This is a genomic window from Mesorhizobium sp. M0802, from assembly GCF_040320115.1.
In the GTDB taxonomy this organism is placed as follows: domain Bacteria; phylum Pseudomonadota; class Alphaproteobacteria; order Rhizobiales; family Rhizobiaceae; genus Mesorhizobium.
In genome coordinates this window covers 1-55,843 of sequence record NZ_JAMYOY010000007.1, presented here as the reverse complement: position 1 = coordinate 55,843, position 55,843 = coordinate 1, and the positions used below count along the sequence as shown (strand labels likewise).

General features: G+C 64.7%; 52 protein-coding genes (1 of these 52 cut by a window edge). 26 read left to right on the top strand and 26 right to left on the bottom strand.

Going from position 1 to position 55,843, the window contains the following annotated elements; all coding sequences use genetic code 11:
• From kdpC to NKI10_RS12410, 5 genes are all read right to left on the bottom strand, one after another.
• Positions 1-44 carry the 5' end (the start) of a potassium-transporting ATPase subunit KdpC gene (gene kdpC, locus NKI10_RS12430; RefSeq protein ID WP_023710827.1) on the bottom strand. Its footprint begins 523 nt before the window's first position, so only the first 44 of its 567 coding nucleotides appear in the window; it begins with the start codon at positions 42-44; its stop codon lies off the left edge, out of view.
• 12 nt (positions 45-56) lie between these two features.
• Positions 57-2,150 (bottom strand): potassium-transporting ATPase subunit KdpB, encoded by a 2,094-nt coding sequence (gene kdpB, locus NKI10_RS12425; RefSeq protein ID WP_352515317.1) that lies wholly within the window; start codon positions 2,148-2,150, stop codon positions 57-59.
• A gap of 232 nt (positions 2,151-2,382) precedes the next feature.
• A complete protein-coding gene (gene kdpA, locus NKI10_RS12420) occupies positions 2,383-4,086 on the bottom strand; it encodes a potassium-transporting ATPase subunit KdpA (RefSeq protein ID WP_352711696.1) in 1,704 nt (567 codons plus the stop codon).
• A gap of 18 nt (positions 4,087-4,104) precedes the next feature.
• Positions 4,105-4,194, bottom strand: a complete 90-nt coding sequence (locus NKI10_RS12415) for a K(+)-transporting ATPase subunit F (protein ID WP_023669708.1) — start codon at positions 4,192-4,194, stop codon at positions 4,105-4,107.
• A gap of 16 nt (positions 4,195-4,210) precedes the next feature.
• Positions 4,211-4,432 (bottom strand): hypothetical protein, encoded by a 222-nt coding sequence (locus NKI10_RS12410; RefSeq protein WP_352711693.1) that lies wholly within the window; start codon positions 4,430-4,432, stop codon positions 4,211-4,213.
• Between the two features lie 164 nt (positions 4,433-4,596).
• Between NKI10_RS12410 and NKI10_RS12405 the strand changes: the two genes are divergently transcribed.
• A complete protein-coding gene (locus tag NKI10_RS12405) occupies positions 4,597-6,387 on the top strand; it encodes an NAD(P)-binding domain-containing protein (protein ID WP_352860325.1) in 1,791 nt (596 codons plus the stop codon).
• A 154-nt stretch (positions 6,388-6,541) separates the two neighbouring features.
• Here the strand turns inward: NKI10_RS12405 and NKI10_RS12400 are convergent, their stop codons facing one another.
• Positions 6,542-7,768, bottom strand: a complete 1,227-nt coding sequence (locus NKI10_RS12400; protein WP_023735103.1) for an amidohydrolase/deacetylase family metallohydrolase — start codon at positions 7,766-7,768, stop codon at positions 6,542-6,544.
• A gap of 104 nt (positions 7,769-7,872) precedes the next feature.
• Positions 7,873-8,238, bottom strand: coding sequence for a RidA family protein (locus tag NKI10_RS12395; protein ID WP_023735102.1), 366 nt, complete (start codon positions 8,236-8,238; stop codon positions 7,873-7,875).
• A 175-nt stretch (positions 8,239-8,413) separates the two neighbouring features.
• On the opposite strand from NKI10_RS12395, the gene NKI10_RS12390 reads away from it, so the two are divergent.
• Positions 8,414-8,899, top strand: a complete 486-nt coding sequence (locus tag NKI10_RS12390; protein ID WP_023698654.1) for a hypothetical protein — start codon at positions 8,414-8,416, stop codon at positions 8,897-8,899.
• 132 nt (positions 8,900-9,031) lie between these two features.
• Here NKI10_RS12390 and NKI10_RS12385 read toward each other — a convergent pair whose 3' ends face one another.
• On the bottom strand, positions 9,032-9,262 hold the full coding sequence (locus tag NKI10_RS12385; RefSeq protein WP_023669703.1) for a hypothetical protein: 231 nt from the start codon (positions 9,260-9,262) through the stop codon (positions 9,032-9,034).
• Positions 9,263-9,408: 146 nt separating this feature from the next.
• Here NKI10_RS12385 and NKI10_RS12380 point away from each other — a divergent pair, with 146 nt between their 5' ends.
• The 3 genes from NKI10_RS12380 to NKI10_RS12370 all read left to right on the top strand — a co-directional run bounded on the left by NKI10_RS12380 (position 9,409) and on the right by NKI10_RS12370 (position 12,783).
• A complete protein-coding gene (locus tag NKI10_RS12380) occupies positions 9,409-10,050 on the top strand; it encodes a glutathione S-transferase family protein (protein ID WP_023820590.1) in 642 nt (213 codons plus the stop codon).
• A gap of 136 nt (positions 10,051-10,186) precedes the next feature.
• A complete protein-coding gene (locus NKI10_RS12375) occupies positions 10,187-11,689 on the top strand; it encodes a helicase HerA domain-containing protein (protein ID WP_023820591.1) in 1,503 nt (500 codons plus the stop codon).
• Positions 11,690-11,817: 128 nt separating this feature from the next.
• On the top strand, positions 11,818-12,783 hold the full coding sequence (locus NKI10_RS12370) for a hypothetical protein (protein ID WP_023820592.1): 966 nt from the start codon (positions 11,818-11,820) through the stop codon (positions 12,781-12,783).
• Positions 12,784-12,853: 70 nt separating this feature from the next.
• On the opposite strand, the gene NKI10_RS12365 is transcribed toward NKI10_RS12370, so the two are convergent.
• Positions 12,854-13,297 (bottom strand): SRPBCC family protein, encoded by a 444-nt coding sequence (locus NKI10_RS12365; protein ID WP_023683102.1) that lies wholly within the window; start codon positions 13,295-13,297, stop codon positions 12,854-12,856.
• Positions 13,298-13,713: 416 nt separating this feature from the next.
• Here NKI10_RS12365 and eglC point away from each other — a divergent pair, with 416 nt between their 5' ends.
• The 3 genes from eglC to NKI10_RS12350 are packed head-to-tail and all read left to right on the top strand — an operon-like array spanning position 13,714 to position 18,222.
• Positions 13,714-15,138 carry an endo-1,3-1,4-beta-glycanase EglC gene (eglC, locus tag NKI10_RS12360; RefSeq protein WP_352860177.1) on the top strand — a complete coding sequence of 475 codons (1,425 nt, stop codon included), beginning with the start codon at positions 13,714-13,716 and terminating at the stop codon, positions 15,136-15,138.
• On the top strand, positions 15,139-16,899 hold the full coding sequence (locus NKI10_RS12355) for a type I secretion system permease/ATPase (protein WP_352860175.1): 1,761 nt from the start codon (positions 15,139-15,141) through the stop codon (positions 16,897-16,899). It begins immediately after the preceding gene.
• A gap of 3 nt (positions 16,900-16,902) precedes the next feature.
• Positions 16,903-18,222, top strand: a complete 1,320-nt coding sequence (locus NKI10_RS12350; RefSeq protein ID WP_352860173.1) for an HlyD family type I secretion periplasmic adaptor subunit — start codon at positions 16,903-16,905, stop codon at positions 18,220-18,222.
• On the opposite strand, the gene NKI10_RS12345 is transcribed toward NKI10_RS12350, so the two are convergent.
• Positions 18,209-18,769, bottom strand: a complete 561-nt coding sequence (locus NKI10_RS12345; RefSeq protein WP_352860171.1) for a GlxA family transcriptional regulator — start codon at positions 18,767-18,769, stop codon at positions 18,209-18,211. The genes NKI10_RS12350 and NKI10_RS12345 overlap by 14 nt on opposite strands.
• Positions 18,766-19,197: an AraC family transcriptional regulator gene (locus NKI10_RS12340; protein WP_352860169.1), complete on the bottom strand. Its 432-nt coding sequence runs from the start codon at positions 19,195-19,197 to the stop codon at positions 18,766-18,768. The genes NKI10_RS12345 and NKI10_RS12340 overlap by 4 nt, the downstream gene beginning before the upstream one ends.
• Before the next feature lie 235 nt (positions 19,198-19,432).
• On the opposite strand from NKI10_RS12340, the gene NKI10_RS12335 reads away from it, so the two are divergent.
• The 4 genes from NKI10_RS12335 (at position 19,433) to NKI10_RS12320 (ending at position 22,358) form a co-directional block, all read left to right on the top strand.
• The gene (locus tag NKI10_RS12335) at positions 19,433-19,852 is read left to right on the top strand and encodes a hypothetical protein (RefSeq protein ID WP_023683109.1); all 420 of its coding nucleotides are present in this window, start codon (positions 19,433-19,435) and stop codon (positions 19,850-19,852) included.
• Between the two features lie 28 nt (positions 19,853-19,880).
• A complete protein-coding gene (locus NKI10_RS12330; protein WP_352860167.1) occupies positions 19,881-21,029 on the top strand; it encodes an amidohydrolase in 1,149 nt (382 codons plus the stop codon).
• An 88-nt stretch (positions 21,030-21,117) separates the two neighbouring features.
• Complete coding sequence (locus NKI10_RS12325; RefSeq protein ID WP_023747059.1) at positions 21,118-21,477, top strand: protein kinase family protein; 360 nt, start codon at positions 21,118-21,120, stop codon at positions 21,475-21,477.
• Between the two features lie 440 nt (positions 21,478-21,917).
• Positions 21,918-22,358 carry a lipid-binding SYLF domain-containing protein gene (locus tag NKI10_RS12320; RefSeq protein WP_352860165.1) on the top strand — a complete coding sequence of 147 codons (441 nt, stop codon included), beginning with the start codon at positions 21,918-21,920 and terminating at the stop codon, positions 22,356-22,358.
• Between the two features lie 291 nt (positions 22,359-22,649).
• On the opposite strand, the gene NKI10_RS12315 is transcribed toward NKI10_RS12320, so the two are convergent.
• From NKI10_RS12315 to NKI10_RS12280, 8 genes are all read right to left on the bottom strand, one after another.
• Entirely contained in the window at positions 22,650-23,630 is a 981-nt protein-coding gene (locus tag NKI10_RS12315) for an ABC transporter permease (RefSeq protein WP_023747060.1), read from the bottom strand.
• A 262-nt stretch (positions 23,631-23,892) separates the two neighbouring features.
• A complete protein-coding gene (locus tag NKI10_RS12310; protein WP_023691917.1) occupies positions 23,893-24,864 on the bottom strand; it encodes an ABC transporter permease in 972 nt (323 codons plus the stop codon).
• Positions 24,861-26,411 (bottom strand): sugar ABC transporter ATP-binding protein, encoded by a 1,551-nt coding sequence (locus NKI10_RS12305; RefSeq protein ID WP_023691916.1) that lies wholly within the window; start codon positions 26,409-26,411, stop codon positions 24,861-24,863. The genes NKI10_RS12310 and NKI10_RS12305 overlap by 4 nt, the downstream gene beginning before the upstream one ends.
• A gap of 278 nt (positions 26,412-26,689) precedes the next feature.
• Complete coding sequence (locus NKI10_RS12300) at positions 26,690-27,724, bottom strand: ABC transporter substrate-binding protein (RefSeq protein WP_023683115.1); 1,035 nt, start codon at positions 27,722-27,724, stop codon at positions 26,690-26,692.
• A gap of 77 nt (positions 27,725-27,801) precedes the next feature.
• Positions 27,802-28,716: a sugar phosphate isomerase/epimerase family protein gene (locus tag NKI10_RS12295; RefSeq protein ID WP_352860162.1), complete on the bottom strand. Its 915-nt coding sequence runs from the start codon at positions 28,714-28,716 to the stop codon at positions 27,802-27,804.
• Positions 28,717-28,738: 22 nt separating this feature from the next.
• A complete protein-coding gene (locus tag NKI10_RS12290) occupies positions 28,739-30,274 on the bottom strand; it encodes a mannitol dehydrogenase family protein (RefSeq protein ID WP_352860104.1) in 1,536 nt (511 codons plus the stop codon).
• The gene (locus NKI10_RS12285; RefSeq protein ID WP_023683118.1) at positions 30,271-31,053 is read right to left on the bottom strand and encodes an SDR family oxidoreductase; all 783 of its coding nucleotides are present in this window, start codon (positions 31,051-31,053) and stop codon (positions 30,271-30,273) included. The genes NKI10_RS12290 and NKI10_RS12285 overlap by 4 nt, the downstream gene beginning before the upstream one ends.
• 79 nt (positions 31,054-31,132) lie before the next feature.
• Entirely contained in the window at positions 31,133-32,020 is an 888-nt protein-coding gene (locus NKI10_RS12280) for a MurR/RpiR family transcriptional regulator (RefSeq protein WP_352498316.1), read from the bottom strand.
• A gap of 86 nt (positions 32,021-32,106) precedes the next feature.
• Here NKI10_RS12280 and NKI10_RS12275 point away from each other — a divergent pair, with 86 nt between their 5' ends.
• Entirely contained in the window at positions 32,107-33,291 is a 1,185-nt protein-coding gene (locus NKI10_RS12275) for a Gfo/Idh/MocA family protein (protein ID WP_352860102.1), read from the top strand.
• A 6-nt stretch (positions 33,292-33,297) separates the two neighbouring features.
• Here NKI10_RS12275 and NKI10_RS12270 read toward each other — a convergent pair whose 3' ends face one another.
• Genes NKI10_RS12270 through NKI10_RS12260 form a run of 3 tightly spaced genes read right to left on the bottom strand, consistent with a single transcriptional unit; the run spans position 33,298 to position 36,340 of the window.
• The gene (locus NKI10_RS12270; RefSeq protein ID WP_352860101.1) at positions 33,298-34,161 is read right to left on the bottom strand and encodes a carbohydrate ABC transporter permease; all 864 of its coding nucleotides are present in this window, start codon (positions 34,159-34,161) and stop codon (positions 33,298-33,300) included.
• Positions 34,158-35,048, bottom strand: a complete 891-nt coding sequence (locus NKI10_RS12265; protein ID WP_352860100.1) for a carbohydrate ABC transporter permease — start codon at positions 35,046-35,048, stop codon at positions 34,158-34,160. Before NKI10_RS12265 ends, NKI10_RS12270 begins: the two co-directional genes overlap by 4 nt.
• On the bottom strand, positions 35,048-36,340 hold the full coding sequence (locus NKI10_RS12260) for an ABC transporter substrate-binding protein (RefSeq protein ID WP_023820601.1): 1,293 nt from the start codon (positions 36,338-36,340) through the stop codon (positions 35,048-35,050). Before NKI10_RS12260 ends, NKI10_RS12265 begins: the two co-directional genes overlap by 1 nt.
• Positions 36,341-36,656: 316 nt before the next feature.
• Here NKI10_RS12260 and NKI10_RS12255 point away from each other — a divergent pair, with 316 nt between their 5' ends.
• From NKI10_RS12255 to NKI10_RS12225, 7 genes are read left to right on the top strand one after another with little or no spacing between them, the layout of a single operon-like run.
• On the top strand, positions 36,657-37,931 hold the full coding sequence (locus NKI10_RS12255) for an extracellular solute-binding protein (protein ID WP_352860099.1): 1,275 nt from the start codon (positions 36,657-36,659) through the stop codon (positions 37,929-37,931).
• A gap of 48 nt (positions 37,932-37,979) precedes the next feature.
• Positions 37,980-38,912, top strand: a complete 933-nt coding sequence (locus tag NKI10_RS12250) for a carbohydrate ABC transporter permease (protein ID WP_352860097.1) — start codon at positions 37,980-37,982, stop codon at positions 38,910-38,912.
• Positions 38,909-39,760: a carbohydrate ABC transporter permease gene (locus NKI10_RS12245; protein ID WP_352860095.1), complete on the top strand. Its 852-nt coding sequence runs from the start codon at positions 38,909-38,911 to the stop codon at positions 39,758-39,760. Before NKI10_RS12250 ends, NKI10_RS12245 begins: the two co-directional genes overlap by 4 nt.
• 1 nt (position 39,761) lies before the next feature.
• The gene (locus NKI10_RS12240) at positions 39,762-40,502 is read left to right on the top strand and encodes a PIG-L deacetylase family protein (RefSeq protein ID WP_023698618.1); all 741 of its coding nucleotides are present in this window, start codon (positions 39,762-39,764) and stop codon (positions 40,500-40,502) included.
• Positions 40,499-41,374, top strand: coding sequence for an ROK family protein (locus NKI10_RS12235; RefSeq protein ID WP_352860093.1), 876 nt, complete (start codon positions 40,499-40,501; stop codon positions 41,372-41,374). Before NKI10_RS12240 ends, NKI10_RS12235 begins: the two co-directional genes overlap by 4 nt.
• Positions 41,371-42,141 carry a GntR family transcriptional regulator gene (locus tag NKI10_RS12230; protein ID WP_023824597.1) on the top strand — a complete coding sequence of 257 codons (771 nt, stop codon included), beginning with the start codon at positions 41,371-41,373 and terminating at the stop codon, positions 42,139-42,141. Before NKI10_RS12235 ends, NKI10_RS12230 begins: the two co-directional genes overlap by 4 nt.
• 37 nt (positions 42,142-42,178) lie before the next feature.
• Positions 42,179-42,970 (top strand): sugar isomerase domain-containing protein, encoded by a 792-nt coding sequence (locus tag NKI10_RS12225; RefSeq protein WP_023700933.1) that lies wholly within the window; start codon positions 42,179-42,181, stop codon positions 42,968-42,970.
• A 60-nt stretch (positions 42,971-43,030) separates the two neighbouring features.
• Here the strand turns inward: NKI10_RS12225 and rsgA are convergent, their stop codons facing one another.
• Positions 43,031-44,056: a ribosome small subunit-dependent GTPase A gene (gene rsgA / locus NKI10_RS12220; RefSeq protein ID WP_502897540.1), complete on the bottom strand. Its 1,026-nt coding sequence runs from the start codon at positions 44,054-44,056 to the stop codon at positions 43,031-43,033.
• 777 nt (positions 44,057-44,833) lie between these two features.
• Positions 44,834-46,429 (bottom strand): GMC family oxidoreductase, encoded by a 1,596-nt coding sequence (locus tag NKI10_RS12215; RefSeq protein WP_023728493.1) that lies wholly within the window; start codon positions 46,427-46,429, stop codon positions 44,834-44,836.
• A gap of 305 nt (positions 46,430-46,734) precedes the next feature.
• Between NKI10_RS12215 and NKI10_RS12210 the strand changes: the two genes are divergently transcribed.
• The 4 genes from NKI10_RS12210 to NKI10_RS12195 all read left to right on the top strand — a co-directional run bounded on the left by NKI10_RS12210 (position 46,735) and on the right by NKI10_RS12195 (position 51,429).
• A complete protein-coding gene (locus NKI10_RS12210; RefSeq protein ID WP_023744122.1) occupies positions 46,735-47,805 on the top strand; it encodes a sugar ABC transporter substrate-binding protein in 1,071 nt (356 codons plus the stop codon).
• Positions 47,806-47,964: 159 nt separating this feature from the next.
• Positions 47,965-48,948, top strand: a complete 984-nt coding sequence (locus NKI10_RS12205) for an ABC transporter permease (protein ID WP_023683137.1) — start codon at positions 47,965-47,967, stop codon at positions 48,946-48,948.
• A gap of 5 nt (positions 48,949-48,953) precedes the next feature.
• The gene (locus NKI10_RS12200) at positions 48,954-50,456 is read left to right on the top strand and encodes a sugar ABC transporter ATP-binding protein (RefSeq protein WP_352860323.1); all 1,503 of its coding nucleotides are present in this window, start codon (positions 48,954-48,956) and stop codon (positions 50,454-50,456) included.
• Between the two features lie 4 nt (positions 50,457-50,460).
• Positions 50,461-51,429 carry an ABC transporter permease gene (locus NKI10_RS12195; RefSeq protein WP_352860089.1) on the top strand — a complete coding sequence of 323 codons (969 nt, stop codon included), beginning with the start codon at positions 50,461-50,463 and terminating at the stop codon, positions 51,427-51,429.
• Positions 51,430-51,503: 74 nt separating this feature from the next.
• On the opposite strand, the gene gloA is transcribed toward NKI10_RS12195, so the two are convergent.
• Positions 51,504-51,914, bottom strand: a complete 411-nt coding sequence (gloA, locus tag NKI10_RS12190; protein ID WP_019856614.1) for a lactoylglutathione lyase — start codon at positions 51,912-51,914, stop codon at positions 51,504-51,506.
• A 161-nt stretch (positions 51,915-52,075) separates the two neighbouring features.
• Here gloA and NKI10_RS12185 point away from each other — a divergent pair, with 161 nt between their 5' ends.
• Both NKI10_RS12185 and NKI10_RS12180 read left to right on the top strand, forming a co-directional pair.
• Positions 52,076-53,518 (top strand): FAD-binding oxidoreductase, encoded by a 1,443-nt coding sequence (locus tag NKI10_RS12185; protein ID WP_352860087.1) that lies wholly within the window; start codon positions 52,076-52,078, stop codon positions 53,516-53,518.
• Between the two features lie 3 nt (positions 53,519-53,521).
• Positions 53,522-54,316 (top strand): FadR/GntR family transcriptional regulator, encoded by a 795-nt coding sequence (locus tag NKI10_RS12180; RefSeq protein ID WP_023671079.1) that lies wholly within the window; start codon positions 53,522-53,524, stop codon positions 54,314-54,316.
• 286 nt (positions 54,317-54,602) lie between these two features.
• Here NKI10_RS12180 and NKI10_RS12175 read toward each other — a convergent pair whose 3' ends face one another.
• A complete protein-coding gene (locus NKI10_RS12175) occupies positions 54,603-55,487 on the bottom strand; it encodes an AraC family transcriptional regulator (protein ID WP_031251333.1) in 885 nt (294 codons plus the stop codon).
• Positions 55,488-55,843 lie beyond the last annotated feature (356 nt).

The following is a 55,843-nucleotide window of genomic DNA, read 5'->3' as shown; positions in this document are numbered from 1 at the left end:
AAAAAGACGATCATGATAACAGCGGGTCTTATCTGAGTGAGCATGGACGTATTTCCTTAAGCGAGGCCGAGGCCGGTGACGATCATGTCGATCGCCTTGATGCCGACGAAGGGAACGATGATGCCGCCGAGGCCGTAGACCAGCAGGTTGCGGCTGAGCAGCGCGCCGGCGCCGATGGCGCGGTATTTGACGCCTTTAAGCGACAGCGGGATCAGAGCGATGATGATCAGCGCGTTGAAGATGATGGCCGACAGGATGGCGCTCTGCGGCGTCGCCAGATGCATGATGTTGAGCGCTTGCAGGGGGCCGATTGTATGTCCCGGCGCAACGTAGAAGACGGCAAACATGGCCGGGATGATGGCGAAGTATTTGGCGACGTCGTTGGCGATCGAGAAGGTCGTCAGCGAGCCGCGCGTCATCAGCAGCGCCTTGCCGATCTCGACGATCTCGATCAGCTTGGTCGGGTCACTATCGAGGTCGATCATGTTGCCGGCCTCGCGGGCGGCAACCGTGCCGGTGTTCATGGCGACGCCGACATCGGCCTGCGCCAAGGCCGGCGCGTCGTTGGTGCCGTCACCGCACATGGCGACCAGCTTGCCCTTGGCCTGTTCGTCGCGGATCAGCTTCAGCTTGTCCTCGGGCGTGGCCTGGGCGAGGAAATCGTCGACGCCGGCTTCGGCTGCGATCGCCGCCGCAGTCATCGGATTGTCGCCGGTGATCATCACGGTGCGGATGCCCATTTTGCGCAGTTCGGCAAAGCGCTCGCGGATACCACCCTTGACGATGTCCTTGAGGTGGACGACGCCGAGCAGGCGGCCGTCACGCTCGACGGCCAGCGGCGTGCCGCCCGACTTGGCGATCTCGTCGGCGATCGCCTGGAGATCCTTGACGGTGTCGCTGCCGGGGCGCGTGCCGTGAGTGGCCGATGTCGACTGGCTGACATAGGCGAGAACCGTATCGACGGCGCCCTTGCGCACCGACGAGCCATCGATGTCGACGCCGCTCATCCGGGTCTGCGCGGTGAAGGGCACGAAGCTGGCATGCAAGGTTGCCATGTCACGGGCGCGGATGGCGTATTTCTCCTTGGCCAGCACGACGATCGAGCGTCCCTCAGGCGTCTCGTCGGCGAGCGAGGCGAGCTGCGCGGCATCGGCCAGTTCCTGTTCGGTGACGCCCTTGACCGGGCGGAATTCGGTGGCCTGGCGGTTGCCGAGCGTGATGGTGCCGGTCTTGTCGAGCAAAAGCGTATCGACGTCGCCTGCCGCTTCGACGGCACGGCCGGACATGGCCAGCACGTTGAAGCGCACCAGGCGGTCCATGCCGGCAATGCCGATGGCCGACAGCAGGGCGCCGATGGTGGTCGGGATCAAGGTGACGAACAGCGCGACCAGCACCGTCACCGGGATATAGCCGCCGGAATAGGAGGCAAAGCTAGGGATCGTGGCGGTGGCCAGCACGAAGATCAGCGTCATGCCGACGAGCAGGATGTTGAGCGCGATCTCGTTGGGCGTCTTCTGGCGCGAGGCACCCTCGACCAGCGAGATCATGCGGTCGAGGAAGGTGTGGCCGGAGGCGGCTGATATGCGCACGCGAATCCAGTCGGACAGAACCTGCGTGCCGCCGGTGACCGCCGAACGGTCGCCGCCGGATTCGCGAATGACGGGTGCGGACTCGCCGGTGATTGCCGCCTCGTTGACCGAGGCCACGCCTTCGATCACTTCACCGTCGGACGGGATGATGTCGCCGGCTTCGACCAGCACGATGTCGCCAACCTTCAGGCTGGTGCCGGGCACCAGCTTGAACCTGGAGCGGTCTTCGCCGGCAAGCAGCTTGGCCTGGGTTTCGGTGCGCGCCTTGCGCAGCGAATCGGCCTGCGCCTTGCCGCGGCCTTCGGCGACGGCCTCGGCGAAGTTGGCGAACAGCACGGTGAACCACAGCCAGATGATGATCTGCAGCGTAAAGCCGAAATCGCCGCCGCCGGTGGCGAGATCCTTGACGAACAGGACCGTGGTAAGAAGCGAGACGATGGCGACGACGAACATCACCGGGTTCCTGACCAGCGTGCGGGGGTCGAGTTTCCTGAAGGCGCCGCCGATGGCCGGCCACAGGATGCGGGCATCCATGATGCTCGCGGATTTGGACTGGCTCATTTGGTGGCTCCAGTATCTGAACTGTTGGCCGGCACCGACCGATCGGATGCCGAAAAGAGGGGCGGCGGACCATAGGCCAGCAGCCAGATCACGATCATGACTGCCGCGAGGCCGAGGAAGGTAGATACGCTGGGGAAGGGAGGGGGCGTTTCCTCCCCCTCATTGCCGGCTCGTGGGCCGGCTCGCGGCCGGGCCTTCATGCGTTTTGGGTAGAACCAGGACATGACAAGCCTCAGAATGTCTGGCCGTTGATGGCAGCCAGGTGCTCGACGATCGGTCCGATCGCCAGTGCCGGGAAGAAGGTCAGGCCGACGACGATCAGGATGACGCCGACGAGCAGGCCGACGAACAGCGGGCCGTCGGTCGGGAAGGTGCCGGCGGAAGCCGGAACCGTCTTCTTCGTCGCTAGTGAGCCGGCAATGGCAAGCGCTGGAATGATGACGAAGAAGCGACCCACCCACATGGAGATGCCGAGCGTGATGTTGTACCAGGGCGTGTTGCCGGAAAGGCCGCCAAAGGCCGAGCCGTTGTTGGCCGCCGCCGAAGTGTAGGCATAAAGAACCTCGGAGAAGCCATGCGGACCGCCATTGGCCGTCGAGGCGACGGCGCTTGGCAGCACGACCGCTATTGCCGTGAAGACCAGCATGACCAACGGCAGAGCGAGGATGGCGAGCATTGCCATCTTGACCTCCTTGGCCTCGATCTTCTTGCCGAGATATTCGGGCGTGCGGCCAACCATCAGGCCGGCGACGAACACGGTGATGACGATGAACATGACGATGCCGTAGAAGCCGGCGCCGACGCCGCCGACGATGACTTCGCCGAGCTGCATGTTGAGCATCGGGATCAGGCCGCCAAGTGCTGTGAACGAGTCATGCATGGCGTTCACCGCACCGCAGCTCGCAGCCGTGGTGATGACGGCGAATAGTGCCGAAGCGGCAATGCCGAAGCGGCTCTCCTTGCCTTCCATGTTGGCGCCGTCGACGCCCAGAGCATGGACCAGCGGATTGCCCGCGGCTTCCGCCCAGTAGCAGATAACGACGCCAGCGATGAACAGCACACCCATCGTGGCCAGGATCGCCCAGCCCTGGCGCTGGTTGCCGACCATGCGGCCGAAGAGGTTGGTGAGTGCAGCACCCAGCGCGAAGATCGTCACCATCTGGATCATGTTGGAGATGGCGTCGGGGTTTTCGAAAGGATGCGCGGCATTGGCGTTGAAGAAGCCGCCGCCATTCGTGCCAAGCATCTTGATGGCGACCTGCGAGGCGACCGGCCCAAGGGCGAGCGTCTGCTTGGCGCCCTCCAGCGTGGTGGCGTCGACATAAGGCCCGAGCGTCTGCGGCATGCCGAGCCAGACATAGACGAGGGTGAGCACGATGCTGAGCGGCAGCAGGATGTAGAGCGTGCAGCGGGTCATATCGACCCAGAAATTGCCGATCGATTTTGCCGAGGCGCGGGCGAAGCCGCGGATCAGCGCCACCGCGATGGCAATGCCGACGGCGGCCGACATGAAGTTCTGCACGGTCAGGCCGGCCATCTGCACGAGGTAGGACAACGTGCTTTCGCCGCCGTAATTCTGCCAGTTGGTGTTGGTGACGAAGCTGACGGCAGTGTTGAAGGCGAGATTGGGTTCGACCGATGCCATCCCGGCCGGATTGTAAGGCAGGACGCTCTGCAGGCGTTGCAGAAAGTACAGCACCAGGAAGCTGGCAAGGCTGAAGAAGATGATTCCTGCCGCGTAGGTCGTCCAGTGCTGCTCCTCGCGCTCGCTGGTTCCCGAAATGCGGTAGAGGCCGCGCTCAACGGGCCCGAGTATGGGCGAGAGAAAGGTGCGATCGCCATTGAAGACGCGGTACATGTAGCCGCCGAGCGGCTTCACCAGCAAAACGACGATCCCGCAATAAACCAGGATCTGTATCCATCCGTTGAGTGTCATGGCTTTCCGTGCCTTGCTTCAGAAGCGTTCTGGGCGAACGAGGGCGTATGTCAGGTAGACGAGCAGGAACAAGGTCACGCCGCCACCGAGGATGTAATCGACAAGCATGGTGCGATCCTTCCGCTTAAAGAGCGTCGCAAGCTTTGATGTAGGCGAGGGAAAGACCGAAGAACAAAGCCTCGATCCCGATGACGACGATGTCCATTTGTGTTGGTCCTTGCTTCTGCTTGTATTTGGCGCCAGCGACTGGCGAGCCAGAAATTCCATGAGAACGACCCGCCGTAGCTTCGATGGCTACGGCGCCCGGAGCGTTTTGCTCGAAGTGGAATATGGACCCGATCGCCATAAAGGTTCGAGACGGGCCGCGGAGGAAAGATATAAAATTCCTATAAAGATTTCCGGGAGATGGCTCGTTCCGGGCCGCTAGAAACCGACGCTATGATATCGCGACCCCTCTTGCGGCGGCTCCGTCTTTCGAAACAATGGGAACGCAAAATGAGGGAAAAACAGATGCTCGACATGGCACCATCGAAACAGGCGGCGACATGGCTTTCCGCGCTTGCACGGGCGCTGGAAACTTATGACGCCGAGGCCGCCGCCAACCTGTTCGTCGAGGATTGCTACTGGCGCGATCTGCTGGCTTTCACCTGGAACATCACCACGATGGAAGGCCGCGATGAGATCCGCGACATGCTGCAAGCGACGCTGGCGGAAGCGAAGCCCTCACACTGGACGCTGTCCGGCGAGGCGACCTCGGATGAGGGCACCGTCGAGGCCTGGTTCACGTTCGAAACGGCGGTCGCGCGGGGCGAAGGGATTGTGCGCCTTACGGACGGCCGCTGCCGGACCTTGTTCACGGCGGTGCGTGAGCTCAAGGGGTTCGAGGAACAAAAGGGACCGGCGCGGCCGCTTGGTATCCGTCACAAGGCCGATCCGAAGCGCGAAACCTGGGCGGAGGCGCGGGCGCGCGAGACGCGCGACCTCGGCGCCACCGAGCAGCCCTATTGCCTAGTGATCGGCGGCGGGCAGGGCGGCATCATGCTCGGCGCGCGGCTGAGGCAGCTCGGTGTGCCCACCATCATCATCGAGAAAAATGCGCGCCCCGGCGATTCCTGGCGCAACCGTTATCGCTCGCTCGTGCTGCACGATCCGGTCTGGTACGACCATCTGCCCTACATTCCGTTCCCGGAGAACTGGCCGGTGTTCACGCCCAAGGACAAGATGGGCGACTGGCTGGAGATGTACACCAGGGTGATGGAGCTCAACTACTGGGTCGCCACCAAATGCCTCAGCGCCAGCTATGACGAGGCCGAGAAGGTGTGGACTGTGGTGGTCGACCGCGTCGGCCGGCAGATCACGCTGAAGCCGAAGCACATTGTCTTTGCCACCGGCGCCTATGGCCCGCCACGCCAGATCGCGCTGCCCGGCGCCGAGACCTTCAAGGGCGAACTCCTGCATTCCAGCCAGTATGCAAGCGGCGAGAAATTCCGCGGCAGACGTGTCGCTGTCATCGGCGCGGCAAGCTCGGGGCACGATGTCAGCGTCGACCTCTGGGAGAGCGGCGCAGACGTCACCATGATCCAGCGGTCGCCGACGACAGTGGTGAAATCCGACACTCTGATGGAAGTCGGCTTCGAGATCTTCTCGGAAAAGGCTTTGGCGCGCGGCATCAGCACCGACAAGGCCGACCTGATCGTCGCGTCCACGCCGTTCGCGCTTGTACCCAAGGGCCAGCGGGATCTTTACGAGGTGATCAAGGCACGCGACGCAGACTTCTACGACCAGCTACGCGCCGCCGGCTTCGCCATCGATTTCGGGGAGGACGAGACCGGGCTGTTGATGAAGGCCTACCGCACCGGCTCCGGCTACTACATCGATGTCGGCGCCTGCGAACTGATCATCAATGGCGAGATCAAAGTGAAGAGCGGCGTCGGCATCAGTTCATTGACGCCGACCGGCATCCTGTTCGACGACCGCAGCGAGCTGGCCGTCGATGCGATCGTCGCCTGTACCGGCTACCAGTCGATGAACGAGACCGTGGCGGCCATCGTCTCGCGCGAGGTCGCCGACAAGGTCGGGCCATGCTGGGGCCTCGGCTCCGGCGTCAAGGGCGATCCCGGTCCTTGGCAAGGCGAGCTGCGCAACATGTGGAAGCCGACGGCGCAGGACGCGCTGTGGTTCCACGGCGGCAATCTGGCGCTGTCGCGGTTTTACTCGAAATATGTGGCGCTGCAGATCAAGGCGCGGATGGAAGGGATTGCGACGCCGGTGTTTGGGGCGGTGAGTAACGCAGGGCGCTAGCGATCTCCTCCCCCCTCGAGGGGGAGATGTCGCCGAAGGCGACAGAGGGGGTCGCCGCGCGTGGAGCGCTGACCTCCAGCTGCCGCGAGGAGCTTGCGTCCGGTCGAACCGACCCCCTCTGGCCTGCCGGCCATCTCCCCCTCAAGGAGGGAGATTATCCACGCCCGAAATGCCGTGCCGCGACCTCGACATGCGTATGTGCCGCATGCGGCTCGAAGCGCTCGGTCTCGTTGTGGTCGGGCGCCTCGTTCGGCCACCAGACACCGCCGATAACAATGCCTTCTGAGACCAGCCGCTGATCCGCGATCAGCGCCGCACCGACCGCATCGACGAAGGTAAAGCGCCCGGGGCGCAGTCTCAGCACCGCGACATCGCCGACACCGCCAACTTTCAGCGTCCCAAGCTCCGGCCTGGCGATCGCCTCGGCTGGCCTTTGCGTGGCGGCGCGCAGCACCTCGACCAGCGGCATGCCCAGCGCCATCAGCTTCGACATGCAGACCAGTATGTCGAAGGCCGGACCGTCGACGCAGTAGAGATGCACGTCGCTGGAGATGACGTCGGGCGCGAGGCCCTCGGCCAGCATCGCTTTCGCCACGGCGAAGTCGAACGATCCCATGCCGTGGCCGATGTCGAAGATGACACCGCGTTCGCGGGCCAGCCGCATGTCCGGCCGCACCGCGCCGGAAGCGAACACCGGCGCGTTGGGGAACGGGCGAAAACAGTGCGTGAGGATGTCACCCTTGCGCAGGCGCGGCAGCACCTCGGAACGGCCGGGCGGCGGCTCGTCTATATGCGCCATCAGCGGCAGGCCGGCCCGGTCGGCGGCTTCCAGCGCGAGGTCCACCGGCGCGATGCCGCTGGTGCCGCCGGCATGCTTGCCGGAGCGCACTTTTACGCCGACGACGACACCGGCGTGCTCGCGCACCGCGGCCACCGTCTCGCGTGGCTCGCAGAGCCTGAGATCGCTGCATTCGCCGACAGAGACGCTTTGCGAGAAGCCGAATATGCCGGCAAAGGAGATGTTGACATAGGCCAGGATGCGCACCTTCGAGCGCTCGATGACATGGCGGCGAAAGCCCAGAAAATTGCCGGCGCCGGCGCTGCCGGCATCGATGAAGGTCGTGGTGCCGCTCTTGGCCGCCAGCCGGTCGGCGTCGACGCCCAGCGAGGTGCCGCCCCAATAGACATGGCTATGCAAATCGATGAGGCCGGGCGTGACGATGCAATCACGAGCGTCGACTATCTCGGTGGCGTGCTCGGCATCGATCGCCGCCTCGATGGCCACGATGCGTCCGCCCGCAACGGCGACATCGCGCGGCGCGTCCAGGCCCGAGGCCGGATCGATCAGGCGGCCGCCCTTGATCAGGAGATCGAACTGCATCGGCGCCTGCCTCTCTTCGTTTTGGGGCATGATCTCTGGACAAAACGGTTTCCGTTTGTCCGAGAAAACCCCGTCTCCACTTTTCGGGATCATGCCCCGGCTGGTCAAACCGGCCGGTAGGCGACGGCTTCGACCTCGATCTTGATGTCGATCATCAGCCGCGATTCGACCGTGGTGCGGGCCGGCGGATTCTTCGGGAAGTGCTTGGCGTAGACGGCATTGAAGGCGCCGAAGTCGCGCGCGTCCTCGAGCCAGACCGTGGTCTTGACGACATCGTCCATGGTGCAACGGGCCAGCGCGAGTGCCGCCTTCACATTCTGCAGCACCTGCTCGGTCTGCTCGGTGATGCCGCCCTTGACCACGATGCGGTCGCCGTCGACCGGCACCTGACCTGAGATGTAGACGAAATCCCCGGCGCGCACGGCCGGCGACAGCGGCACGTGGGATGTTCCAAAACACTCTTTGGGCAAGGGAAACTCCTGTTCAGAATGGCGGGCCGCGCCCCGTTTTCGCCGACCGCTCTACGCCTGTCCCGGTGATCCTCATAGGGGGCTTTTTGGAAAGCAACATTTTTCCAAACGCGTGTTGCTTTATCGCAGGCTCGCCAGCATCTTGCGCGTCGCATTTTCCCGACAGGAGATTTCAATGACCTTCGACAAGAACCCGTTTCCAGAGGGCGATGCCGATCGTCACGCGCTCTGGGAAATGCTGGTGCGGCGCGACATCGACGCCTTTATCGGTCAGGACTGGTCGATGGTCGAGGATAATTTCCTCGCCGACAGCTTCTTCGGCATGCATGCGCATTTCCTCAGCGATGCCGACGCCTGGCGTCTGCAATTCCCGAGCCTTGCCGTCTATCGCGACGAATGGCTGCGCCAGGCCAAGGAGACGGCGGCGACCGAATTCGCCGAGCCGCTGCGCGAGGCGCTGTTTCGCGTCACCAACATGCGCGACATCGACGTCGATGGCGACCGCGCCGTGCTGCACAAGAAGTTCAACGGCTCGGTGGCCAAGGCCGATGGCAGCGTCGACAAGCTGAAATGGCAGACGCTGTATTTTTGCAGGAAGGTGGCGGGCCACTGGAAGATCGGCGGCTTCGTCGGCTACATGCCACATCCCTTGGGGATCTGAGTCTTGCCGCTTATGCTACTGCCGGCCTTCGCGCACGAAGACGTGCGCCTCCCGGGCTGCAGTTGTAAAAGCTCGCCAACCGAACTCACTCGAGCTCAAGCGAGTTGAACGGGACAGGTTCGTCCCACAGGGCTAGCGGGAGCGGTGGTCGAACACGACCGCCATGGTCTTACCAATTGCCGCCATGACGACGAGTTCGACGAGATCGTCGTCGCTGTCGACACAGGTTGGATCCATGCGGCGGATGGCGTCGAGCGCCGCTCTAGTCGAGACGGTATCGCCGGCGCGGAATCTGGAAAGCGCAGAGGAAACAAGGTTCTGGGTTGTCACGTCGATGACAGGTACGCTCGGCACTACGTTCATGGCTTCCTCCTGCCAAGAACCCTCTCCCGAAGGAAATAATACGCCGAACGACGGCGTGTGCCAGCGGAATCGTGGTCCGACCAGATTGCCGGGAGGGCACGTTTGCGTGTTTGATAGGGTCGAGCCCACAGCGTCCAGGACCGGATATGAAACTGTACTTCAGCCGCAATCCCAATCCGCGCCTTGCGGTAGCAACGGCACGTCATCTGCAGGCCAAGGTCGAGTGTGAGTTCGCGGCACCCATGGCGCCCGGGCAGGCTGAGCGGTTTCGTCAGCTCAATCCCAATCTTACCCTGCCGATATTGGCATGGACGGGCGGCAGCCTGTGGGAAGCCGACGCCATAGCCTGCCTTCTGTCGCGCGAAGCGGGTTCGGATTTCTGGCGCGGCGGCGGCGACCAACCCGACATGATCCGCTGGCTGAGCTGGGGCAAGGAAAATTTCGTGCGGGCCTGCGACATCGTGCATTTCGAGCGCGGAACCAAGCAGCGCTACGGGATTGGGCCCGTCGACCAGGGCAAGGTCGAGGAGGGGCTGGCGGAGTTCCGCATCGCGGCAGCGATTCTCGAGGCGGAGCTCGCCAAGCGGCCATGGCTTGTGGGCAAGTCGCTCTCCTATGCCGATTTCCGTATGGCGACGTTTTTGCCGTTCAACGATGCAGCCGGCCTGCCGCTGGCGGACTATCCCTCTGTTCTGGGTTGGTATCGCCGGCTCGAAGCCATCGATGCCTGGCGCGATCCCTTCGACGGGCTGGACGCGCCGCTTCTGCCGCCGGTCAACTCCGCTTGATGTGCTTCCCTTTGGGCAGATGGGCTGATGTGTGGCGCTTTGGCAGCATAGGTGTGGAACAGCGGGCGAGTTGCCATGGCGCGCTCGACGGCTCGCGGCCGGGTTGATAAGCCCTGTCCGCAAGGAGAGTCGTGACATGACCGTAGCCATCGAGATGGGACAGACGACGGCGGGTGCGCCGGCGGCGCTCGACCTTGAGGAGCTGCTGGCGACCCGGCTTCTGGTGCAAGGCAATTCCGGCTCCGGCAAATCGCACCTTTTGCGCCGGCTCCTGGAGCAGAGCGCGCCCTGGGTGCAGCAGACCATCATCGACCCGGAAGGCGATTTCGTCTCGCTGGGCGACCATTACGGCCATCTGGTCATCGATGCCGAGGAGCATACGGAGCGTGGCCTGCAGGCAGCCGGCGAGCGGGCGCGCATCCACCGCGTCTCCACGGTGCTCAATCTCGAAGGGCTCGATGCCGAGAACCAGATGCGGCGCGCCGCGGCCTTCCTCGGCGGCTTGTTCGAGGTCGCCCGCGAACATTGGTACCCGATGCTGGTGGTGGTCGACGAAGCGCAGCTGTTCGCGCCCGCCGTAGCCGGCGAAGTGTCCGACGAAGCGCGCAAACTCTCGCTCGGCGCCATGACCAATCTGATGTGCCGCGGCCGCAAGCGCGGCCTTGCCGGCATCATCGCCACGCAGCGGCTGGCAAAGCTCGCCAAAAATGTCGCGGCGGAGGCGTCCAATTTCCTCATGGGCCGTACCTTCCTCGATATCGACATGGCGCGCGCCGCCGACCTTCTGGGCATGGAACGGCGTCAGGCCGAGGCGTTTCGAGACCTGGAGCGCGGGCACTTCATGGCGTTGGGCCCAGCGCTGTCGCGCCGTCCGCTCGGCGTGCGCATCGGCCAGACCGAGACCAGCCCGCGCAACGGTACGCCGCGGCTGATGGCAATGCCGGAAACAGCGCTTGAAGACGCGCGCGCCATCATCCTGGCGGCGCCGCCGCCCGAGACGATGCGCGCGCCGCGCCGGATGGCGTCGCCGGAGCTGCTCGACCAGCTGATGGCGGCCAAATCGGCGGCGATGGAGATCCGCCCGGAACCTGCGGAACCGGCGGTAAGCGCCGAGGATAGGGCCGAGCGGCGAGAGCGGGTGGACCGTGTCCTGCGCGCCATCCTGGCGCAGCCCGATGCGGGTTTCCGCGTCATCGGCGTGCTTTATCAGGAGTTCGTCGTCCGCTGCCGCATCGAAGGCCTCGCTTCGGTGGTGCCGGACCTCTCAGAATTCCGTCGCATGCTGACGCGTGCCCGCGCCGGGCTCGGCGCCGACATGGCAGGCGATGACGCCTGGCAGGACGTTTCCGTGCGCGCCTCGCTCCTGCCCGAGGACATGCAGGGCGTGTTCATGATGATCGCCCGCGCCGCCAAGGAGGGCTGGCCGTGCCCGAGCGACGCGGCGATCGCGCGCGCCTACGGCTCGCATTCGCTGCGGCGCGCCCGGCGGCTGCTCACCTATATCGAGGAGCAGGGCCTCATCGTCTGCCAGCTCGACGGCACCGGCCGCCGCACGGTGACGCTGGTCGAGCTCGCCTGGGCGACGGCGCCGGGCGACCCCAATGCCGCGGAGGCGGAACAGGGCAGCCTGGCGCTGTGAAAGGCGAACAGGCAGTTACCTGACTTGCTTGCGCGGTTCTGAACAAGATGTGTTTCGCCGATCGGCGCGCGACGATTTATGATGGGTTTCCGAGAATCGCAGAACGGTTCGGGCGGGAGGGTTGTCCGGTGCGGTTGAAATCTCTGGCTGTCTTTGTCTTTGGCCTCCTCGCCGTCGCCGGCATCGCCTTGACGATGTCTGCCCGGTCTTTTGCCGCGTCCTCCGATATACCGGCCTGGCTGCAGGCCCATGTCGGCAATGACGACGGCGAGATTTCGCAAGTGGTGCTGGAGCGGGCGCGCGCGCTTTACCTGAAGAAGGTCGCGCAAGGCGCGGTCCACAATGGCTGCTATTTCGCCATGGATGCGACGCGCCCCGGCGATCTCGGCAATGGCGTGCTAGGGCGGCGCTACTACGTCATTTGCGAGGCCAAGCAGTCGTTCAGGGCGATCTCGTCGGGCCATGGCGGCGGCCGCAATTTGAAAGGCGTGGTCGATTTCTCCAACGGCAAACGCTGCGCGAGAAACTTCGGCAATGCCCTGGACTCGTCCTTGACGACCGGTGGCGCCTATATGACCGGCGAGGCAAAGACCTCATTCAAGGGTTTTTACCGCATCGGCGCAAAAAAGGACCAGGCGCTGCTGCGCACCTTCATCCAGTTCGACGGTGAGGGGGAGACGGCGAATGCCAGGCAGCGGGTGATCGGCGGCCACGCGGCGCGGCTGTTGCGCGGCATGTGCCTGCGCAAGAACCCGAACAGCTCCTATGCCGACCATGACGGCTTCGTGCCATACGGCAAGCTGGTGGATTATGCCGGCGGCCGCAGCAATGGCTGCACCAGCTGGTCGCCGGCCGACGCCGACCAGATCATTTCGATGGTGAAGGGCAATCCGACGACGCTCTATATCTACCCGGAATCGCGCGACATCACCGCCGTTGGTAAATCGGGCGCCTATTGGAATGCGTCCTGCCTGAAGGAGATCGGCAAGCCGAAATTCTGGCCGCGAAAGAGCCTTGAGCCGATCATCGCGCAATACGCCAAGGACAACCCGCCACCGCCGCCGCAACCGTTGCCGATCTGCACCGGGCCGTGAGGGATGAGTCCTCGGCTCGGCATTGTCGGCGGCGCGGACTGGCTGGGCGGCGCCGCCGATCCGATGGGCTCTACTGATTGATCTCGGGTTCGACGAGCTTTGCCAGATTGCGCAGCGACTCCTGCCAGCCGAGATAGCAGGCTTCGGCCGGAATAACGTCCGGAATGCCGGCCTGCGTGATGTCGAGTTCCGTGCCGACCGACACTTTCTTCAGGAGCACGGTCACTTCGATCTGGCCGGGCAAATTGGGGTCGTCGAATCTGTCGGTGTAGCGCAGGCGCTCGCCGGGAACGAGTTCGAGATATTCGCCGCCGAAGGAATGGCTGCCGCCCGTCGTGAAGTTTCGGAACGACATCTTGAAGGCGCCACCGACTTTCGCGTCGAAGCTGTGTACCGTGCAAGTGAAGCCGTTCGGCGGAAGCCATTTCGCCAGCGCGTCGGCTTCTGTGAATGCGCGGTAGACCTTCTCCGGGCTGGTCGTCAGAACGCGGTGCAAACGTACGGTGCTTGGCATCTCTTCGGTATCCTTTGTGGTTTCGTTGTTCGATGCCCCAAGGACGGGTGAACCTCACCCGGTCCGACACAGCCTGTCAAATTTTCTTGAGCCCTTTGCCGGCGGCCATCCGCCCACGACTTCGACCGCCGCCTCAGGCAGGCGGCCGTGTCGCGTCAAATTTGCATGCATCATTGACAGATTGCTTAACTTTTCGGCGCGGATCTCACAATTTATTAAAATTGTAAGTCTCTCCTACAAAGTTGTATTAGGATCGGCTTAACGCCTTCGGCATTATCTATTAAATGATGGGCGACGATCTCCTTGGTGTACTATAGAATGATTCCCTGGAACGACGGATCAATTTAAGAGTTGATCCGAAATGGTCGCTCGAAGGTTGTCGAACGACCAAGGCAGCACGCGCAAGGAGTGTCGGAATGGCCACAGTCCTCAACGCCAAAGGCATTCCACTTCCCTATACCGGCGCTTCCACCCATTGGTTCTCGGCGACTGGAGGCGCGTCTTACCGCTACGGCACCTCGGGCAACGATTCCTTCTGGGGCGACACCAACGTCAAGGTCACCATGTATGGCGGCGCGGGCGACGACTATTACCATCTCTATTCGACGATCAACAAAGCGGTCGAGAACTACGGCGCGGGCGTCGACACGATCGATACCTGGATGAGCTACAAGCTGCCCGCCAATTTCGAGAACCTCGTCGTCACCGGCGACGGCCACTATGCCTTCGGCAATGCTCAGGACAACATCATAACGGGCGGCGCTGGCAGCCAGACGCTGGACGGCGGCAAGGGCAATGACGTGCTGATCGGCGGCGCCGGCGCCGACACCTTCATCGTCACCAAGGGCAATGGCAGCGACCTGATCTCCGATTTCGGCGCGACCGACACGGTGCGCCTCAACGGCTATGCCTTCACCTCGTTCGAGGCCGTCCACGCCAATATGGTCCAGGTGGGATCGAACGTGCAGCTGAACCTCGGCTCGAGCGAGGTGCTGGTGTTCCACAACACCACGATCGACAAGTTTCAGCCCGGCCAGTTCGAGCTGCCGATCGACAAGACCGGCATGACGCTGTCCTTCAACGACGATTTCAACACGCTGAGCCTGTGGAACGGCCAGAGCGGCATCTGGGATTCCAATTTCTGGTGGGGGGCGCAGAACGGCAGCTCGCAGCCCCAGAACGGCGAGCTGCAATGGTATATCGACGCCAATTATGCGCCGACCAGCTCGGTCCATCCGTTCAGCGTCGCAAGCGGCGTGCTCACCATAACCGCGGCGCATGCGCCCGACGACATCAAGCCGCTGATCAACAATTACGAATACACTTCCGGCATACTGACGACGCACGACACCTTCTCGCAGACCTATGGCTATTTCGAAATGCGGGCCGATCTCCCGGAAAACGCCGGCGCGTGGCCGGCCTTCTGGCTTCTGCCCGAAGACGGTTCATGGCCCCCGGAACTCGACGTGATCGAAATGTATGGGCAGAAACCGAATGCGCTTCTCATGACCGCGCACACAAATGAGACGGGAACCCACACCACGGTCGGGTCGACGGTGAATGTCTCCAACACCGACGGCTATCACACCTATGGCCTGTTGTGGACGCCGGACAAGCTGGTCTGGACCTATGATGGCGTCCAGGTCGCGGAAGCGGCGACGCCGTCCGATATGAACAAGCCCATGTATATGCTGGTCGACCTTGCGGTCGGCGGTCAAGCCGGCGCGCCGCCCGACCATCTGGCGACGCCCGCGCAAATGAAGATCGACTATATCCACGCCTATACGCTGAACGATTTGCAGCAGAGCCATCTGAGCACGACAGCCGAGCACGCGGTCTAGATGTCACGGGACCGCGCGCCACTCAGGGATGCGGCCATCGGCCTGCGCCCGGTTTTCCTGCGCGGCATCGCCGATATCGGCATCTTTTCGTTGCTGATCAACATCCTGCTCCTGGTGATCCCGCTCTATCTGCTGCAGGTCTATGACCGGGTGTTGCCGTCCTCCAGCGTCGAGACGCTGCTTTATCTCTCGGCCATGGCGGTCCTCGCGCTCGCCTTCCTCGGCCTGCTGGACGCGGTCCGCGCCATCTACGCGCAGCGTGTTGCGGCCACCGTCGACCAGAAACTGGGCGCGCGGACATTCGCCGCCTCGCTTGGCGCCAGACATGCCGGCAGCGGGCTGTCGCCGCTGAACGACCTTGCCACGACTTGCGCCTTCATCAGGTCGCGCGGCGTGGCGGTGTTGTTCGACCTGCCGTTTGCGCCCGTCTTCCTGGCCTTGCTCTATTTCATCCATCCCGTCCTGTTCTGGCTGACGCTCGCCGGCGCCGTGCTGCTGTTTCTCTTGGTCGTGGCCAACCAGCTTGCCATCGGCAGGAACGATGCCATGTCGGCGGAACGCTCGGCGGTGGCCAGCCAGGCGGAGCAGGCCTTCGCCCGCAACACCGACACGCTGCGCGCCATGGGCATGGTGCAAAATGCCGCCGCGGTCTGGGGACAGCACGTTGCTGAGGCGCTGACCCTGCATGACCGTTCCGGAAGCGCCAATGCGATCTTCAGCGCGACGTCGCGGGCGCTGCGCATGATGCTGCAACTGGCGATCCTCGGCGCCGGCGCGTGGCTGGTGCTACAAGGGCAGATGACCGCCGGCATGATCTTCGCTTCGTCGCTGGTGTCGTCGCGCGCGCTGCAGCCGCTCGACCAGCTGATCGGATCCTGGCGGCAGATCGTCGACGCCAGGCGATGCTGGAAGCGGCTGGACACCGCCCTTGCGGCGCAACCAGCGCAGGGGCGCAAGCTCGCACTGCCCGATCCATTGGGCGCGATTTCGGTGCAGGATCTGTTCTTCATCGCGCCGACTGCGGCTTTCGGCACGGAGCCCATCCTCAAGCGGTTGAATTTTGCCATCGGCGCCGGCGAAGCGGTGGCGATCGTCGGCCCGAGCGGGGCCGGCAAATCGACGCTGGCGAAATTGCTTGTGGGCGCGCTGCAGCCGACCGGCGGCGCGGTCAGGGTCGACGGCGCCGACCTGAGGAGCTGGGACGAAACCCAGCTTGGCAGGCATATCGGCTATCTCGCGCAGGAGGTGGAGCTTTTCCCGGGATCGATCGCGCAAAATGTCGCCCGCTTCGAACCCGACGCCGATGACGCCGCGATCGTCGAAGCGGCCAGGCGCGCCGAGGCGCATGAGCTGATTCTCACGCTGCGCGACGGCTATCAGACCATGATAGGCCCGTCGCATACCGTGCTGTCGGGCGGCGAGCGCCAGCGGATAGGGCTGGCGCGCGCCTTCTACGGCAAGCCACGCATGCTGGTGCTGGACGAGCCCAACGCCCATCTCGACGGCAGTGGGGAGGCGGCGCTCGAAGGGATGCTTTCGGCCGCGCGAAGTGTAAGCGTCACGACAGTCGTCATCACGCATCGCCCTTCGATCGCCGCGGCCTGCGACCGCGTCATGGTCCTGCGCAACGGCATGGTCGAAGCTTTCGGCCCTGCGAGCGAGGTGCTGAGGCAACCGGCGGCCGGCAAGGCCGGGAGCGCGGTGGTGACAGGCTCGTTCGTGCCGACCGTGCGCCCGCACAGCGTCCGCTTCGGGTCATAGACGATGATGCAGCAGAGCCTCGCCTTCGAAGGTCGACCGCGCACCGACTTCCGCCGCATGGCCGTCGTCGGCTACGTGGCCATAGCGCTCTTCGTCGGCTGCTTCGGCTATTGGGCGGCGAACGCGCCGCTCTCCGGCGCGGTGATCACCTCCGGCACGATCTCGGCGACGGGCGGCAACATCCTCATCCAGCACCCCGAGGGCGGCATCATCGAGCAGTTGCTGGTGCATGAAGACGACCGCGTGCAACAAGGCGAACCGCTGGTCCTGCTCGACCGCAGGGCGGCCGAGACCGACCTCAACCGGCTGACCAGACAGACGATCGCGCTCAGGGCAAGTGCCGCGCGGCTGGAGGCCGAGCGCGACGGATCGGACAGGCTGGCGCCGATCGCCGAAGCAGCACCCGCGCCGTTCCAGAGGGATTTCGACAATCTGGTGCACGAACAACAGAAGGAGTTCGAGGCCAGGCTCGCCCGGTTCCGCTCCGAGCAATCGATCCTGGCGCAGCGCGTCGCCATGCATCGTGAGTCGGCGCTGGGGCTGGACGCGCAGAAACTGGCCATCCAGCAACAGGCCGAGATCGTGAAGAAGGAACTCGGCATCAAAACCGGCCTGCTCGACAAGGGTCTCACCAACCGCAGCGAATATTCGCAGCTTCTGCGCAGCGAGGCCGATCTGGTCGGCCAGGCCGGCGCGCTGGAGGCGGATCTTGCGGGGACCAAGACACAGATCGTCGAAGCCCAGGCGCAGATCGAGCGCGCGACCACGCAGCGCGTCGAGGACGCGCTGACCAAGCTCGACGAGGTTCGCACCAGCCTGGCCGACATCGGCGAACAGATCACCGCAGCCGAGGCGGTGCTGGGGCGCACGACGATCAAGGCGCCGGCAGCCGGCATCGTGGTATCCTCGATCTACAACTCCAAAGGCAGCGTGATTGCGCCGGGGCAGAAGATCATGGAGATCCTGCCGACCGCGTCGGGCCTCATCGTCGACGCGAAGCTGCGGCCGAAAGACGTGGACCTGGTTCGCGTCGGCCAGCCGGCGAAGCTCAGGCTGTCCGCCCTGAACGCGCGCCTCACCCCTGAGGTCCCGGCTACGGTGACGCAAATTTCCGCCGACCGGCTGATCGATGAAACCACGCATGAGGCGTATTTCCGCGCCAGGCTGAAGATCACCGACACGCTGCCGCAGGGCGTGAAAGCCGAGCAGCTTTACCCGGGAACGCCGGTCGAGGCGTTTATCAGCACCGGCGACCGAACCTTCCTCGAATATCTGGCGCGGCCGATGCTGGACTCGTTCGCGCGGGCGTTCACGGAGCGATAGGCGAGGGTGTCCCACCGGACATTCGGTTCGGATGCCTGAGATGGGTCGGCGTGATACCGGTCTGCTGGCGGAAGACACGGCTGAAATGGCCGGCATTGGGAAAACCGCAGCGGTAGGCGATGTCGCCGATTGCCAAGTCGCTCCCCTCCAGCAGCGACTTGGCCTGATGTACGCGCAGCGCAAGATAGGCGGCCATCGGGCCGATGCCGAGCTCGGCGCCGAACAGCCGCTCAAGCTGGCGCCGGGATAAATGCAACCGGCCCGCGATCTCGGCGACCGACAGCGTCTCCTGGAGATTGCTTTCCATCAGAAGCAGCGCCCGTTTCACCGCTCGGCTCGACGCGGCCGGAAAGAGATCGCCGACGGGCTGCACATCCAGGCTCGAGCGGATGCGGTCGAGCACGAGGATCTTGGCGGCTTTTTCCGCAGCCTTGCGGCCGATGAACTGCGACACGAAATGGCCGGCAAGGTCGGCCGCACCCGTGCCTCCGGCGCAGGTCGAGCGGCCCCTATCGACGGAAAACAGGCTGTCGGCATGGGCGTTCACATCAGGGAATTGGCTGCGGAAATCTTGATATGGAACCAGCTGACGGCGGCACTGTAGCCATCGAGCAGGCCGTAGAGCGCGAGCACGAAGCTGCCGGTGCAGAGTGCCGTCAGCGGCACGCCCTTTTCGGCCGCCCGCAAGAGGAAGGCCTCCTTTTCGGAGCTGAGGCTGCGGTTGGTGTCGAGCAGGCCGCCGACCACGACGACATCGTCGAACTTCTGCGGATTGCCGATCGCCTTGGTCGGCAGCAGCTCGACACCGCAACTCGCCCGGATCGGCAGGCCACGCTCGCCGACGATCTCCCAGTCGAAGTCGATCCGGCGGCTGCGGTCGCCTTCATCGCCGGCGAGCCGCAGCGTGTCGATGAACAGCGACAGCGGCGACAGCGTGAAGTCGCGAACCAAGAGAAACGCAAACCGCCTGGCCATTGTTGCTCCGAAACCGTTCCTTCGGGTGGATGGAGCCTAGTTGCTGAAGATTGGCACGGACTCGAGCACCATGCCCCTCAGGATTGGCCGCCAGATGTCGGAGATGAGATTGACGACCTTAGTGTGCAACCGGTCGGCCATCTCTTCTCCAATGTTTCGAGAATAGGTCCAAAAGAGCTTTGACCGATTGTTGGAGCCGAATGTAAGGATGATCTTCGGTTAGGCGGGAGGGAGCATGGGTCTCGACTTGGCGGTTTTTAAAAGCGTTTCGACCATGGAGCGGGAATTCCCCGGCTATCGCTTTCAGCGGGATCCGGAAAACGGCGAATGCGAGGTGATCCATCCCGAAGACGTGACTCTCACCTGGGACGATGTCACAACGCGTGACTGGCGTGTCGGAAACATAGCCCACATTGCGGCGCTCGGGGAGCTGATTGCCGGTCTTCTCGGCGAAGGGTCAGCGCTGGAACGGATGGTCCTCCTTTCAGCCAGCGGTGTTGGAGACGTCATCGAGGAGCCGAGCTTCGGCGAGCTTGAGCGCGAATTGCGACTGATCGAATCCAGCACCGACCCATGGGTTCGGGAATTTGCCGATGGACTAGTGGAATTGATCAGTATGGCACGGCGTGAGAAAAACCCTATCGTGTTTGTGTAACCTGCAGCACCAAAGCGGAGCCCAAGCCATGACCCTGACCAATCGCGATATCATCGAGCTGACGGCATGGCGCCGCAAGCTGCACCAGCAGCCGGAAATCTCCAACGAAGAGGAAAAGACCGCCAAGGAGGTTGTCGACTTTCTCGCCGATACCGGGCCGGACAAGGTGCTGACCGGGCTTGGCGGCCATGGTGTGGCAGCGGTGTATGACAGCGGCAAGGCAGGGCCTACGGTGCTGTTCCGCTCGGAGATCGATGCGCTGCCGATCGAGGAGCTTTCGGGCGTCGACCATGCCTCGCAGGTGCCGGGCAAATCGCATATGTGCGGCCATGACGGCCATACCGCGATCCTGGCCGCACTCGGCCGTCAGCTCGGGCGTGAACGGCCGGCGCGCGGCCGCGTCGTCTTGATGTTCCAGCCGGCGGAAGAGACCGGCAATGGCGCGGCCGGCGTCGTCGCCGATGCGCGCTTTGACGAGATCGCGCCCGATTTTGCTTTCTCCCTGCACAATCTGCCGGGCGTGCCGTTCGGCGAGGTTCGCCTCAAGCCCGGCGTGGTCAACTGCGCCTCGCGCGGCATCCGCATCGTGCTGGACGGCAAGACCGCGCATTCGTCCATGCCCGAAACCGGCGTATCGCCGATGCCGGCGGTGAGCGAGCTCATGCCGCTGCTGCCGGCGCTCGGACGCGGCACCTTTGCCGACGATGATTTCAGCATGGTCACCGTCACCCATGCGACGATGGGCGAGGCCGTGTTCGGCATCGCGCCCGGCTACGCCGAGGTGTGGGCGACGCTGCGTACAAGGCGCGACGAGCGCATGGCGGAACTGGTCGCGGCGGCGGAAGCGTTGGCCACCAGGATCGCGGCCGAGCACCGTCTTTCCGTGCACTGCGATTATCATGAGATTTTCGTCGCCAGCGTCAACGCGCCCGATGCGGTGGAGCATCTCAACCGCGCGTTGGACGAAGAGGGTGTGCCGCGCAGCGAGGAAGCCCTGCCGATGCGCGCCTCGGAGGATTTCGGCATTTTCGGCCACAAGGCGAAGTCGGCGATGTTCTTCCTCGGCGCGGGCGAGCGCACCCCGTCATTGCACAATCCCGACTATGATTTTCCCGACGATCTGATCCCGATCGGCTCGAAGATCTTCATGCGCACGGCGCGCAACCTGCTGGGGTGAGCGGCCCTGCAAAATCCGCATCCTGAAGCTGCCTTTTTCCCGCTGGAATCGTCTTGTAGTCGCCTCCTACATTAGGAGGGGCTTGCGGATGAGAATTGCAATGGTCGTCGCGTTGACTGCGACAGTGGCAGGGTGCGTATCGTCTCCGGTCCAGTATGGAGCCTCGCTCTCGCCGCAGGACCCGAAATGGGCGACGCCGGAATGCCAGCAGGCCCGCACGGATGCCTTGAACTACGACCGGCGCGAGAAGGAGCATCCGGGATGGGCCGCCGGCGTCGTGCTGGGGCCCTACAGCATGGGTCTCGTGGCGGCGATCAAGGAGCATGAGCAGCAGCAGCGAAGGCTGTTGGCGCGCCAGATGCATCTGCAGTGCTCGAGCCTGCCGCTGCCGAAGGATTTGGACTTCGATCCGCAAATCTACGCACCAAAGCCGGGGAAATATCCGTAGGGCTGGGATTGGTTTGCACAGGGACCATAGCGGAGGCTTGCGCCCTACGAATACCCCCGCCCTCAATCCCTCCCAACAAGGGGGAGGGAGACTAGGTTGGCGCTGATTTCCGCAAAACCGTCTAAGTCGACTTAAAAAAGGGCTGGGCGTGCGGCAGCGTTCCCTCCGCCTTGTGAGGGTCCGAAGGACGGGCGAAACCCTGGCTCGCCCCGGCAAGTTAGAGTGGGGGTCCTCTTCGTAAAAGCTCATATGCGATAGCCCTTGCCCCGAGGCATTGGCATTGCCAGCTCTGTATGAAGCGCTCCTCCGCTCTCCCCACCAGCTTTGCGCCTTGACCCACCGAGAGCTCTCCCTGGAACCAAATCCCAGCCTAAACTGTTCCAGTTTGATTCGACGCCGCCTGCCGGTTGGGTGAGCGGCGCACTTGAGGAGCTCCCACCATGACCATCTCGTCCAGCTTTCGTTCGCTCGCGGTTGCGGCCATCACAACTGTGTCCGTCAGCGCTGCCAGCGCCGCGCATGCCGATAGCGGCACGATCCGCTTTGCCGTCTACAAGGCGGCCTTCTTCGTCGGCGGTTCCGGCGGCGAGGGGACGCTGACCTTCCACGGCCGCTCCTATCCCATCACGATCGGCGGCGTTTCGGGCGGCTTCGCCTTCGGGGTTTCCAAGACCTATTTCCGGGGCACCGTGCGCCATATCCGCAGGGTGCGGGATGCGACCGGGGTTTATGGCGCGGCCGGCGGTGGCGGCGCGCTCGGCAAGGGGGCGCAGGTGATCGTCATGACCAACGACAAGGGCGCGCAGCTCGAGCTTACGGGCCGGCAGGTGGGGCTGCAGGTGAATGCGGATCTGAGCGGGTTGGCGATTTCTGCGAAGTAGGGGGCGCTCCGTCGCGTTCTCGGTGGGGTAAGCTCGTCTGGGGCGATGATAATCGCCTATGGCTGTGCCAGCCCCCTCATCCGGCCGCTTCGCGGCCACCTTCTCCCCGCTGGGGAGAAGAGGCTGGCGTTGACGCTGGCGCCCTCCTCTCCCCTCGGGGAGAGGTCGGATTGCCCCGAATTGCCCTTCGCAATTCGGTGGCAATCCGGGTGAGGGGGAACTTGCTCCCGTGCGCTTGGCCTGAACCTTGGATGGGGAAGCTTCGCCCAATGCAGCGTCGGGCGCCAGCCCCTACCGCTCCTCCACAATCCGCAGATACGCCGCCGTCACGAACAGCACGATCAGCCCGAACAAGATCCGCCGTGCCCCCTCCGGCATCTGCAGGATGGTCAGCAGCGTCGTCAGCACGGTCAGGATCAGGGCGCCGATGATGGTGCCGGTGTAGCCGCCGCGGCCGCCGAAGATGGAGGTGCCGCCGATGACGGCGGCGGCGACCGAGGGCAGCACCAGCGGTTCGGCGAGCGACAGCGACGGCGCCTTGATCAGGCCGATATAGAGCAGGCCGGTGATGCCGGCGAGCACGCTGGAGGTGACGTAGAGCGCGGTGATGACCTGCCAGTATTGCACGCCCGACAGGCGGGTCGCGCGCTCATTGTCGCCGACGGCGTAGAGCAGGCGGCCGAAGCCGGTGCGGGCGAGCGTGAAGACGATGAGGGCGGCGAGCGGCACGAACAAAAGCAGCGCGTTGGGGAAGCCCCATGTCACGCCGGTGCCGAGCCAAGCCAGGAAGTCGGGGATTTTTGCGCCCGACGCGATCACCGTGCGCTGGTAGACCTGCAGGCAGCCGGTGCCGATCAGGCTGGTGCCCAGCGTCATGATCAGCGGGTGGACGCGGAAGACACCGACGCCGATGCCGTTGACGAAGCCGATCAGCACCGCCGGCATCATCGCCAGCAGGAACGCCACCGCCGGGTCCTGGTTGACCACTTGCGTCGCCATGATGAAGGCGCTCATCGTTGCCACCGTGCCGACCGACAGGTCGATGCCGCCGGTCAGCATGGTCATGGTCTGGCATCCCGCGAGGATCGCCAGCGGGATGGCGAATTTGATGGTGTTGGCGATCCAGCGCTCGTTGACGATGCCGGGGCGCAGGACCTGCAGGATCACGACCAGGATGGCGAGCAGGACGATCAGCGGGATGAGCGGGCGATCGGCCATGAAGCGCTTTATGCGGCGGCCGAAGGGGACGGGGGTGATGGCGGCGGTGCTCATGGGGCGGCTCTTGCTCGCGATGAGGTTTGCAAGGTGCGGCAAGTTGGTGAGGACAGTGCTCTACGGCGCCCCCCTCTGGCCTGCCGGCCATCTCCCCCACTTGTGGGGAGATTGGCAGCTTCAGCGCCTCGCTCATTCTTGCAAGGTTGGAGATTGGCGAAGGTCGTCGCGACATCCAATCTCCCCCCTTGTGGGGGAGATGTCCGGCAGGACAGAGGGGGGCGCGAAGGAACGCCGACGTCTCTCTGCGACAGCACACCCATCATTGCCGCCCCCGCATGGTGATAAACGCCCCGAACATCACCACCGCCACCATGATCAGCCCTTCAATAATCGCGGTGACATTCGGGTCGATGGCGAGCAGCGTCAGGTCGGTGCGCACCAGCCTCAACACGAAGACGGCGACGATGGGGCCGAGCAGGCCGCCCTTGCCGCCGCCGAGCGCGACGCCGCCCAGCACCACGGCGGCGACGCTGGCGAGCAGATAGGGGCCGGGGATGGGGGCGCCGATGCCGGTGCTCATGGTCAGCGCCAGGCCGCCAAAGGCGGCGAACAGGCCGGACAGCGCATAGGCGATGATGCGGGTGCGCTTGACCGGCACGCCGGAGCGAAACCCCGCCAGTTCGCTGGAGCCGATGGCGTAGATGGAGAGGCCGAGGCGCGAGCGCCTGAGCGGTATCCAGATGACGCAGAGGCAGACGATCAGCACCAGCAGGGCCTTGGGCAGCCAGGCGTCTATGGCGTCGGGCAGGCCGGGGATCGGCACGGTGCCGGAGATCAGCGCCTTCAGCCATTCGGCGATGCCGCCGCCCGGCGTGTCGAGCACCAGCAGGGCGGCGCCCTGCAGCACGAACAGCATGGCGAGGGTGACGACAATGTCGGGCACGCGGGTGACGACGATGAGCAGGCCGTTGAGCGCGCCGAGCACGAAACCCATGGCGAGCACGAAGGGCACCACGAACAGCGCGTATTCCTCGCTCGCGCCATTCATCATCGACGCCGCGGTGACGCTGGTCAGCGCCATCATGGCGGCGACCGACAGATCGATGCCGCCGGCGATGACGACCACCGTCTGCGCGGCGACTGCGAAGGCATAGGGCAGAACGGCTCGGGCGAGCGAGCCGAAATCATTGCTGCCATAGGCCGGCTGGATGATCCTGGTGGTGATGAACAGGACGATGAGCAGGGCGAACAGGCCGACGACCCAGCCTTGGCGGCGCAGGAAATGGCTCATGGCGCGGCCTCCGGCGAAGCCGAAGTGTTCGCGGTCGGATCAGCCAATATGCCGATATCGGCCTTGGCGCCGCGCGGCAGGCCGTAGGCGGCGCGCATCAGCGCCGGCTCGTCGGCGTCCTCGACCGGAAAAATGTCGACCAGGCGGCCGCCGAAGATGACGATGACGCGGTCGCAGACGCGCTGCACCTCTTCGAGTTCCGAGGTGTAGAACAGCACCGACTTGCCGTTGCCGGCGAGTTCGCGCAGCAGCTTGTAGATCTCCTGCTTGGTGCCGACATCGATGCCGCGCGTCGGGTCGAAGCACAGGATGGTGCGGGCATCCGCCGCGATCCAGCGGGCGATGGTCACCTTCTGCTGATTGCCCCCGGACAGGCGCTGCACTTCGCCCTGGGCGCGGGTGTCGATCTGCAGCCGCTCGATGGCGCTGAGCACGGTCGCGCGCTCGCGGCGCATGTTGATCGGCCCCCAGTTGCGCAAGGCAGCGCTGAAAGGCAGCGCGATGTTTTCGCGCACCGAGCGCTGCATGGCGAGCGCTTCCGAGCGGTCGCCCGGCACATAGGCAATGCCGGCGCGGATGGCGTCGATCGGGTGGGCGAATTTCACTGGCTGGCCATCGACTTCGATCGTGCCGCCGGAGGGCCGGATCGAGCCGGCAAGGGCGGCGAACAATTCGTCCTGGCCCTGGCCTTCGAGCGCCACGACGCCGGCGACTTCGCCGTCGGCGAGATCGAAGGAGACGTCGCTGAGCTTGGCGCCGACGCGGAGATTGCGCACGGAGATGCGCGGCCGGGCAGCTGCGGGCGCGGCCTTCTCGGCGGCGCTGCGGGCGGCGACATGAGTTTTCACGATGCGGGTGCCGAGCATCAGCTCGACGATCTTTTCCTCGACTCCGGGTACGATGTCGACGACACCGACGGTCTCGCCGTCGCGCAGCACGGTGGCGCGGTCGCACAGTGCGGAGATTTCGACGAAGCGGTGCGAGATGAAGATCACGGCGCGACCGGCATCGCCCTGGCGGCGCACCACTTCCAGCACTTTTTCGGCGAGGTTGGCGGGCAGGGCCGCCGTCATCTCGTCGAGCAGCAGCACGTCCGGCTCGACGGCGAGCGCCCGCGCCAGGTCGAGCACGCGCAGCACGGCCAGCGGAATGTCGCGCGCGGTGTCGCGCAGATCGAGGTCGGTGATGCCGAGCTCGCGCACCCAGGCGCGGAACGGCTCGACCGGCGTGCCGGTGAGCCTGAGGTTGGAGAGAACGTCGAGATCGGGGATTAGCGACGGCTCCTGGTAGACCGGCAGCAGCCCGGCGCGGCGCGCGGCGGCGGGCGAGCGAATGTCGCGCGCCTCGCCACGGATCAGGATGCGGCCGGAGTTCGCCGGAATGGCGCCGGTCAGGATCTTCACCAGCGTCGACTTGCCGGCGCCGTTGGCGCCCATCAGCGCGTGGACCTCGCCCGGCAGCACGGAGAGCGACGCGTTGCGAAGCGCTGCAACCGCGCCGTAGTTCTTGGCGACGCCGGTGGCGTCGAGGAGGGGGCTGGTGGTCAACTGGTTTGTTGTCAAAATTGATGGTTCCAGAAACTAATGTCGGCGCTCTACGGCGCCCCCCTCTGTCCTGCCGGACATCTCCCCCACAGGTGGGGAGATTGGCAGTTCCGGCGCCGCCCCTCGTCTTGCGACGTAGAAAATTAGCGAAAGCCGAGATGACAGCCAATCTCCCCACCTGTGGGGGAGATGTCCGGCAGGACAGAGGGGGCGCCGTAGAGCGCTAGTCTGTGTGACGAGGACGGTCGTTCGCCGTCCTCGCCAGTTCATTCAAACCAGGCTTACTCCCCCGGCCCCTTGCAGGCCACGATCTGGTCCTTCGTGTAGGTCGTCCACTCCGGGATCGAGATCGAGACCGGCCATTCCGGGCTGAGCGACGGATCGGCGGCTGCCTTCAGCTTGGCCTTGCCTTCGTCGGTGGCGTTGTCCCAAAGCTGCGGGTCGACCAGCACGGTCTGCTGCGCCGGCTTCTTGCCGTCGAGGATCTGCAGCGCCAGCGTCACGCCCGCGCCGCCGATCGAGCCGGGGTTGGTGACGGCTGCACCGACGAGACCTTTCACCGAGCTCAGCTGGCCGACGAAGCCGGCATTGTCGGCGCCGACCACCGGCACCAGCGGCGCCTGCGATTCGACCAGCGCGTCGACGATGACGTTGTCGATGCCCGACGTCCACACGCCGTTGAACGGCGTGCCGGTGGCCAGGAACGACAGCATCTGCTGCTTGGCCTGATCCTGCTGCCAGCCGGTGAAGACTTCCTGCGCCACCTTCACGCCGGGGTTTTCGGCCAGCGCCTTCTTGAAGCCTTTGTCGCGATCGCTGTCGGCCGAGGCGCCGGCGGCGCCGCGCATGTAGAACACTTCGCCCTTGCCGCCCATCTGCTGGAACAGCCATTTGGCGCCGAGATAGGCATACTGTTCCTGGTTGTTGGAGATGATGTAGGCCGACGGTTCGGTCACCGCCTGGTCGACGGCAACGACGACGATGCCGGCCTTGGTGGCTTCTTCCAGGCCCGCCTTGATGCCGGCGGGATCAGCGGGGTTGACGACGATGGCGTCGACCTTGGCGCTGATCAGATTGCGGATGTCTTCGAGCTGGCCGGCGGCATCGGTGTTGCGGTGGGCGATGTTGAGCTTCGTCACTTCGCCCGAAGCCAGCGCCTGCGCCTTCATGGCGCAGACCATTTCCTCGCGCCAGCCATTGCCCTGCACGGTGTTGGAAATGCCGATCGTATATTTGGCTTCGGCCGACGACACGCCCATCGATGCCAGCAAGGCAGCGCCCGCAAGCAACGGGACCATGGTCAGTATTTTCTTCATGTCAGTACTCCTCCACATTGTTGTTTTTCGTCTCAGGGCCAGACCCTTCGGCAGGATCGGACCAAGTCATTACCTCGTCATTTGACGAAGGGACGCAGCACGTCGCGGGCGAGCAGGAAGCCCCGCTTCACCGCATCGTCGTTGCCTTCGAACCGCCTGTCCTCATGTTCGATGATGACCGAGCCGTCATAGCCGGCGCGGTAGAGGCCGGAGAAGAAGCCGCTCCAGTCGACATCGCCCAATCCCGGCATGCGCGGCACCTGCCAGCCTATCCCGGCGGAAAGGATTCCGCGCTCATACAAACCATCATGATCGATCATCAAATCCTTGGCGTGGACATGCAGCATGTAGGGGCCGAACTCCCGGATGAAACGGCCCTGGTCGATCATTTGCCAGACCAGGTGCGAGGGGTCGAAATTCATGCCGACCTCGCCGCCCCAGGTTTCGAGGATGCGCCGCCAGACCAGCGGCGAATAGGCGATGTTGTGCCCGCCCGGCCATTCGTCATAGCTGAAGATCATCGGGCAGTTCTCGAAGGCGAGTTTTACCCCGTGATCGCGCGCATAGGCGACGGTCTCGGGCCAGACTTTCAGCGCGTCCTGCCAGTTGACGTCGACGGTCTTCGAGGCATCGCCACCGCAGAAGGTGTTGACGACCGGCACGCCCATATTGGCGGCCAGCACGATGACCTTCTTCAGATGGCCGATGACGGCCTCGCGATGGGCAGGGTCCGGATGCAGTGGGTTGGGATAGTAGCCGAGGCCGGAGACCGTCAGCTTCTTCTCCGTCAGCGAAGCGACGATCTCCTTGGCCTGCGCGGGCGAGGTGGAAGCGGCATCGATATGGCTGGTGCCGGCATAGCGCCGCGTCGCGCCGGAGGTCTTCGGCCAGCAGGCGATTTCCAGCGCCTCGAAGCCGGCCGAGTGCGCCCAGTCGGCAACCTCGCCAAGCGGCGTCTCCGCAAAAGGTGCTGTAAGCACTCCTAGTTTCATTCTGCCTCCCTAGACCCGACGACTATAATGCCGATTGTTTGGATCGCTTCAACCTCGCGACCTCATCTTGTTCGAGACTGTGCCGGACAGCCGCCATCGGATCGTCCGACAGCAGGTCGCCCAGCGCCGATGTGACGGCCGCGCGGAACGTCCCGTCAACGGCAAGGCCGGGGTCGAATATCCCGTCGATGGCAAGGATGGCGGACACCAGCGCGCTGGCATCGGGACCCGTCGCGTCGGCGATTGCGGCGACCTTGCCGGCATAGGGATCCGACACCGGCCAGCGTCTGCCGAAACGTTCCGAGGCCTGGATCAGATAGGCCATCCAGCCGGCGACCGGCACCGACAGCAGGCCGATGCTCTGGCCCATCGCAAGCCGGTCGCGGATCGGGTTGAGCAGGCGCTGGACGATCTTCTGCGAACCGTCGGTTGCGACCTGGTGGTTGCGGTGGCGGATCGCGGTGTTCTTCAGCCGGGCAAGGCTCTGCTCGACATAGGCGAGCGGCAGGATGCCCGGCACCGGCATCAGCGTCGGCACAGTCTCTTCGACCAGCATGCGCCGGATGAAGTCCGACAGCAGCGGGTCGGCCATGGCATCCGATGTGTGCTCGAGCCCGGCCAGCACGCCGAGCGTGGCGAGCGTCGTCTGGGCGCCGTTCAGCACCCGCATCTTGAGATGCTCGAACGGCGTGACATCGTCGACGAAAGTGGCTCCGACCAGGTCCCAGCGCGGCATGCGGCCGGCAAACTTTTCCTCGATCACCCACTGCCGGAACGGCTCGCCGACAGCGACAGCGCCATCGCGGTAGCCGAACCAATTTTCGACGCTGTCGAGATCGTCCTGCGTCACCGCCGGCGCAATGCGGTCGACCATGGCCGAGGGGAATGCGACGTTGGCCGCGATCCAATCGGCCAGCCCATTGCCGCGCCGTTCGGCAAAGCTGCGCACGACGTTGCCGAGGATGATGCCATTGGCCGGAATGTTGTCGCAGGACAGCAGCGTCAGCGGCCGCCCATGCGTGGCCCGGCGCTGCTCCAGCGCCCGCACCAACAGGCCGGGCACGCTGCGCGGCGTCTCGGGGTTGGCGAGGTCGTGGACGATATCAGGATGGCCAAGGTCGAGTTCGCCGCTGGACGGGACGTGGCAATAGCCTTTTTCCGTCACTGTCATCGTCACCAACTCGATATCGGGTGAGATCAGCACGCCGAGCGCCGGTGCCGCACTCTCCTGGCTGTCGACCACCCGGACGATGCTGCCGATGACGCGCGCCTCGATGTGGCTGTTCTCGCGGATCAGCCTTGTGTACAGCCCGCCCTGCCGTCCCAGCGTGTCGGCAAGGCTGGGCGGGCGGATGTTGATGCCGACGATGCCCCAGCGGTCGAAGCGCAGCGAGATGAGATCGTCGGTGTATTCGGCCTGATGGCAGCGGTGGAAGGCGCCGACGCCGAGATGCGCCATGCCGGGCGAGAGGAGCGTACGGTCATAGGAAGGTGTCTGCACCGATGCCGGCAAGCGATCGAGCAGCGCCGGCCCAAGCGTTTCGATGGAAGCGCTCACCGGTTCGCCCCGATCACCGCCTGCTCTTGGTCGACAACCGCGCCGGTCATCGGGCCGGCGGCGTCGGACAGCAGGAAGACGGCGAGGCTGGCGATGTCGTTCGGGGTCAGCAGCCGCCCGAAAGGCTGCGCGGCATTGGCCTTGTCGAGCCAGCCGGGGCCGTTTCCCAATGTCTCCGCCTGCATGATGCGTTCGGCCGGCGTGTCGGTCCAGCCGACATTGATGCCGTTGACGCGGATGCGGTCGAAGCGGTGGGCGTTGGCGGCGTTCCTGGTCAGCGTCGCCAGCGCGCCCTTGGTGGCGGAATAGACGGCAAGCTCCGGCGAGCCGCAATGGGCATTGATCGACAGAATGTTGAGAATGGCGCCACCTTGGCCGCGCTGCTTCATGTCGGCAATCGCCGCCTGCATCAGGAAGAACGGCGCGCGCGCATTGACGGCAAACAGTGACGCCCAGTCGTCGAGGCTGGCGTCGAGGAAAGAGGCGCGATCGGTCAGGCCGGCGGCGTTGACCAGCGCATCGATGCGGCCGAAGCGCTCGATGCAGGCCTGCGCCAGAAGGGTGGGGGCGTCAGGATCGGCAAGGTCGGCGGCGACGAAGATGGTCGGCGTGCCCAATTGCGAAAGCTCGGCCGCCACGGCCTCGCCACGCGCCCTCTCGCGCCCGGTGACCAACAGCCCGGCGGCACCGGAACGCGCCAGCGTCTCGGCAATGGCGCGGCCAATGCCTTGCGTCGACCCGGTGACCAGAGCCACCTTGCCGTCAAGCCGGATCTCCATTCCTCCTCCCGGGAATAAAGTTTCTATTTTGAGAAATATGGAACGACAATTCCCGATAGTCAATTGGACCAGTGACGCCTCATTCGCCGCGCCGCGCCGCCACGCCATGGACCAGCGCCATCCCAACGGCGAGCGAGGCCGCCAGTGAGCGGAAGCCGGCAAAGTCGGATTCCACCACTTCCAGCCAGCTGTCCGAGAGCGGGATCAGCGGGCTGAAGGTGCTGTCGGTGACGGTGACGATACGCGCCTTGCGCTCATGCGCCACCGCGACGAGATCGGGCGTGATCGAATTGTAGGGGCTGAAGGAGACAGCGAGCACGGCATCCCGGCCGCCGATGCAGCCGATCTGGTCGAGTGCGGAGGACCCGACATTGTCGACCAGCACGTTGCGCACGCCTTGCTGCGAGAGCGTCAGCGAGAGATAGGCGGTGACGGGAAAGGCGCGCTTGGAGCCGATGACATAGATCAGCTCGGCCGCCGCCAGCAGCGCCACCATCTTGTCGAAACTCTCGACGTCGAAGCCGGTCTCGATGCGGCCCAGCGAGGCCTGCGATGCGCCGACCATGCCGTGCAGGAAATGCAGATTTGGCTCGGTCTCGGTGCGCGGTTCGCCGCGCCCTTCCGGCCATGAGCCCTTGATGTGCTCCTTGAACAGGCCCTGGAAATCGGAAAAGCCGGAATAGCCGAAGATCTGGGCAAAGCGCACCAGCGTCGAGGGCTGCACGCCGGCCTGTGCCGCAACCTGCGCGATGGTGCCGAGCGCGACGTCGCTCGGATGCTGCCACAGGAAGATTGCCACCTGGCGCAGCCGCTTGGGGAAATGCACCGTGCCCGACGACAGCACCGCGCGTAGCTCCTCATAGGTCTGCGGCTGGATGTAGCCAAGCGCGGCCAGCGAGCGCCCGCGCTTGCGCGTCGCCGCCTCGTCGGTGCTGGACCGTCCGGATGCCTTGCTTGCCCCACTCATGATTTCAGGCTAGCGCGATACGATCGTTTTACAATATGAAAATTGGAAATCGTATTCGAAAGCGGTGTGCCGAGAGGAGCTTGAAAATGGTCTACGCAACATCGGACGGATCGGCGGGCAAGCGGCTCAGGGTCGGCATGGTCGGCGGCGGTCGCAATGCCTTTATCGGCGCCGTGCATCGGCTGGCCATGCGCCTGGACGACCAGATCGTACTGGTCGCCGGCGCGCTGTCGTCGGACCCGGAAAACGCCGCCGCCTCGGCCGCCGAGATCGGCATCGCGCCGGAGCGCAGCTATGCCGATTACCATGTCATGGCAAAGGCGGAAGCTGCTCGGCCGGACGGCATCGAGGCGGTGGTCATCGTCACGCCCAACCATCTGCACGCGCCGATCGCCACGGCCTTTCTGGAGGCCGGCATCGACGTCATCTGCGACAAGCCGCTGTCGACGACGCTGGATGAGGCAGAGGCACTGGTGGCGCTGGCGAAGGCGAAAAAGCGCCGCTTCGTCGTCACGCTCAACAACACCGGCTACGCCATGGTCCGCCAGGCGCGCGAGATGGTGGCGGCGGGCGCGCTTGGCCGCATCGTTTCCGTGCATGGCGCTTACATCCAGGACTGGCTGACCAAGCCGATCGATGCCGAGGGCCAGAAGCAGGCGGAATGGCGCACCGATCCGGCGCGCGCCGGGCAGTCGGCGGTGCTGGCCGATATCGGCGTGCATGCCTTCAACCTGGCAAGCTATATCTCCGGCTGTGAGGCCGAGGCGGTGTCGGCCGATCTGTTCACTGCCGTGCCGGGACGCCGGCTCGACGACAATGCGCATGTGCTGGTGCGCTGGACCGGCGGGGCGCGCGGCACGATCCTCGCCAGCCAGACCTCGCCCGGCCACTACAATGATCTCTCGGTGCGCATCTATGGCGACAAAGCCGGGCTCGAATGGTCGGGTGGCCGGCCGGAGGAATTGCGCTTCTCACCATATGGCGAGGAAACCCGCACGCTGGTGCGTGGCGGTCACGGCTCGACCGCTGAAAGCCAGCGCGTGTCGCGCATGCCAGCGGCGCATCCGGAGGGATATATCGAGGCCTTCGCCAATTTCTATCGCGACGCCGCCGATATCATTCGCGCCCATCGCTCTGGTGGGGTGGTCGATGCGGCGCGTGCAGCGCAGGTGCCCGATGTGGTGGAGGGCGCGCGCGGGGTGAAGTTTGTTGCGGCGGCGGTGGACTCGAATGCGGCTGGTGGGGCTTGGACGGCGGCAAGGTTCGGGTGAGGCGAGCTATCCCTTGATCGCCGAGCCGACGATGGAATCGACGAAGAAGCGCTGCAGGAAGACGAACAGGATGAGCGGCGGCAGCACGGCGAGCGTGGCGCCGGCCATCACCAGGCCGGTGTTGACCGCACCCCTGTTGTAGCTGAGCAAGCGGCTCAAGCTGATGACGATCGGATAGGCGTCGGCATTGCCCTGCAGCACGGTCAGTGGCCAGAGATAGCTGTTCCAGTGGTAGACGAAGGCGAAGAGGGCCAGAGCCGCGACTGCGGGAGCGACGCTGGGAGCGACGATCTTGTAGAGGATCAAGAACTCCGAGGCGCCGTCCATGCGCGCGGCGTCGATGAGCTCGTCGGGAACGCCGGAGATGAACTGGCGCATCAGGAAGATGCCGAAAGCATTGGCGAGATTGGGCACGATGATGCCGGCGAGGCTGGCGTTGAGGCCGATCGAGCCGACCAGGCGATAGAGCGGGATCAGCGTCACGATCGGCGGCAGGAACATGGTGGCGATCAGCACAGAGAACAGCAGCGACTTGGCGGGGAAGTAGTATTTGGCGAAGGCGTAGCCGGCCATCATGCTGGTCAGCAGGATGCCGGCGGTGGTGATCGAGGCGATGACCAGGGAATTCCACATCGAGCGGCCGACATTGACCACGCCCGACACCTTCTCATAGGCGTCGAAGCTCGGCGTAAGGGGGATCCACACCGGCGGCACCTGCATGCTCTCGGCCGGCGTCTTGAGGCTCGACAGCACCATCCACACCAGCGGGAAGGCCGAGGCGACGGCGACCAGCAGCATCAGCGTCGCCAGCAGCGCCTTGCGGCCCGACGGGCGCCGGCGCGACAGCCGGCTCGACGATCCCGCGCTCATTCGTCGTTCTTCCGGTTGGCGAAGGCAAACAGCGCGCAGACGACGACAATCAGCGAAAGCATCAGCATCACCGCCATGGCCGAACCCAGTCCACCCTGCGCACGCTCGATGCCGACGCGGCGGATGTGGTAGGTCAGCACATTGGTCGAGCCGACCGGCCCGCCCTGCGTGATCAGGGCAACCGGCTCGAACACCTGCACGGCGTTAATGATGGCGATGACGGCGCTGAACAACAGCGTGCGCCGTATCAGCGGCAGGGTGATGAAGCGGAACTGCTCGAAACGGTTGGCGCCGTCGAGCTTTGCTGCTTCATACAGGCTGCCGGGAATCTGCGTCAGCCCGGCGATCGCCAAGACGGTGAAATAACCGACCTGTTGCCAGACATTGAGGAAGACGATCGAGATCAGCGCCGAGCGCGGTGACGACAGAAAGGGCTGTGGTCCCACACCGATCAGGCCGAGCATCTGGTTGAGCGGGCCTTCGCTCGGCGAATAGAGTTTCGACCACACCAGCGCGACAGCGATCATCGGCACCATGTAGGTGGCAAACAGCACCGTGCGCAGCGCCGTGCCGCCGGCGACATCGCGCTGGTAAACCATCAGCCCAAAGGCCACCGACAGAGGCAGGATGAGGATGACGGAGAGCGCGGTGTAGACGGCTGTGTTGGCGAGCGCGGCCTTGAAATCGCGGCCAACCGAGGAGACCCCAAAAATCTCGCGGAAATTGTCGAGGCCGACGAAGCCGGCGCTGGAAAACGGTGTCTGCGTCGACCAGTCCTGGAACGACAGCCAGACGGTGAGCAGCATCGGCAACAGGACGAAGATGCCGATCAGCGTCACGGCGGGCGCCAGCATGATGCCCGCCGAGGCACGGTACCTCTGAATCATTATTTGGCGGCGCGCTCCAGGATCGAAATGGCGTCGGCCTGCGCCGTCGCCTGCGCATCCTTGGCCGAGACCTGGCCATACTGCAACGCCTCGAGCGTCTGCTGCAGCGATTCCGAGAATTCCTGGCCGCCGGGCACGACAGGGAACGGCTTGGCGTCGGTGAGCACGCTGACATAGCCGGAGAGGAATTCCGAGCCGAGCTTGTCCTTGTGCGCCTCGATGTCGGAGAGGCGTGAGGGCAGGATGCCCATCGACATCAGGATATCCGACATCGCGGAAGCGCCGTTCTTGCCGGACTTTGGATTGTTCAGCCAGGCGAGGAAGTCCCATGCCGCCTTCTGCTCGGCCGCACCTGCATTGGCGTTGACCACGGTCATCCAGGAGTAGGAGATCGAATGCGGCTTGTCGCCGCTCGGGCCGACGGGAATCGGCGCCGTTGCAATGTCGGCGAATCTGTCGCCCATGCCGGCCTTCAGCGCGCTCTCCCACCAATTGGCCATGATGATCATGCCGGTCTTGCCGGAGACGAAATTGTCGAGGAAGGGGCCGGTGGTGTTGGCGTCGGCTGTCGCCATCGACGGCACGCTGGCGCCCGACTTGATCAGGTCTTCATAGAGCTGGAAAGTCTCCGCGGCCTGCGGGCTGTCGAGCACCGGCTTGCCGTCCTTGACCAGGTCGCCGCCATTGGAGACCAGCAGCGAGGCGAAGGGGTGGACGACGCCGGCCGCCCAGGAGTTGATCATGCCGAAGCCTTGCTGTCCCGCATCCTGGTTGGTCAGCTTCTTGGCCGCATCCTTGAACTCGTCCCAGGTCTTGGGTGGCGCCGCGATGCCGGCCTGCTTGAACAGCGCCTTGTTATAGTTCAGCGCATAGACGTCGATTTCGTTGGGGATGCCGTACAGCGTGCCGCCGACCGAGGCGGCGCTGGTGATGCCCGCCGGCCAGGCGGCCTTGACCTCGCTGGCCACCGCATCGGGAGCGGGCGCGACCAGCTTGTCGCGCGCCAGTTCCGGCAACCAGAGATCGTAGATGCCGCCGATGGTTGGGCCGTCCGCGCCGCCGCCTTGCGAGCGCAGCGTGGTCAGGAGGTCGCCGAAGGGGACGGCGCGCACGGTGACGCTGACATCCGGATTGGTCTTGGCATAATCCTTGGCCGCCGCTTCCAGCAGCGCGACCGTCTCCGGCGACCAGTGGGTGAGATAGGAGATGTTGACCGATTGCGCCCAGCCGGTGGTGGGCAGGATGGCGAGGCCTGCGGCCAGTGCCAGTTTCGACGTCCAGGCAAACGACATTCCTCATCCTCCTATCGGTTCACAATGACGTTATGACAAGTCAGCGCGGTGACGCAAGGGCTTGCTGGCGAAAAAGTCTCACATGGCACGGTCACAGATTTCTTTGCGGCGCTTGAATGTGGATATTTATCGTTAGGCAACAAATGGATGCAGGTACTGCAATGTCGTGAGCGGGCCAACGCCGCCATTCCTGAGGCGTAGCAGACCTCTTGCGAATACCGCTATGTCGTTATAATGACTTTTGCCGGACCAATTACTTCTCACGGCACGGAAACGCCGCGGGACGCCAAGGACAGAGAACAATGGGAGACTGGCAATGAGCATGCTTTCACTTCACCGGCGCGCAGCACTTGGGCTGATCGGCGGCCTTGCCGCCGCCTGCGCCGGCGTCTTCGCCTCATTGCCGGCGCGAGCCGCCGACAGCACGGTGACGCTGTGGAGCTGGCGCACCGAGGACGAGGCCGCGATGCGCCGCATCTTCGATGCCTTCGAGGCGAAGAACCCCGGCATCAAGGTCGCCATCCAGTTCACGCCCGATGCCGACTACCAGAACCGGCTGAGCACGGCGCTGCGCGGCGGGCGCGGGCCCGACATCGCCCAGCTCAAGGCCTATGGCGAATTGCAGCCCTTCGTCGAGGCCGGCTATCTCGACGCGCTGGACGACAGCGTGCCGGAGCTGAAGAACATGGAGGACGCGGCGCTTGGCGGCGCGCGCGGCCGCAGCGACGGCAAGCTCTATGGCGTGCCCTATTCGGTGCCGATGATGGGCGTCTTCTACAACCAGGATATCTTCGCCGCCCAGGGCATCGAGATACCGAAGACCTACAAGGATTTCACCGCTGTCTGCGAGAAGCTGAAGGCGGCCGGCATCACGCCGATCGCCACCGGCGGCGCCAACGGCTCGGCCTGGGAACTGGAGATCGCCGTCGGCGTCGTCGGCCCGACCGTCTATGGTCCTGAATTCTACGACGAGATGATGAGCGGCAAGGCGACCTTCGAGGATCCGCGCTATGTCGCGGCGCTGAAGCGCTTCGCCGAGCTGAAGCCGTATTTCCCCGACGGCTTCGCCGGCATCGACTACACCACCGCCACGCAGCAGTTCATCGGCGGCAAGGCGGCGATGTTCCTCGGCGGTTCGTTCGAGAACGGCAGCTTCAAGGCGCAGAACCCGAAGCTGAAATTCTCGATCTTCCCGTTCCCCGCCGACGATGCCGGGGCAAAACTCTACACCTCGGCCTTCTCCGACGGCTCCTATGGCCTGGTCTCCGAGAGCCAGAACAAGGAAGCCGCGACCAAGGTGCTGGGCTTCATGGCTTCGGCAGAGTTCGCGCAGATGTTCGCCGACGAGCTCGGCTGGCCGCCGGCCCGCACGGATGTGACGGTGAAGGATCCAGTGCTGGCCTCGATGATGGAGATGGCGAAGAATTCGACGCCCTATCTGACGCTGGTCGGCTTCCGCTGGCAGTCGCCGACGGCGTCTTCGGTGCTGCAGTCGGAGATCATCGACATGGTCGAAGGCAACATCGCGCCGGAGAAGCTGGCGGCCGACATGCAGGCCGCAGTCGCCACCTGGTTCAAGCCGAAGCAGTAGGCGCGGCCGGTCGCAAAGCGGCCGGCCTCTCACGGACCAGAAAAGCGCATGAGCACCCTTCGCCGCACCAGCAGCCTTCGCCGCACGCAGCAGCGCATGGCCGTGCTGTTCATCCTGCCGGCGCTGGCGGTCTATGCGCTGTTCGTCCTCTATCCCCTGGGGATGTCGCTCTGGGGCAGCTTCTTCGTCTGGAAGGGGCTGCGCATGGTCGAGTTCGCCGGCCTGTCGAATTTCTCAAGGCTGTTCGTTTTCCCCAGCGGCGCGCGGATCTACGGCGCGCTGTGGCACAACACCGCCTGGTTCTTCGGCATCATGGTCTTCCAAAATGGCCTCGGCCTGTTGTTCGCCTGGCTGCTGTTCCTGCGCGACAAGGGTGCGGCCTTCTTCCAGTCGGTGTTCTTCTTTCCGGCGGTGCTGAGCCCGGTCATCATTGGCGCGCTGTGGCGGTTGCTTTTGGCACCGGGTGGCGTCGTCGAATGGGCGCTGAACGGGCTCGGCGTGCACCAGGGCAGCCTGACTGTGCTCGGCAACAGCCACACCGCGCTCGCCATGCTGATCGCCGTCGATACCTGGAACTGGATGGGCCTGCCGGTGCTGATCTACACGGCAGGTCTGCGGCAGATTTCCGGCCAGATTTTCGAGGCGGCAAAACTTGACGGCGCCGGCAATGCGCGCATGCTGTTCTCGATCGCGCTGCCGCTGCTGATGCCGGCGCTGGGCACGCTGACGACTTTGTCGTTCATCAACACCTTCAACCAGTTCGACATCGTCTATGTCATGCAGGGCGTGCAGGGCAATCCGAGCTATTCGACCGACACGCTGGTGACGTACTTCTACCGGCTGGCCTTCGGCGCGGAAGGTGCTGTCGGCATCACCGATATCGGTCTGGCTTTGGCGCTCGGCACCGTGCTGTTTTTGATCCTCAGCATCGGCACGCTCATGATGCTGCGCTTCTTTGACCGCCGCACGGTGCAGCTATGAGCGCGCTGGCGATTTCACAAAGACCGGCCATCTCTCGGCAGCTGGCGCGGCTGCCCGGCTGGACGGTGCTGGTCGTTTGGACGGCGGCCGTGCTGTTGCCGCTTTACATCCTCATCGTCTCCTGTTTCAAGACCACGGCCGAGATCTACGACAACAGGCTCGGCCTGCCGCAAAGCTTTGCCTTCGACAATTTCATCAACGCCTGGACGCGCGCCGATCTCGGCCAGAATTTCATCAACAGCCTGATCGCCACGGGCGGCGCCGTCATCCTCACCATCGTCGTCTCGGCGATGGCCGCCTATCCGCTCAGCCGCTACAAGCTTGGCTGGAATGCCATCATGCTCGGCCTGTTCCTGTCCGGCATCATGCTGCCCATCCGGTTGGCCTCGGTCGAACTGTTCACGCTGATGCGCAATCTCGGCCTGCTGGATTCGCTGACCGGGCTGATCCTGGTCTATTCGGCGATCCGCATTCCCTTCGCCGTCTTCATCTTCGCCAATTTCATGCGCGTCTTGCCCTCCGAGTTGGACGAGGCGGCGCGCATGGACGGCGCCGGCGAGGTCCGCATCCTGTTCCAGATCATCCTGCCGATGGTCAAGCCGGCGGTGTCGATCGTGGCAATCTTCACCGCGATCGCGGTGTGGAACGATTTCTTCTTCCCGCTGATCTTCATCTTCGACGACCGCTACAAGACGGTGCCGCTGGCGATCAGCGTCTTCGTCGGCCAGTTCCGCACCGACTGGGGCCTGGTGTTCGCCTCGCTGGCGATATCCATGGCGCCCATCCTGATCATGTATTGTCTGCTGGCGCGGCAGATTCGCGAAGGCGTCGGCACCGGAGGGGCATGAAATGATCGAAGACAGGATTTATGCGGCGAAATCCATCCTGGTGGTCGGCGCACACGCCTTCGATGCCGAGGTGATGGCCGGGCCGCTGGCGGCCGCTGCCGTCAAACGCGGCGCCACGGTGACCTTCCTGCATCTGACCATGGGTGAGCAGGGCCATCCGTACCTGGTTCCCGCGCATTATTGCGTGCAGAAGGAAGAGGAAGCGGGCAGCGCGGCGGAGCGGCTCGGCGTCGCCATGCGTAGCTTTGGCCTGCGCGACGGCTTCCTGCCCACAGACGATCAGACGGCGCTCGAAGTGGGCGATATCATTCGCGAGCTGAAACCCGAGATCGTCATCACCCATTGGCATGGCAGCTGGCACAAGGACCATCGCGCCGCCGCGCATTTGACGAAGACCGGTATCTTCTTCGCCGGACTGCCGACCGTTGCCAGCGACCATCCGGCGCACACGCCGCAACTGCTGCTGTTCGGCGAGAACTGGGAGGACGATGACGGCTTCCGGCCCGAGCATCTCGTCGATGTCAGCGACGGGTTCGAGGCCTGGCGCGACGCGGTCATGGAGTATGAGCTGGCGCGCGGCCTGAGCAGCTTCCCCTATGTCGACTATTACAGTTCGCTCTACCGGCTGCGCGGCTGCCTGCGTGGCACGCGCCATGCGCAGGCCTTCGCGGCGGCGTCGCATTCGTGGAATGCCGGCAGCGGCCTGTTCTCGCTCCCCTTCGGCAAAGGGTCCGGTCGATGAGGCGGGTACTCGCCATCGATCTCGGCGGCACCAATCTGCGCGCCGCCGTATCTACGGGCGATGTCGGTGCGTTGGAGGCGCTGGGCAGCGAGCCGGCGCCGGCAACCCTTGGTGCCTTCATTGCGCGCATCGACGCGCTGTGCGCTGAGGCCGGGTCGGTCTCAGCACTTGGCATCGCGGTGCCGGGTCTGGTCGAGGGCTCAATCTGCCGCTGGATCCCCAACTTGCCGTTCCTCGACGGCGTCGATATCCAGCCGCTGTTTCCCAAACTGCGCGTAGCGCTCGGCAATGACGCGCAGATTGCGCTGCTGGCGGAGGCTGTCGAAGGCAGTGCGAAAAACATGTCGGATGCGATCCTGCTCGCCATCGGCACCGGCATCGGTTCGGCGGTGCTGGCCAATGGCCGCATCGTTGCCGGCGCGCATGGCGGCGCCTGCTCGTTCGGCTGGGCCTGCGCCGACGTGAGGGATCATGGTGAAGAGCGCAGCGGCTGGCTGGAGCGCGTCGCGTCGGGCCGGGCGCTCGATGCCCTTGCCGGACAGATCGGCCTTGCCGACGGCCGCCAGCTGATCGCCGCTGCCCAGGCCGGCGAACTGGCCGCACTCACCTTGCTTGAACTGCCGGCGCGACAGCTCGGCACCGCGCTTGCAGGCGCTGTCGCGCTGCTCGATCCGCAAGCGGTGCTGATTTCGGGTGGTTTGGCGGACGCGCTGGATGTGATCCGGCCGCCGCTGCTTGCGGCGCTGCGACGTCAACTGCCGCCGCATCTGCGCGGCATCGACGTCAAGCCCGGAAAGTTCGGTCCCCGCGCCGGTCTGGTCGGCGCGGCGCTGGCCGGCGCCGTTGGGCAAGGGTGGAGGCAGGTGCGATGAGCGAAGCAAGCTTTCAGCAACCGGACCGCAGACGGCCGGAGCCGCTCTGGTACCAGGTCGAAGAGGCGATCCGAGCCATCGTCAAGAGCGGCGAATGGGCAACGGGCGACCAGATCCCGGCGGAGGACAGGCTGTGCGCCCTGTTCGGCGTCAGCCGCATCACGCTGCGCCACGCCTTACGCAATCTCGAGGAGGCAGGACTGCTCAGGCGCGAACATGGCCGCGGCACGTTCGTGCGCTCGACCACGCTGGTCGCCGGCACGCGCGAGCTGACCAGCTTCACCCAGGAGATGGGCAATATTGGCGTGGTCGCGGGCTCGCGTCTGCTCGACTGCAGCCTGACCACCGCCAATGCGGCGGCTGCCGGCGCGCTGGAGATCGAGGAGGGCGATCCGGTGGTGCGCATACGCAGGCTGCGGCTCGGCAACAACGAGCCGATCGGCATCCAGACGGCGCAGCTGTCGGCGGTGCGCGTGCCGGGCTTCCTCGATGCCGGCCTGCTGCAGGGCTCGCTCTACGAGGCGCTGGAGCGCCATTACGGCATCGTGCCGGTGGCCGCGCGGGAGAACTACCGGGTCGGCGCGGTCGGCGCGGCGGACGCCGAACTGCTCGACCTCGCTGTCGGCAGCCCGGCCTTCGTGGTCGAACGCATCACCACCGACGAGCGCGGCCCGTTCGAATTCACCGTCTCGATCATGCGCGGCGACCGCTACGAAATCCGCTCGACGCTGCGCGCCGGACGCGTGCCGCTGAACCCGAGAAGCTGATCCATTCCAGACCGACACATCAAACAGGAGTACCCACGTGTCCGATCTCTACATCCACCGTCTCGCCGCCCTCATCGACCAGGCTGCGAAAGCCAATGAAGAGGCCTTTGGTCAGGCTGCCAGCCGCTTTGCCGACTCGCTCGAGGGCGGCGGGCTGGTGCATCTCTATGGCTCCGGCCATTCGGTGCTGCCGGTGCAGGAAGTGTTTCCGCGCTATGGCAGCTATGTCGGCTTCAACCCCCTGACAGACCCGCGCGTGATGTGGCACAATGTGCTCGGCGCCGGCGGCGTGCGCGAGCTTTTGTGGCTGGAGCGTACGGAAAAATACGCCGAAAAATTCCTCGACCACCAGCCGCTCAACAAGGGCGATTCCATCATCATCTTCGGCCATAGCGGCCGCAACTCGTCGGGCATCGACACCGCGCTATACGCCAGGAAGCGCGGCATCTTCGTCGTCGCGGTCACCAGCAAGAACAATCTGGACAAGCCGGCGACGCACTCCTCCGGCAAGCGGCTGGCAGATGCCGCCGACCTCGTCATCGACACCTGTTCGCCGATCGAGGACGCCATCGTGCCGGTCGAGGGCTGGAGCCGGCCGGTGTCGGGCTCATCGACGGTGCTTGCCATGATCCTGGCGCATGAGCTGATCGCGCGCACGGCCGAGCAACTCGCCAAGCGCGGCATCGAACTGCCGGTCTTCGCCTCGCCGACCATTGCCGGCGTGACGCTGCACGACACCGACGTCATCTACGGCGTCTACCGCGAGCGCATGCTGGAGGCGCAGCAGAAGCACCTGCCGACCTTCCAGGCAACGATGCGCGGAGAGTGAAAAAAGGGAGGCCCGGCACATGCCGGGCCTCCGACGTCTCGTTCCGCAATTCCTATCCTCTCAACGCCGCTTCGGGCGCCCGGCAGGCGATTTGTTGCCGCGCGGGCCGCTCTGAACCGGCGTGTTGCCCTGGTTTTCCTCCGACAGCTTGCGCCAGCGGGCAAGGCGCTCAGGGTCGAGCGTACCCGCCTTCAACGCAGCCTGCACCGCGCAGCCCGGTTCGTGGACATGGGTGCAGTCGCGGAACTTGCACAGCGGTGCGAGCTCGGTGATTTCGGCAAACAGCGTGTCGATGCCGGATGCGACGTCGCTGACATGCAGCGTGCGCATGCCCGGCGTGTCGATCACCCAGCCGCCACCGGCAATGGGGTGCAGCGACCGCGCCGTGGTGGTGTGGCGACCCTTGGCATCGTGTTCCCGGATGCCCGCGGTCTGTTGCGGCGATTGCTGCGCCGATCCGGCCAGCGTGTTGACCAGCGTCGATTTGCCGACGCCGGAGGAGCCGACCAGCGCCACCGTCTGCCCTGCGCCACACCAGGGAGCAAGCGCCGCTGCGGCATCGGCGACGCGCGGGTTCAGCAGCACCACGGCCAGCCCACGCTGCAGGGCGGCGGCCTGGCCTTGGTAAGCCTCGGCATCGTCAGCGGTGTCGGCCTTGGTCAGCAGGATCACCGGCGTCGTTCCGGCCTCGTTGGCCAGCGCGAGATAGCGCTCGAGCCGGGCGATGTTGAAATCGGCATTGCAGGACGTCACGATGAACAGCGTGTCGACATTGGCCGCGGCCAGCTGCGGCACCCTGCCGCCCTGTGTGCGGCGCTCCAGCACCGTCTTGCGGGTCAGGCGGCGGCGCAGCAGATGCGTGTGAGGCTCGACCAGCACCCAGTCGCCGACGGCATAGTCGCCGGTGTTGGCATTGGCCGGCAGCGTCAGATCCACTGGCCCTGACAGAGACAGACCGGCCAGACGGTCGCGGTGCACCGAAGCGATGCGCGTCGGCACCAGGTCTGCCTCATCGGCTTCAAGCTGGTCGCCGAAGAAATCCGTCCAGCCCAGGCTTGCGAGGGAAGCCGTCACGGTTTTGACCACGGCGACGGCGTCACAGACATCGGAGAGTATCCTTTGGCAAAATGGGCGCGGACCCTCGGGGCGGTTGTTCAAGCCGTGTATGGGCGGCATGGCGGCATTTGGCAAGCCGAACCGCGCCGATGGCCAAGCCGTTTCGCGCACCGCTTGGAACGCATCGAGGCGGTGGTTCGCTGAACGTCACCAGACACGGAAACCTACCGTGGCACCTATCCACGTCGCGTGCGTCGAGGGTCGTTCAACATTGAGGAAAAGTCCTATGCGCTTACGTCTCGTTACTCTCAATGTCTGCAACACGGAAGGCGAACCGGAGCGCCTGGCGGCCATCATCGATACGCTGCCCGATGGTTTGGATTTGCATGCAACGCATCAGGCCTCGTCGTCGACCTCGAAGTTGGCAAGGACGGCTGAGGATGGCAGGTCGGGAAGCCTGGTAGAAGGGAGGGGGATGGCCGGCGCCACAGGGGGCGGGGGGTTGGGATGGGGTTGCCTGAAGCACCGGCCAAAGCGGGACAAGTCCCACGTCCACAAGCTAGCAGAGGTTGGATCGGTTCATATGGTGTGATCGCGGAACTGGCGCCAAAGCGCTTTCACATCCCCGCGCAGGCGTCGGCAACGGGCCCGCAACCGGGGTTTCCGGTCGGTTGGTGGGTTGCGCAAGCGCCGGTTGAAGGCGCTGCGGGAGGCTGTCGTTTTTAGTGGGGTTCGAGTGCTATGCGCTCAGCGACAGGTGCTCAAGGCAAGGCAATCGCATGGCGCCACCACATGCCATTGTCCTGCTTACGCCACCGGCAGCATCCGCCCCGCAATCAGATCCGCCGCCTTCTCCGCAATCATGACCACGGCGGCGTTGGTGTTCGACGACACGATGCTCGGCATGACCGAGCTGTCGCAGACGCGCAGGCCTTGCAGCCCGCGCACGCGAAGCTCGGGGTCGACGACGCTGTCGGCATCGCCGCCCATCCGGCAGGTGCCGACTGGGTGATAGGCGCTGCGGCCATGTTCTCGGGCGAAGGCTTCGAGTGCTGAGCGCCCCTGCATCGCCTTGCCGGGCAGATGCTCGCGGCTGATGTATCTGGCGAAGGCTGGCTGCGACAGGATTTCGCGGCTGATCTCGATGCCGTCGATGGCGCGTTCGAGATCATAGCGCTCGGCGAACGGGTTGGGGTCGATGATGGGCGCATCGCGCAGGTCCGCGGACTTGAGCGTGACGCTGCCGCGCGAACGCGGGCGCACATGGTAGGAGTTCAGCGTGCAGCCATTGCCGCCGGGAACCGAGCCGATGCCTTCCTCAACGCCGGCGCCGGGCAGGAAATGGAACTGGATGTCCGGCGTCTTCTCCGCGCGGTCGCCCCACCAGAAGCCGCCGGCCTCGACGATGTTGGAGGCCACCGGCCCCTTGCCGAACAGCGCATATTCAAGACCGGCGACCGCTTGCCAGCGCTTCTTCTTGTAACGGTCGATGCCGTGCGGTCCGTTGAGCTCGGCGACGACATCGACGTCCATGTGATCGTGCAGATTCTGGCCGACGTTTTTGGAATCGTGGACCACCTTGATGCCGTGCTCGCCGAGATGCACGGCCGGGCCGATGCCGGACAGCATCAGCAATTTCGGCGAGCCGATGGCGCCGGCGGCGACGATGACTTCGCGCTCGGCGCGGAGCAGTTCGGTGCGGCCATTGACGATGATCTCGACACCGATGGCGCGGCCGTTCTCGACCACGATGCGGCTGACGGAGGCGTCGGTGCGTAGCGTCAGATTCTTGCGGCCGAGCGCCGGCTTCAGATAGGCGACCGCCGTGCTCGAGCGTTTCCCCCGGCGCGTCGTCGTCTGGTAGAAGCCGGCGCCCGCCTGCTTACCGGCGTTGAAGTCGGCGCGGAAAGGAAGGCCCGCCTGCTGCGCCGCCTTGACGAAGATGCGGGTCAGCGGATGCGGCGCGCCGCTGGAGACGCCGAGCGGGCCGTCAGTGCCGTGCTGCGCATCGGCAAAAGTGTCGTTGCCCTCGGAGCGGACGAAGTAGGGCAGCACGTCGGCATAGCTCCAGCCGGCACAGCCATTCTCAGTCGCCCAGCCGTCATAATCCTCAGGGCAACCGCGGGTGAACACCTGGGCGTTGATCGAGGAGCCGCCGCCCAGCACGCGGGCCTGCGGATAGACCATGGTGCGGCCGTCGATCTCCTTGCCGGGCGCGGTGTCATAACCCCAGATCAGCGGCCCCGACGTCATCTTGAAGAAGCCGACCGGCAAATGGATGTAGCGGTCGGTGTCGGGCGGACCGGCCTCGAGCAGCACGACGGACACGTCCGGGTCCTCGCTCAGCCGGGCGGCCAGAATGCAGCCAGCCGAACCGCCGCCGACAATGATGTAATCCGTCATTTCCACTCCCGGGTTCTCTTTGTTGGAGCATGATCTCCGGACAAAACGGTTTCCCGATTTGTCCGAGAAAACCGGTTCCCACTTCTAGGGATCATGCTCCGGCGGGCGATGAAAATCACCGCCCCTTCCTCTTGCGCGCGACGATCTCAAGTCGCTTGTGCCACGTCAAGAGAAAGGGTATGGTTATCGTGTTGAAGGGTTGTCGTACAAGTGGAGGAGCTTGACGATCCTCACCACGAGGTCCCGGCCGCGCTCCCTGCGCAAGATGCCGGGCGGAACAGAATTCAATCGGGAGGTTTCGAGGTATGAACGACACGAAGAATTTTGCGGTCAACCGGCGCACGCTGATGATGGGCGCCACCGCCGGCGTGGCGGCACTCGCGATGCCGAGCGTGCTGCGCGCGCAGGAAAAGCCGACGCTGGTGACGTCGATCCGCTCGCTGTCCAACCCCTATCACGCGGTGTGGAAGACCGGCGCGGAAGCGTATGCCAAATGGGCCGGGCTGGAACACGTCACGCTGGTTTCGGAAGGCAACAGCGAGAAGGGCATTGCCGACATCAAGGCGATGCTGGCCAAGACCGGCGGCAACATGGTGCTGAATTCCGATCCCAACGACACGCCCGATGCGCGCCCGATCGTCGAGGCCTGCGCCAAGGCCGGCGCCTATGTGGTGACCCAGTGGAACAAGCCTGGGGATCTGCACCCGAAGGATTTCAACCCGAACTATGTCTCGCATATCGAGTTCGACGGCATCGACAGCGGCAAGACCATCGCCGAGATCCTGTTCAAGACCATTGGCGGCAAGGGCGGCATCGTCGCACTCGGCGGCCTGATCTCGACCACGGCGGCGATCGAACGCAAGAAGGGCCTCGATGCGGCGCTCGCCGCCAACCCGGACATCAAGCTGCTCGACTTCCAGGTCGCCAACTGGAAGTCGACCGAAGCCTTCGACCTGATGGGCAATCTGCTCACCCGCTTCGGCGACGACATCAAGGGCATCTGGGCGGCCAATGACGATATGGGCTCCGGCGCACTGGAAGCGCTGCGTGCCGAAAATCTCGCCGGCAAGGTGCCGATCGTCGGCGTCGACGGCATCAAGACGGCGGTCGATGCGGTGCGCACCGGCGAGTTCGCCTGCACCGTCACTTCGGATCCGTTCTGGCAGGGTGGCATGGGTCTAGCCATCGGCTACAACGCCAAGATCGGCAAGTTCGACCCTACCAAGGAGCCCCCGGAGCACCGTGAGTTCTACGGCAAGGCGGTGCTGATCTCGCACGACAATGTCGAGGAATATTACAAGACCAATGTCGATGCGAAGCCCGAGATCGACTGGAACGATCTGTGGGGCCGGGTCACCGGAGCAATCCGCACCTGATCCATCGGAGTGGGCTGCAACTCCCTGGCGGCCCGCTTCCTCCCGCAGCCGTCGCGATCCCCTTGTCGCGACGGCTGTCACCAGCAGACGGGAAGCGGTTTCTTGACAATCCATACAGAACCCCTGAAGTCCGTTTCGGACATAGAGCGGACGACGCCCATGACATCGTTCCCCGGCCGCATCGCCACATTCCTGGGCGGCAGGCGCTGGCGCAGCCTGGCGCCGCTGGCGGTGCTGATTGTACTCTGCGTACTCATCGCCATTGCCAACCCCAATTTCATCGAGCTGCGCAATCTGGTGCGGCTTGCGAATTCCGCCGCCGTGCCGCTGACGCTGGCGATGGGGCTGACCTTCATCATCCTGATGGGCAGCATCGACCTCGCAGTCGAAGGCACGCTTTCGGTGGCGGCAATGGTGCTTGTGCTGCTCGCCGCCAATGACGGCAACGGCAACGACTATGGCTGGTGGGCGGTGCTCGCTGCCATCGCCGCCGGCACCGCCATGGGCTTCGTCAGCGGTCTCGTCCAGACCATGCTGCGCATCCCGTCCTTCATGGGCACGCTCGGCATGTGGTTCATCGGCCTCGGCCTGTCGGTCTATATGCTGGGCGGCACGGCCATCAAGCTGAACGACGCCTCGATCCGCGACCTGGCCTTGCACCGTTTCCTCGGCCTTCCGGTGGCGGTCTGGGTCGCGTTCGGCGCCTTCCTGCTCTCCACTGTCATCCAGTATCACACCAAGCTCGGCCGCCACATATTGGCGATCGGCGGTGATGAGGATGTCGCCAAGCTCTCCGGCGTCAATGTGGTGCGCGTGCGCATCACCGCTTTTGCGCTGGCCGGGTTCTTCTTCGGCATTGCCGGCGTGCTGGCCGCGGCACAGCTCGGCCAGTCGCACGCCGTCATCGGCGACGGCAGGCTGTTTGCAGCGGTCACCGCAGTGGTCGTCGGCGGCACCGCTTTGACCGGCGGCGAGGGCGGCGTCGTCAACACGCTGATCGGTGTGCTGATCGTCACCGTGCTTGCCAATGGCATGATCCTGCTCGGCATCTCGCCCTACATCCAGCAGACGGTGCAGGGTCTGATGATCATCGCCGCGGTGGCGCTGTCGCTCGACCGTGTCCGCCTGAAAATCGTCAAGTGAACGCCATGCTGCAGGCGTCCAACATCATCAAGAATTTCCCCGGCGTGCAGGCGCTGCGCGACGTCTCCATTGAGGTGCGGCCCAATGAAGTTGTCGGGCTGATCGGCGAGAACGGCGCCGGCAAGTCGACGCTGATGCGGGTGCTGGCCGGCGGCTACCGGCCGGATAGCGGCTCGCTGACGCTGGATGGCGAACAGCTGCGCATGCGCAACGCCCGTGATGCGGCCAGGCATGGCATCGGCATGGTGTTCCAGGAGCAGTCGCTGGTGCTGAACCTGACGGTTGCCGAAAACATCTATCTCGGCGAAGAGGACCGCTTCACCCGCTTCGGCCTCGTCAATTGGCGCGCCATGAACGCGGCGGCGCGGCGGCAACTGGCCAAGATCGGCATCGACATCGACGTCACCGCGCGCACCTCCGAACTCACCTTCGCCGCACGCCAGATGGTCGAGCTCGCCAAGGCGCTGACCTTGGAGGAAGTGGTCGAGCGGCAGTTGCTGATCCTGCTCGACGAGCCGACCTCGGTGCTCAACGCCGCTGATATCGAGGTGCTGTTCGCGCGGGTGCGCTCGCTTAAATCCCGCGCCAGTTTTGTGTTCGTCTCGCACCGCCTCGACGAGGTGCTCAACATCTCCGACCGTGTCTACACGATGAAGGACGGCGCGGTCGTCGCCGAGCACCGCGCAGCTGAAGTCACCGCGCCGGAGCTGCACGAGATCATGGTCGGGCGCGGCCTGCAGGCCGAATATTACCGCGAGGCTCGCCAGCTGGCGCCGCGCGATATCGTGATGGTCGAGGCCAAGGGGCTTGGCGCCAACGGTTACTATCACGGCGTCGATCTCTCGATCCGGGCCGGCGAGATTGTCGGCATTGCCGGCGTCGTCGGCTCCGGCCGCGAGGAGGTGACGCGCACCGTTGGCGGCTTCGTCCAGCATGATGCCGGCGAGATGAAAATCGCCGGCGATGCCGTGCGCTTCTCCTCGCCGGTACCGGCGGTGCGCAAGGGCATCGGCTATGTCCCGCGCGAGCGCCGGCTCGAAGGGCTGGTGATGTTCCTGTCGATCGCGGAGAACATTTCGCTGGCCGATCTCTCCAGCGTCATGCGCCATGGCGCCATCGACTATGGCAAGGAGCGCCGGCTTGCCGCCGACTGGATCAAGCGGCTGCGCATCAAGGCGCCCGGTCCCGATGCCGCCTGCCGCAAGCTCAGCGGCGGCAACCAGCAGAAGGTGGTGCTGGCGCGCTGGATGACGGCGGGCTCGCGCATCCTGGTGCTCGACCATCCCACACGCGGGCTCGATGTCGGCGCCAAGGAAGAGGTCTACGAATTAGTGCGCGATCTCTCCGCGCAAGGCGTGGCGATTCTTTTGATTTCCGACACGCTGGAGGAAACGATCGGCCTGTCGCACCAGGTGCTGGTGATGCGCGACGGTGCAATCACCGCGCGCTTCGATGCCAGTCCGGGCAACAAGCCGAACCAGGTCGATCTTCTCAGGGCAATGGTGTGAGCCGATGAATGAAGCGTTCTCCATCAGGCGGGTTTTCGAAGGCAAGTGGACGCAAGGCGCCATTCCGCTGGTGCTGCTTGTCGGCCTGCTTTTGATCATCGAGATCGCCGCGCCCGGCTTCCTGACCGGCGAGACCGTGGCGCTTTTGTTTGCCAACACTGCCGTGCTGTTCATCCTGGCGACCGGCGTCACCTTCGCCATCCTGCTTGGCGGCATTGATTTGTCGATCCAGGCGGTGGCATCGCTGGCCAGCGTCATCCTGGCGCAATTGCTGCCTTCGCTCGGCCTTGCCGCCTTTCCGGTGGCGATCCTGTCGGGGCTCGCCTTCGGCGTGTTGAGCGGCGTCGTTCACGTCGAGTTACGCGTGCCGTCCTTCGTCGCGACGCTCGCCACCGGCGGCGTGGTCACCGGCCTGGCGCTCTGGGTCTCCAATGGCCGCGCCATCACCATCGAGGAGGCTGGTCGCGAAAACACCGCCTGGATCAACGCCACTGTCGCCGGCATTCCCGTGGTGGTGCTGATTTCGACGGTGATCGGCATCGCCGCCTTTCTGGCGCTGCGCTACACACGCTTCGGCCGCCAGGCGATTGCGGTCGGCGCCGGCGAGCCGGCGGCATGGGCGGCGGGCATCAATGTCGACCGCACCAAGATCATCGCCTTTGCCGCGTCGGGTATGCTCGCGGCCATCGCCGGCGTCGTGCTGGCAGCCAGGCTGTCGAGCGGCTCGCCGGTGCTGGCCAACCAGCTGCTGCTGCCGGCCATCGCCGCCGTCATTGTCGGCGGCACGGCGATCACCGGCGGGCTCGGCGGCGTTGCCCGCACGGCGGTCGGCGCGCTGATCATCTCGATCGTGCGCATCGGCATGACCTTTGTCGGCGTCAATATCTTCCTGGAAAACATGGTGTTCGGCGCGGTGCTGATCGCTGCCGTCGCCATTACCATCGACCGCAGCAAGATCGCGGTCATCAAGTGATCCCGCCTCCCAGGCAAGCGCGGACAGGACGGGACCGCATCGGCGCGAGGCCGATGCGGTCCGGCCCGATCGGATCACATCGTGTCGAGGCCGATCAGCTCGATCTTGTAGCCGTCGGGGTCTTCGACGAAAGCGATGTGGGTGGTGCCGTGCTGCATCGGGCCGGGCTTGCGCGGGATCTTGGCGCCGCGCTTTTCCAGTTCGGCGCAGACGGCGTAGATGTCGTTGACGCCGAGCGCCAGATGGCCGAAGCCGGTGCCGATCTCGTAGGGTTCCTCGCGGCCCCAGTTCAGCGTCAGCTCGACGACGGCTTCCTTGTCCTCGGGGCCATAGCCGACAAAGGCGTTGGTGAACTTGCCGCCGGGGTAGTCGTCGCGGCGAAGCAGGGTCATGCCGAGCACCTCGGTGTAGAAGGCGATCGACTTGTCGAGGTCGAGCACCCTGATCATGGTGTGCATATAGCGAAAGCCCGGGGCGTCGCTCATTGGGGAAGTCCTCCGAATTCTGTGATTTGCGAGTCTGATCATCCACATCGAACGCTTGGCGGCAAGATGGCCTCGCTTGATGTTCTCAATCAGGGTTGTATGATAACACGACAACGCCGGTATTTGTCCAGCCGTTTTGCCGAGGGGCCCAGAGCCAATCCATGAATGCCGTGCCGCCACCCTCCGCATCGCAGATCGCAGCCCTGGCCGGCCTGCTGCCGAATGGCGGGCTGCTGACCGAGGAAGTGGATCTGGCGCGCTACAGCCGAGATTGGTCGGGAGATCATTTCGGCCGGCCGCTGGCCGTGGCGCGGCCCTCTTCGGTGGAGGAAATGTCGGCGCTGATGCGGTTCTGCCATGCCGAGCGCATTCCGGTGGTGCCGCAAGGCGGCCTGACCGGGCTCGTCGGCGCCGCAGTGGCGGCGGATGGCGGCGAGATCGTCATCTCGCTGGAGCGCATGAACAAGATTCGCTCGATCAGCCCGATCGACTTCGCCATGGTGGTCGAGGCCGGCTGCATTCTCGAGGACGCCAAGCGCGCCGCCGAAGCGAGCGACTGCCTGCTGCCGATCACTTTCGGCGCGCAGGGCAGCTGCCGCATCGGCGGCAATGTCGCCACCAATGCCGGCGGCTTCAACGTGCTGCGCTACGGCATGACGCGCGACCTGGTGCTTGGCCTCGAAGTGGTGCTGGCCGACGGCCGCATCTGGAACGGGCTGAAAGTGCTGCGCAAGGACAACCGCGGCTATGATCTGAAGCAGATCTTCATCGGCTCGGAGGGCACGCTAGGCATCGTCACCGCGGCGGCGCTGAAACTATTCCCCAAGCCGACGCAGATCGAAACCGCGCTGGTTGGCCTGCGCTCCGTCGAGGACGCGATGGCACTCTATGCAAGGGCGCGGCGCGATTGCAGCGATTTGCTCACCGCCTTCGAACTGATCCTGCGCGGCGGCATCGAGATCACCATGCGCGAAGGCCAGGATTTTCCCGATCCGCTCAGCCAGCCCTATCCCGTCTATGTGCTGATCGAGGTGTCGTCGGGCGGGCTGATCGACCTCTCCAATATGCTGCTGGGGTTTCTCGGCAGCGTCGAGGACATCGTCGAGGACGGCGTCATCGCTTCGACCAGGGCTCAAGGTGAGCGGTTGTGGCTCTACCGCGAGATCATGGTCGAGCGGCAGGGCAGGGGCGGGCGCTACCTGCGCACCGATGTGTCGGTGCCGATCTCCAGGCTTGCCGATTTCGTCACCGATGCGCTGGCCGCCTTGGAGAAAGCCCGGCCCGACGCGCTGGCCGTCACCTACGGCCATGTCGGCGACGGCAACATCCACCTCAACGTCGTGCCGCCGGAAGGCATGGGCACCGAGGCGATGGAACATCTGTTCGAGCAGGCGGAAGCCGAGATCTTCACCGTCGTCGATCGCTATGGCGGCTCTATCAGCGCCGAGCACGGCATCGGCCGGGTCAAGCAGAAGGCGTTCCTCGAACGCATCGATCCGGTGACGCTCGACCTCGCCGCCGGCATCAAGGACGCATTCGACCCGCGCCACATCCTGAGCAACGGTCGCATTCTGGCGCCGGCCGCCGCCGTCGACTATAGGTGAGCGATGACGCTGAAACTCGACAAGGTCAATCGCGGCCCACACCTCTCCACTCTGGTGGCCAGTTCCATCTCGCGCGAGATCGCGCAAGGCCGGCTGAAGCCGGGTGACCAGCTGCCGACCGAGGCGGCGCTGGCAACCACTTTCGGGGTCAGCCGCAACGTGGTGCGCGAGGCGATCGCGCGGCTGCGCTCGGAAGGCCGAATCTGGTCGCAGCAGGGGCGCGGCGCCTTCGTGGTCGAGAGCAACAACCCGACGGTGCTGACCATCGACCATGAGACGCTGCAGCGCGCCGACTCGTTTCGCAATCTGTTCGAACTGCGTGGCATCCTCGAAGTGCAGGCGGCGGCCCTTGCCGCAAAACGGCGCAGCGACGCCGATCTCAAAGCCATGGGCGATGCGCTGTCCGGCATGCGCGCCGCCCCCTATGGCAGCGTCGCCTGGCTGCGCAGCGACCTCGAATTCCACCGCACCGTCGCCGAGGCGACGCGCAATTCCTACATGGGCCAATTCCTGGTCTTCGTGTCCGAGCGGGTGCGCGAAAGCATTCTCGCTGCCGGCAACCAGCAAAAGTCGGACGACATGGCCCGCATCACGCTCGGCGAACATGAGCGCATCCTGAGAGCGATCCGTGCCGGCGACGCCGAAGGGGCGCAAGCCGCGATGCGCGACCATCTGGCGGGCGCGGCGCTGCGGGTGGGGTTGCATGAGGGGGAAGCTGCGGAGATAGCGCCGGGGCCCGAGGCAGCGTCTCCGGTACGGCATTCGCGGTTGCGGAAGGCTGTGCGCGGGCAGGCTTAGGGATAGCCTTGCCTTATCCGCGCGCTGGGCCAATCGCCTATGGCAGCGCTGACCCCCACTCCGTCTCGGCTTCGCCGAGCCACCTCTCCCCATTTCATGGGGGATGAGGAAATGCCAATCTCCGAGATCGCAGCCCTTCAAAAGCTTGGGTTTCCTCTCCCCCACGAATGTGGGGGTAGAGGTGGCTCGGCGAAGCCGAGACGGAGTGGGGGAGCGCCATATCAGATTTCACTCGGTCGTCGGCTCAACCAGCTCAGGGCCGGAGACAGGCCGCCACCCCACCGCGCTATTTCAGCGGCAGAAACAGCTCAAGCACCACCTCGCGCACCGGTCCGTTCGACGAAAAGTGCCGTTGGCAATAGATCGGAAAGTCGCGCGCCTCCTCGCCGCTGGCCTGAAGCCATTCGCGGTACAGGTAGAGCGCTGCCGGCTCGAGATTGTTGGTGTTGCCGGGGTAGCGCAGCACCGCGCAGCGTCCGCCGGGGATCACGCCGGCCTTCATCTGCACGTCCTCGATCGGCCCGCCCTCTACCGGCAGGTCGGTTCCGGCACAGATGTCCATGCTGTAATCGGCCGGGTTCGCGGGCTCCCTTTCGGAACGGAAGATGTTGAAGGTCGGGCTTGTCTCGGGCGAGAGGCCGGCCGCCTTGCGCCAGGCGATGAAGCGCTGGATGGTGTCAGGAAGCGTCGCCCGGTCGCCGCGATGCTCCATGATCGCCACCGGCGTCGGCGGCACATCGCGGATCATCACGTCGGCGGGTTCGAAGATTATCTGCATGAGCGTGGTCCTTGCTTTGTCGAGCGGCCCGAAGGCCATGAGCCACGCCCCCCAGTCGGGAGACTTCCGGAACGACGAAGGCGATTGTCCGAACCGTTGCCGAAAGGCGCGGGCGAAGGCATCCGGTGCGTCGTAACCGGCATCCATCGCTATGTCGGTGACGCTTTGGGCGTCGCTCTCGGCAAGCCGGTACGAAGCGCGCTTCAGGCGGGCGAGCTGGACATAGCGATGCACGGACAAGCCGAAGGTTGACGTGAACTGCCGGTGGAAATGGTATTTCGAGAACGCCGCGACGCCGCTCAACGCTTCCAGGCCCAGATCTCCGTCCAGATGCTGGTCTATGTGGTCCAGCACCCGCTGCATCCGGGCTTGGTAGCTTTCAAGTGGCGTCATCAAACGTCTCGTCCTGCGTGGCGACACCAGATAGGCGGTTCCGGACATGTCGCGCTCGACCGATCTTGCGGTTTGATAGGATGGACGAGTGCTCGCTAGTTGCCGGTTGGAGGCGCGACTGATCGGCTTATTCGTAGGCGGCTCTACGCAGCCTAATCCTCGACTGGCAGTGCCGGCCCCACTCCGTCTCGGCTTCCCCGAGCCACCTCTACCCCCATTTAATGGGAGAGGAAATGGCAATCTTCGGGGTCGCAGCCCTCAAAGCTTGGGTTGTCCAGCCGATAGATGGGTAACACTTTGAACCGGATACATAGGTGACACTTCTCTCCCCCTATGCGTCCGCCGCAGCGCCAAGC

What these genes read in the sequence shown, in the direction of transcription:
- kdpB (WP_352515317.1), bottom strand. Translation starts at nt 2,150, where the DNA reads ATGAGCCAGTCCAAATCCGCGAGCATCATGGATGCCCGCATCCTGTGG.
- kdpA (WP_352711696.1), bottom strand. Translation starts at nt 4,086, where the DNA reads ATGACACTCAACGGATGGATACAGATCCTGGTTTATTGCGGGATCGTC.
- NKI10_RS12415 (WP_023669708.1), bottom strand. Translation starts at nt 4,194, where the DNA reads ATGCTTGTCGATTACATCCTCGGTGGCGGCGTGACCTTGTTCCTGCTC.
- NKI10_RS12410 (WP_352711693.1), bottom strand. Translation starts at nt 4,432, where the DNA reads ATGGCGATCGGGTCCATATTCCACTTCGAGCAAAACGCTCCGGGCGCC.
- NKI10_RS12405 (WP_352860325.1), top strand. Translation starts at nt 4,597, where the DNA reads ATGCTCGACATGGCACCATCGAAACAGGCGGCGACATGGCTTTCCGCG.
- NKI10_RS12400 (WP_023735103.1), bottom strand. Translation starts at nt 7,768, where the DNA reads ATGCAGTTCGATCTCCTGATCAAGGGCGGCCGCCTGATCGATCCGGCC.
- NKI10_RS12390 (WP_023698654.1), top strand. Translation starts at nt 8,414, where the DNA reads ATGACCTTCGACAAGAACCCGTTTCCAGAGGGCGATGCCGATCGTCAC.
- NKI10_RS12385 (WP_023669703.1), bottom strand. Translation starts at nt 9,262, where the DNA reads ATGAACGTAGTGCCGAGCGTACCTGTCATCGACGTGACAACCCAGAAC.
- NKI10_RS12380 (WP_023820590.1), top strand. Translation starts at nt 9,409, where the DNA reads ATGAAACTGTACTTCAGCCGCAATCCCAATCCGCGCCTTGCGGTAGCA.
- NKI10_RS12375 (WP_023820591.1), top strand. Translation starts at nt 10,187, where the DNA reads ATGACCGTAGCCATCGAGATGGGACAGACGACGGCGGGTGCGCCGGCG.
- NKI10_RS12365 (WP_023683102.1), bottom strand. Translation starts at nt 13,297, where the DNA reads ATGCCAAGCACCGTACGTTTGCACCGCGTTCTGACGACCAGCCCGGAG.
- eglC (WP_352860177.1), top strand. Translation starts at nt 13,714, where the DNA reads ATGGCCACAGTCCTCAACGCCAAAGGCATTCCACTTCCCTATACCGGC.
- NKI10_RS12355 (WP_352860175.1), top strand. Translation starts at nt 15,139, where the DNA reads ATGTCACGGGACCGCGCGCCACTCAGGGATGCGGCCATCGGCCTGCGC.
- NKI10_RS12350 (WP_352860173.1), top strand. Translation starts at nt 16,903, where the DNA reads ATGATGCAGCAGAGCCTCGCCTTCGAAGGTCGACCGCGCACCGACTTC.
- NKI10_RS12340 (WP_352860169.1), bottom strand. Translation starts at nt 19,197, where the DNA reads ATGGCCAGGCGGTTTGCGTTTCTCTTGGTTCGCGACTTCACGCTGTCG.
- NKI10_RS12335 (WP_023683109.1), top strand. Translation starts at nt 19,433, where the DNA reads ATGGGTCTCGACTTGGCGGTTTTTAAAAGCGTTTCGACCATGGAGCGG.
- NKI10_RS12330 (WP_352860167.1), top strand. Translation starts at nt 19,881, where the DNA reads ATGACCCTGACCAATCGCGATATCATCGAGCTGACGGCATGGCGCCGC.
- NKI10_RS12325 (WP_023747059.1), top strand. Translation starts at nt 21,118, where the DNA reads ATGAGAATTGCAATGGTCGTCGCGTTGACTGCGACAGTGGCAGGGTGC.
- NKI10_RS12320 (WP_352860165.1), top strand. Translation starts at nt 21,918, where the DNA reads ATGACCATCTCGTCCAGCTTTCGTTCGCTCGCGGTTGCGGCCATCACA.
- NKI10_RS12315 (WP_023747060.1), bottom strand. Translation starts at nt 23,630, where the DNA reads ATGAGCACCGCCGCCATCACCCCCGTCCCCTTCGGCCGCCGCATAAAG.
- NKI10_RS12310 (WP_023691917.1), bottom strand. Translation starts at nt 24,864, where the DNA reads ATGAGCCATTTCCTGCGCCGCCAAGGCTGGGTCGTCGGCCTGTTCGCC.
- NKI10_RS12300 (WP_023683115.1), bottom strand. Translation starts at nt 27,724, where the DNA reads ATGAAGAAAATACTGACCATGGTCCCGTTGCTTGCGGGCGCTGCCTTG.
- NKI10_RS12295 (WP_352860162.1), bottom strand. Translation starts at nt 28,716, where the DNA reads ATGAAACTAGGAGTGCTTACAGCACCTTTTGCGGAGACGCCGCTTGGC.
- NKI10_RS12285 (WP_023683118.1), bottom strand. Translation starts at nt 31,053, where the DNA reads ATGGAGATCCGGCTTGACGGCAAGGTGGCTCTGGTCACCGGGTCGACG.
- NKI10_RS12280 (WP_352498316.1), bottom strand. Translation starts at nt 32,020, where the DNA reads ATGAGTGGGGCAAGCAAGGCATCCGGACGGTCCAGCACCGACGAGGCG.
- NKI10_RS12275 (WP_352860102.1), top strand. Translation starts at nt 32,107, where the DNA reads ATGGTCTACGCAACATCGGACGGATCGGCGGGCAAGCGGCTCAGGGTC.
- NKI10_RS12270 (WP_352860101.1), bottom strand. Translation starts at nt 34,161, where the DNA reads ATGAGCGCGGGATCGTCGAGCCGGCTGTCGCGCCGGCGCCCGTCGGGC.
- NKI10_RS12265 (WP_352860100.1), bottom strand. Translation starts at nt 35,048, where the DNA reads ATGATTCAGAGGTACCGTGCCTCGGCGGGCATCATGCTGGCGCCCGCC.
- NKI10_RS12260 (WP_023820601.1), bottom strand. Translation starts at nt 36,340, where the DNA reads ATGTCGTTTGCCTGGACGTCGAAACTGGCACTGGCCGCAGGCCTCGCC.
- NKI10_RS12255 (WP_352860099.1), top strand. Translation starts at nt 36,657, where the DNA reads ATGAGCATGCTTTCACTTCACCGGCGCGCAGCACTTGGGCTGATCGGC.
- NKI10_RS12250 (WP_352860097.1), top strand. Translation starts at nt 37,980, where the DNA reads ATGAGCACCCTTCGCCGCACCAGCAGCCTTCGCCGCACGCAGCAGCGC.
- NKI10_RS12245 (WP_352860095.1), top strand. Translation starts at nt 38,909, where the DNA reads ATGAGCGCGCTGGCGATTTCACAAAGACCGGCCATCTCTCGGCAGCTG.
- NKI10_RS12240 (WP_023698618.1), top strand. Translation starts at nt 39,762, where the DNA reads ATGATCGAAGACAGGATTTATGCGGCGAAATCCATCCTGGTGGTCGGC.
- NKI10_RS12235 (WP_352860093.1), top strand. Translation starts at nt 40,499, where the DNA reads ATGAGGCGGGTACTCGCCATCGATCTCGGCGGCACCAATCTGCGCGCC.
- NKI10_RS12230 (WP_023824597.1), top strand. Translation starts at nt 41,371, where the DNA reads ATGAGCGAAGCAAGCTTTCAGCAACCGGACCGCAGACGGCCGGAGCCG.
- NKI10_RS12215 (WP_023728493.1), bottom strand. Translation starts at nt 46,429, where the DNA reads ATGACGGATTACATCATTGTCGGCGGCGGTTCGGCTGGCTGCATTCTG.
- NKI10_RS12210 (WP_023744122.1), top strand. Translation starts at nt 46,735, where the DNA reads ATGAACGACACGAAGAATTTTGCGGTCAACCGGCGCACGCTGATGATG.
- NKI10_RS12205 (WP_023683137.1), top strand. Translation starts at nt 47,965, where the DNA reads ATGACATCGTTCCCCGGCCGCATCGCCACATTCCTGGGCGGCAGGCGC.
- NKI10_RS12200 (WP_352860323.1), top strand. Translation starts at nt 48,954, where the DNA reads ATGCTGCAGGCGTCCAACATCATCAAGAATTTCCCCGGCGTGCAGGCG.
- NKI10_RS12195 (WP_352860089.1), top strand. Translation starts at nt 50,461, where the DNA reads ATGAATGAAGCGTTCTCCATCAGGCGGGTTTTCGAAGGCAAGTGGACG.
- gloA (WP_019856614.1), bottom strand. Translation starts at nt 51,914, where the DNA reads ATGAGCGACGCCCCGGGCTTTCGCTATATGCACACCATGATCAGGGTG.
- NKI10_RS12185 (WP_352860087.1), top strand. Translation starts at nt 52,076, where the DNA reads ATGAATGCCGTGCCGCCACCCTCCGCATCGCAGATCGCAGCCCTGGCC.
- NKI10_RS12180 (WP_023671079.1), top strand. Translation starts at nt 53,522, where the DNA reads ATGACGCTGAAACTCGACAAGGTCAATCGCGGCCCACACCTCTCCACT.
- NKI10_RS12175 (WP_031251333.1), bottom strand. Translation starts at nt 55,487, where the DNA reads ATGACGCCACTTGAAAGCTACCAAGCCCGGATGCAGCGGGTGCTGGAC.